Origin of the sequence: Curtobacterium sp. SORGH_AS_0776, from assembly GCF_031453355.1 — a bacterium.
Taxonomy (GTDB): Bacteria; Actinomycetota; Actinomycetes; order Actinomycetales; family Microbacteriaceae; genus Curtobacterium.
The window spans coordinates 740104-796556 of the sequence record NZ_JAVIYU010000001.1 but is presented as its reverse complement, the minus strand read 5'-3'; the positions used below and the strand labels follow the sequence as shown (position 1 = coordinate 796556).

The 56453-nt window shown below is 72.1% G+C and carries 54 protein-coding genes and 2 pseudogenes (2 of these 56 only partly in view); 22 read left to right on the top strand and 34 right to left on the bottom strand.

Translation table 11 applies throughout. The features are described 5' to 3' along the window. From QE359_RS03990 to QE359_RS03980, 3 genes are all read left to right on the top strand, one after another. Positions 1–642: the 3' portion of an SDR family oxidoreductase gene (locus tag QE359_RS03990; RefSeq protein WP_309777733.1), read on the top strand. The gene continues 45 nt to the left of window position 1, outside the view; 642 of the gene's 687 nt are visible here — the last part of the coding sequence; the start codon falls outside the window, past its left edge; the stop codon is at positions 640–642. Between the two features lie 320 nt (positions 643–962). Next, a complete protein-coding gene (locus tag QE359_RS03985; protein ID WP_309777732.1) occupies positions 963–2264 on the top strand; it encodes a histidine kinase in 1302 nt (433 codons plus the stop codon). Further along, on the top strand, positions 2261–2932 hold the full coding sequence (locus QE359_RS03980; RefSeq protein ID WP_070417406.1) for a response regulator transcription factor: 672 nt from the start codon (positions 2261–2263) through the stop codon (positions 2930–2932). Before QE359_RS03985 ends, QE359_RS03980 begins: the two co-directional genes overlap by 4 nt. A 16-nt stretch (positions 2933–2948) precedes the next feature. Here the strand turns inward: QE359_RS03980 and QE359_RS03975 are convergent, their stop codons facing one another. Beyond that, entirely contained in the window at positions 2949–3680 is a 732-nt protein-coding gene (locus tag QE359_RS03975; RefSeq protein WP_309777729.1) for a TetR/AcrR family transcriptional regulator, read from the bottom strand. A 79-nt stretch (positions 3681–3759) separates the two neighbouring features. Between QE359_RS03975 and QE359_RS03970 the strand changes: the two genes are divergently transcribed. Further along, positions 3760–4602, top strand: a complete 843-nt coding sequence (locus QE359_RS03970) for an NmrA family NAD(P)-binding protein (protein ID WP_309777727.1) — start codon at positions 3760–3762, stop codon at positions 4600–4602. Here the strand turns inward: QE359_RS03970 and QE359_RS03965 are convergent. The 12 genes and pseudogenes from QE359_RS03965 to QE359_RS03910 all read right to left on the bottom strand — a co-directional run bounded on the left by QE359_RS03965 (position 4595) and on the right by QE359_RS03910 (position 20603). Further along, complete coding sequence (locus QE359_RS03965) at positions 4595–5365, bottom strand: triose-phosphate isomerase family protein (RefSeq protein WP_309777725.1); 771 nt, start codon at positions 5363–5365, stop codon at positions 4595–4597. The genes QE359_RS03970 and QE359_RS03965 overlap by 8 nt on opposite strands. Further along, a pseudogene (locus QE359_RS03960) lies at positions 5362–7069 on the bottom strand (dihydroxyacetone kinase family protein). The gene QE359_RS03965 and the pseudogene QE359_RS03960 overlap by 4 nt, the downstream one beginning before the upstream one ends. Next, positions 7066–8448, bottom strand: a complete 1383-nt coding sequence (locus QE359_RS03955) for an MFS transporter (protein WP_309777723.1) — start codon at positions 8446–8448, stop codon at positions 7066–7068. The pseudogene QE359_RS03960 and the gene QE359_RS03955 overlap by 4 nt, the downstream one beginning before the upstream one ends. Before the next feature lie 55 nt (positions 8449–8503). After that, positions 8504–9271, bottom strand: coding sequence for an SDR family oxidoreductase (locus tag QE359_RS03950; protein WP_309777722.1), 768 nt, complete (start codon positions 9269–9271; stop codon positions 8504–8506). Positions 9272–9282: 11 nt separating this feature from the next. After that, positions 9283–10236, bottom strand: a complete 954-nt coding sequence (locus QE359_RS03945) for a 3-hydroxyacyl-CoA dehydrogenase family protein (RefSeq protein ID WP_309777721.1) — start codon at positions 10234–10236, stop codon at positions 9283–9285. Next, positions 10233–11231 (bottom strand): sugar phosphate isomerase/epimerase, encoded by a 999-nt coding sequence (locus tag QE359_RS03940; RefSeq protein ID WP_071294266.1) that lies wholly within the window; start codon positions 11229–11231, stop codon positions 10233–10235. Before QE359_RS03940 ends, QE359_RS03945 begins: the two co-directional genes overlap by 4 nt. A 192-nt stretch (positions 11232–11423) precedes the next feature. Next, positions 11424–12140 (bottom strand): GntR family transcriptional regulator, encoded by a 717-nt coding sequence (locus QE359_RS03935; protein WP_070417415.1) that lies wholly within the window; start codon positions 12138–12140, stop codon positions 11424–11426. Positions 12141–12190: 50 nt separating this feature from the next. Then, positions 12191–13192, bottom strand: a complete 1002-nt coding sequence (locus QE359_RS03930; RefSeq protein WP_309777720.1) for a matrixin family metalloprotease — start codon at positions 13190–13192, stop codon at positions 12191–12193. Between the two features lie 148 nt (positions 13193–13340). After that, positions 13341–14255: a GNAT family N-acetyltransferase gene (locus QE359_RS03925; protein WP_309777719.1), complete on the bottom strand. Its 915-nt coding sequence runs from the start codon at positions 14253–14255 to the stop codon at positions 13341–13343. A gap of 86 nt (positions 14256–14341) precedes the next feature. Then, a complete protein-coding gene (locus tag QE359_RS03920) occupies positions 14342–16273 on the bottom strand; it encodes a prolyl oligopeptidase family serine peptidase (protein WP_309777718.1) in 1932 nt (643 codons plus the stop codon). Continuing rightward, positions 16270–18054: an N-acetylglutaminylglutamine amidotransferase gene (locus QE359_RS03915; protein WP_070417418.1), complete on the bottom strand. Its 1785-nt coding sequence runs from the start codon at positions 18052–18054 to the stop codon at positions 16270–16272. Before QE359_RS03915 ends, QE359_RS03920 begins: the two co-directional genes overlap by 4 nt. After that, complete coding sequence (locus QE359_RS03910) at positions 18054–20603, bottom strand: carboxylate--amine ligase/circularly permuted type 2 ATP-grasp protein (protein WP_309777717.1); 2550 nt, start codon at positions 20601–20603, stop codon at positions 18054–18056. The genes QE359_RS03915 and QE359_RS03910 overlap by 1 nt, the downstream gene beginning before the upstream one ends. 127 nt (positions 20604–20730) lie before the next feature. On the opposite strand from QE359_RS03910, the gene QE359_RS03905 reads away from it, so the two are divergent. Together QE359_RS03905 and QE359_RS03900 are read left to right on the top strand one after the other, a co-directional pair. Next, positions 20731–22080 (top strand): alpha/beta fold hydrolase, encoded by a 1350-nt coding sequence (locus QE359_RS03905; protein WP_309777716.1) that lies wholly within the window; start codon positions 20731–20733, stop codon positions 22078–22080. Then, on the top strand, positions 22077–23666 hold the full coding sequence (locus tag QE359_RS03900) for a GMC family oxidoreductase (protein WP_309777715.1): 1590 nt from the start codon (positions 22077–22079) through the stop codon (positions 23664–23666). Before QE359_RS03905 ends, QE359_RS03900 begins: the two co-directional genes overlap by 4 nt. A 69-nt stretch (positions 23667–23735) precedes the next feature. Here the strand turns inward: QE359_RS03900 and QE359_RS03895 are convergent, their stop codons facing one another. The 6 genes from QE359_RS03895 to QE359_RS03870 are packed head-to-tail and all read right to left on the bottom strand — an operon-like array spanning position 23736 to position 29808. After that, complete coding sequence (locus QE359_RS03895) at positions 23736–24104, bottom strand: hypothetical protein (RefSeq protein ID WP_309777714.1); 369 nt, start codon at positions 24102–24104, stop codon at positions 23736–23738. 22 nt (positions 24105–24126) lie between these two features. Then, positions 24127–25002, bottom strand: coding sequence for an ABC transporter permease (locus QE359_RS03890; RefSeq protein WP_070417422.1), 876 nt, complete (start codon positions 25000–25002; stop codon positions 24127–24129). After that, the gene (locus QE359_RS03885; protein ID WP_309777713.1) at positions 24999–25931 is read right to left on the bottom strand and encodes an ABC transporter permease; all 933 of its coding nucleotides are present in this window, start codon (positions 25929–25931) and stop codon (positions 24999–25001) included. The genes QE359_RS03890 and QE359_RS03885 overlap by 4 nt, the downstream gene beginning before the upstream one ends. Further along, positions 25928–27139 carry a spermidine/putrescine ABC transporter substrate-binding protein gene (locus tag QE359_RS03880; protein WP_309777712.1) on the bottom strand — a complete coding sequence of 404 codons (1212 nt, stop codon included), beginning with the start codon at positions 27137–27139 and terminating at the stop codon, positions 25928–25930. Before QE359_RS03880 ends, QE359_RS03885 begins: the two co-directional genes overlap by 4 nt. Next, complete coding sequence (locus tag QE359_RS03875; protein WP_309777710.1) at positions 27136–28323, bottom strand: ABC transporter ATP-binding protein; 1188 nt, start codon at positions 28321–28323, stop codon at positions 27136–27138. Before QE359_RS03875 ends, QE359_RS03880 begins: the two co-directional genes overlap by 4 nt. Before the next feature lie 42 nt (positions 28324–28365). Beyond that, positions 28366–29808, bottom strand: a complete 1443-nt coding sequence (locus tag QE359_RS03870) for a gamma-aminobutyraldehyde dehydrogenase (RefSeq protein WP_309777709.1) — start codon at positions 29806–29808, stop codon at positions 28366–28368. A gap of 113 nt (positions 29809–29921) precedes the next feature. On the opposite strand from QE359_RS03870, the gene QE359_RS03865 reads away from it, so the two are divergent. Genes QE359_RS03865 through QE359_RS03850 form a run of 4 tightly spaced genes read left to right on the top strand, consistent with a single transcriptional unit; the run spans position 29922 to position 34538 of the window. Continuing rightward, a complete protein-coding gene (locus QE359_RS03865) occupies positions 29922–30404 on the top strand; it encodes an Lrp/AsnC family transcriptional regulator (protein ID WP_070417426.1) in 483 nt (160 codons plus the stop codon). Next, positions 30401–31834 (top strand): aspartate aminotransferase family protein, encoded by a 1434-nt coding sequence (locus QE359_RS03860; protein ID WP_070417427.1) that lies wholly within the window; start codon positions 30401–30403, stop codon positions 31832–31834. The genes QE359_RS03865 and QE359_RS03860 overlap by 4 nt, the downstream gene beginning before the upstream one ends. Positions 31835–31836: 2 nt before the next feature. Next, on the top strand, positions 31837–33201 hold the full coding sequence (locus tag QE359_RS03855) for an FAD-binding oxidoreductase (protein WP_309777708.1): 1365 nt from the start codon (positions 31837–31839) through the stop codon (positions 33199–33201). Then, entirely contained in the window at positions 33201–34538 is a 1338-nt protein-coding gene (locus QE359_RS03850) for an NAD(P)/FAD-dependent oxidoreductase (RefSeq protein WP_309777707.1), read from the top strand. The genes QE359_RS03855 and QE359_RS03850 overlap by 1 nt, the downstream gene beginning before the upstream one ends. Positions 34539–34602: 64 nt before the next feature. Here the strand turns inward: QE359_RS03850 and QE359_RS03845 are convergent, their stop codons facing one another. Then, positions 34603–35049 (bottom strand): hypothetical protein, encoded by a 447-nt coding sequence (locus QE359_RS03845; RefSeq protein WP_309777706.1) that lies wholly within the window; start codon positions 35047–35049, stop codon positions 34603–34605. Positions 35050–35185: 136 nt separating this feature from the next. Between QE359_RS03845 and QE359_RS03840 the strand changes: the two genes are divergently transcribed. Both QE359_RS03840 and QE359_RS03835 read left to right on the top strand, forming a co-directional pair. Continuing rightward, positions 35186–36268, top strand: coding sequence for a VanZ family protein (locus tag QE359_RS03840; RefSeq protein ID WP_309777704.1), 1083 nt, complete (start codon positions 35186–35188; stop codon positions 36266–36268). 84 nt (positions 36269–36352) lie between these two features. Next, positions 36353–37006, top strand: coding sequence for a DUF1345 domain-containing protein (locus QE359_RS03835; protein ID WP_309777703.1), 654 nt, complete (start codon positions 36353–36355; stop codon positions 37004–37006). Here QE359_RS03835 and QE359_RS03830 read toward each other — a convergent pair. Next, positions 36999–37931 carry an SDR family oxidoreductase gene (locus QE359_RS03830; RefSeq protein WP_309777702.1) on the bottom strand — a complete coding sequence of 311 codons (933 nt, stop codon included), beginning with the start codon at positions 37929–37931 and terminating at the stop codon, positions 36999–37001. The two genes, QE359_RS03835 and QE359_RS03830, sit on opposite strands and share 8 nt — an antisense overlap. 127 nt (positions 37932–38058) lie before the next feature. Here QE359_RS03830 and QE359_RS03825 point away from each other — a divergent pair, with 127 nt between their 5' ends. Next, positions 38059–38901 (top strand): helix-turn-helix transcriptional regulator, encoded by an 843-nt coding sequence (locus QE359_RS03825; protein ID WP_309777700.1) that lies wholly within the window; start codon positions 38059–38061, stop codon positions 38899–38901. A 12-nt stretch (positions 38902–38913) separates the two neighbouring features. Here the strand turns inward: QE359_RS03825 and QE359_RS03820 are convergent, their stop codons facing one another. From QE359_RS03820 to QE359_RS03810, 3 genes are all read right to left on the bottom strand, one after another. Then, the gene (locus tag QE359_RS03820; protein ID WP_309777694.1) at positions 38914–39732 is read right to left on the bottom strand and encodes an SDR family oxidoreductase; all 819 of its coding nucleotides are present in this window, start codon (positions 39730–39732) and stop codon (positions 38914–38916) included. Positions 39733–39821: 89 nt separating this feature from the next. Further along, positions 39822–40034 carry a PLDc N-terminal domain-containing protein gene (locus tag QE359_RS03815; RefSeq protein WP_309777693.1) on the bottom strand — a complete coding sequence of 71 codons (213 nt, stop codon included), beginning with the start codon at positions 40032–40034 and terminating at the stop codon, positions 39822–39824. 70 nt (positions 40035–40104) lie between these two features. Further along, positions 40105–40545, bottom strand: coding sequence for a VOC family protein (locus tag QE359_RS03810; RefSeq protein ID WP_309777690.1), 441 nt, complete (start codon positions 40543–40545; stop codon positions 40105–40107). Positions 40546–40605: 60 nt separating this feature from the next. On the opposite strand from QE359_RS03810, the gene QE359_RS03805 reads away from it, so the two are divergent. Both QE359_RS03805 and QE359_RS03800 read left to right on the top strand, forming a co-directional pair. After that, positions 40606–41640, top strand: coding sequence for a nitrilase-related carbon-nitrogen hydrolase (locus tag QE359_RS03805; RefSeq protein WP_309777688.1), 1035 nt, complete (start codon positions 40606–40608; stop codon positions 41638–41640). After that, a pseudogene (locus tag QE359_RS03800) lies at positions 41637–42657 on the top strand (agmatine/peptidylarginine deiminase). The gene QE359_RS03805 and the pseudogene QE359_RS03800 overlap by 4 nt, the downstream one beginning before the upstream one ends. 3 nt (positions 42658–42660) lie before the next feature. Here the strand turns inward: QE359_RS03800 and QE359_RS03795 are convergent. Next, the gene (locus tag QE359_RS03795) at positions 42661–43785 is read right to left on the bottom strand and encodes an alpha/beta hydrolase-fold protein (RefSeq protein WP_309777686.1); all 1125 of its coding nucleotides are present in this window, start codon (positions 43783–43785) and stop codon (positions 42661–42663) included. Between the two features lie 303 nt (positions 43786–44088). On the opposite strand from QE359_RS03795, the gene QE359_RS03790 reads away from it, so the two are divergent. The 4 genes from QE359_RS03790 (at position 44089) to QE359_RS03775 (ending at position 47654) form a co-directional block, all read left to right on the top strand. Further along, on the top strand, positions 44089–45501 hold the full coding sequence (locus tag QE359_RS03790) for an APC family permease (RefSeq protein ID WP_309777684.1): 1413 nt from the start codon (positions 44089–44091) through the stop codon (positions 45499–45501). Positions 45502–45518: 17 nt separating this feature from the next. After that, positions 45519–46904 (top strand): NAD-dependent succinate-semialdehyde dehydrogenase, encoded by a 1386-nt coding sequence (locus tag QE359_RS03785; protein ID WP_309777683.1) that lies wholly within the window; start codon positions 45519–45521, stop codon positions 46902–46904. A 118-nt stretch (positions 46905–47022) separates the two neighbouring features. Further along, positions 47023–47253 (top strand): type II toxin-antitoxin system VapB family antitoxin, encoded by a 231-nt coding sequence (locus QE359_RS03780; RefSeq protein WP_261645853.1) that lies wholly within the window; start codon positions 47023–47025, stop codon positions 47251–47253. Then, complete coding sequence (locus QE359_RS03775; protein WP_309777681.1) at positions 47250–47654, top strand: PIN domain-containing protein; 405 nt, start codon at positions 47250–47252, stop codon at positions 47652–47654. Before QE359_RS03780 ends, QE359_RS03775 begins: the two co-directional genes overlap by 4 nt. A gap of 89 nt (positions 47655–47743) precedes the next feature. Here QE359_RS03775 and glgX read toward each other — a convergent pair whose 3' ends face one another. Further along, the gene (gene glgX / locus QE359_RS03770) at positions 47744–49762 is read right to left on the bottom strand and encodes a glycogen debranching protein GlgX (RefSeq protein ID WP_309777679.1); all 2019 of its coding nucleotides are present in this window, start codon (positions 49760–49762) and stop codon (positions 47744–47746) included. 57 nt (positions 49763–49819) lie between these two features. Further along, positions 49820–50116 (bottom strand): hypothetical protein, encoded by a 297-nt coding sequence (locus QE359_RS03765; RefSeq protein ID WP_309777677.1) that lies wholly within the window; start codon positions 50114–50116, stop codon positions 49820–49822. Between the two features lie 71 nt (positions 50117–50187). On the opposite strand from QE359_RS03765, the gene QE359_RS03760 reads away from it, so the two are divergent. Beyond that, positions 50188–50640 carry a hypothetical protein gene (locus QE359_RS03760; protein WP_309777674.1) on the top strand — a complete coding sequence of 151 codons (453 nt, stop codon included), beginning with the start codon at positions 50188–50190 and terminating at the stop codon, positions 50638–50640. 120 nt (positions 50641–50760) lie between these two features. Here the strand turns inward: QE359_RS03760 and QE359_RS03755 are convergent, their stop codons facing one another. Continuing rightward, entirely contained in the window at positions 50761–51495 is a 735-nt protein-coding gene (locus QE359_RS03755) for an SDR family oxidoreductase (protein ID WP_309777672.1), read from the bottom strand. Positions 51496–51572: 77 nt separating this feature from the next. Between QE359_RS03755 and QE359_RS03750 the strand changes: the two genes are divergently transcribed. Next, positions 51573–52151: a TetR/AcrR family transcriptional regulator gene (locus QE359_RS03750; RefSeq protein WP_309777670.1), complete on the top strand. Its 579-nt coding sequence runs from the start codon at positions 51573–51575 to the stop codon at positions 52149–52151. Between the two features lie 31 nt (positions 52152–52182). Here QE359_RS03750 and QE359_RS03745 read toward each other — a convergent pair whose 3' ends face one another. Genes QE359_RS03745 through QE359_RS03730 form a run of 4 tightly spaced genes read right to left on the bottom strand, consistent with a single transcriptional unit; the run spans position 52183 to position 53788 of the window. Continuing rightward, on the bottom strand, positions 52183–52860 hold the full coding sequence (locus tag QE359_RS03745) for a hypothetical protein (RefSeq protein ID WP_309777668.1): 678 nt from the start codon (positions 52858–52860) through the stop codon (positions 52183–52185). 27 nt (positions 52861–52887) lie between these two features. Next, positions 52888–53037 carry a hypothetical protein gene (locus tag QE359_RS03740; RefSeq protein WP_309777666.1) on the bottom strand — a complete coding sequence of 50 codons (150 nt, stop codon included), beginning with the start codon at positions 53035–53037 and terminating at the stop codon, positions 52888–52890. A 51-nt stretch (positions 53038–53088) separates the two neighbouring features. Continuing rightward, positions 53089–53241 (bottom strand): hypothetical protein, encoded by a 153-nt coding sequence (locus tag QE359_RS03735; protein ID WP_175475652.1) that lies wholly within the window; start codon positions 53239–53241, stop codon positions 53089–53091. 52 nt (positions 53242–53293) lie between these two features. After that, positions 53294–53788, bottom strand: coding sequence for a GNAT family N-acetyltransferase (locus tag QE359_RS03730; protein ID WP_309777664.1), 495 nt, complete (start codon positions 53786–53788; stop codon positions 53294–53296). Between the two features lie 54 nt (positions 53789–53842). Here QE359_RS03730 and QE359_RS03725 point away from each other — a divergent pair, with 54 nt between their 5' ends. Next, a complete protein-coding gene (locus QE359_RS03725) occupies positions 53843–54373 on the top strand; it encodes a GNAT family N-acetyltransferase (RefSeq protein ID WP_309777663.1) in 531 nt (176 codons plus the stop codon). A gap of 57 nt (positions 54374–54430) precedes the next feature. Here the strand turns inward: QE359_RS03725 and QE359_RS03720 are convergent, their stop codons facing one another. Both QE359_RS03720 and QE359_RS03715 read right to left on the bottom strand, forming a co-directional pair. Then, positions 54431–55801 (bottom strand): NAD(P)/FAD-dependent oxidoreductase, encoded by a 1371-nt coding sequence (locus tag QE359_RS03720; protein WP_309777661.1) that lies wholly within the window; start codon positions 55799–55801, stop codon positions 54431–54433. Continuing rightward, positions 55798–56453, bottom strand: the 3' portion of a protein-coding gene (locus QE359_RS03715; protein ID WP_309777658.1) for an NAD-dependent succinate-semialdehyde dehydrogenase. It continues 886 nt past the right edge of the window; only the last 656 of its 1542 coding nucleotides appear in the window; its start codon lies off the right edge, out of view; the stop codon is at positions 55798–55800. The genes QE359_RS03720 and QE359_RS03715 overlap by 4 nt, the downstream gene beginning before the upstream one ends.

Genomic DNA, 56453 nt, shown 5'->3' with positions numbered 1-56453 from the left:
AAGGGGTACATCGGCGCCGCCGTCGCCGATCGACTCCGGGCCGAGGGGGCGACCGTCGTCGTGGCCTCCCGCAGCGCCGGCGACTCCCCCGACAGCGTCGCGATCGACACCGCCGACCAGGCCTCCGTCGACGCCGGTGTCGCACGGGTGCTCGAACAGCACGGCCGGATCGACGCCCTCGTCGTGACCGCGGCCCCGAGCGCCGGCACCCTCGACCCGGCGAAGAAGTCCGACCCCGAGCAGGTCCTCACCGCGATCGACGGCAAAGCACTCGGATTCCTCCGCGTCGCCAACGCGGTGCTTCCGACCCAGCGTGAGGCCGGGTTCGGACGCGTCGTCGTGATCAGCGGACAGAACGCCTACCTGTCGGGCAACATCACCGCATCGCTCCGCAACACCGCGGTGAGCGTCATCGCGAAGAACCTCGCCGACGAGGCCGCCGGCTCCGGCGTCACGGTGAACGTCGTCAACCCGGGGCTGGTGACGGACACCCCCAGCACCGAGGTGCGCCCCGGCGGCCCCGGCGACTCCAGCCCGCAGCAGATCGCGGACCTCGTCGCGTTCCTCGCGTCGCCGCGGTCGGTGGTGTCCGGTGAGTCGATCTCGATCGCCCACCGCGTGCTGGGCCAGATCACCATCTGACCGACGGGCGGGTCCGACAGATCGGTGCGACCTGCGGGCCTGGAGGCGCGGTGCGGGCCCGACCCGCGCCTCCTGGCCGCCACCCGGTCGCGTCGCGACGGACCAGACGCCTTCATCCGTGCGGATGAACGCGTTCACCCGTGCGCCCGATGCCCGGCGCGCGCCGCTCGGCGAGGCTCGGAGCATGGAGTCCTCGACGAAGCACACGATCGCCACCCTGCTGGTCTGCGCCGCGATCGTCACGGTCACGGCCACCGCCCTCATCGCGATGTCGCCGGTCCCGTGACCGGCGGACGACGCCCCCGTGCGATGATCGTGCCGTGACGGAACGGCGCACGTTCATCCGGCCGCTCGCCACCCGCTCGATCATCATCGACGTGGCCTGGGCGGTCTTCGCGGCGTTCGTCTTCCTGCTCCCGATCGACCTCGAGCTCGAACACGCGAGCTTCTTCGCGGTCCTCGCCGCGGCCGGGGCGATCGCGCTCCGACGGGTCTCGCCGTCCGCGGCGATGCTCATGATCGTCGTCCTCGGCATCGTCCAGGTCGGCGGCGGCGAGCGGCCGTCGCTCGTCGACATCGCCATCTTCGTGGTCATCGGCACGGCGGCGGTCGTCGGCACGCGCGGTGAGGTCATCGTGTCGGGCCTGCTGGCGTTCGTGGCCGGCATCAGCGCGACGCTCTACCTCGCACTCACCGGCTTCCGGTTCCTCGTCCTCATCAACGGCCCGCGCGACCAGGCGTTCCTGGCGATGGCCGCTCCGGTGACGGCGCTCCTCGGGGTCTGGGCGGGCGGGGTCGCCGTCCGGGCATTCCGTTCGCGGGACCGCGAGTCCGAACGCCGGGCGGACGCCGAGGCCGCGGCGTCCCGAGCCGAGGCCGTCGCCACCGAGGCCGAGGCCACCGCCACCCGGGCCATCGACGTCGCCGAGTCCGAGCGGATCCGTGCGGACATCGCCCGCGACGTGCACGACGTGGTCGGCCACTCCCTCGCCGTGATCATCGCGCAGGCCGACTCGGTGCCGTTCCTCGCCGACGAGGCCCGCATCCGCGAGGTGAGCGCGACGATCGCGAGCACCGCCCGGAGCTCTCTCGTCGAGGTCCGGCAGGTCCTCGGGCACATCGACGGCTCCGGCGCCTCGACCGACCCGGGGTCGCTCGAGGAGATCGTGCAGGGCATCCGCGAGGCCGGGGTCGACGTCGACCAGGCCGTCCGCGGGGTCCCGGTCGTGCTCGGGCCGGAGAGCGGGACCGCCGCCCGCCGGGTGCTGCAGGAGATGCTCACGAACGCGCTCCGACACGGTGCCCCCGGGATGCCGGTGACGGTGCGGGAGACCTGGCGGTCGGCCGACCTGGTGCTCGAGGTCGAGAACCTCGTCCCGACCGCCGGCACCGTCGGGACGGCCACGCCCGGCGCCGGCACGGTCGGGACCGGCCCGGTCGCCCTCGGGACCGGCCCCGTCGCCGTCCCGCCGGTGAGCACCCGCGGGTCCGGCCGTGGCCTCGCCGGCATGCAGTCCCGGCTCACCGCACTCGGCGGGTCCTTCGACGCCGCCGTCCTCGACGACGTGTTCGCCGCACGTGCCCGCATCCCGTTCGACGTCCTTGGGGGGACCAACCGATGACCGATCCGATCCGCATCCTGCTCACCGACGACCAGGCGCTGTTCCGAGCCGGCCTCCGCGTCGTGCTCGACGCCCAGGACGACATGGTCGTCGTCGGCGAGGCATCCGACGGCGCCGAGGCCCTGGCGCGCATCCCCGAGCTGCGACCGGACGTGATGCTCCTCGACATGCGGATGTCGGGCATGGACGGGGTCGAGACCGTCCGGCAGCTGTTCTCCGGCGCGGTCGAGGGGCCGCTCCCCCGCGTGGTCGTGCTGACGACGTTCGGCCTCGACCCCGCTGCCGCCACCGCGATCCGCCTCGGCGCGAGCGGGTTCCTGCTGAAGGACACCACGCCGCCGTTCCTGTTCGCAGCCGTCCGGGCGGTGCACGAGGGCAGCTCGGTGATCGCGCCGAACGACCTCTCGCAGCTGTTCGGCGCCGACGTCGAGCGCGCGCCGGCGCCGCAGCCCGAGGCGTTCCAGTCGCTGACGGACCGGGAGCGCATCGTGTTCGGCTGGGCCTCGCGCGGGTTGTCGAACGCGGAGATCGCGGCGAAGGAGTTCGTCACGGAGTCCACGGTGAAGACGCAGATCTCGAGCATCCTCGGGAAGCTCGCACTGCGGGACCGGGTGCAGCTCGTGGTCTACGCGCACGACCACGGGCTGGCGGGCGCCCGCGACGCTTGACGCGCCGGGCGTCGACCTAGCGCTGGCCGGCTACCCGGTCGAGCCACTCGGCGAGCACTGCGCGCTCGGCGACCGACAGCACGTCGAGGTCCGACGCGACCGCCCGCAGCGTGATCGCGGCAGTCGTCACGGCATCCGCAGCCGGGGAACCCGACGGCTCCGGCGGGTCCGCCACGAGGATCCTCCCCGACACCGCCGCGAACGCCTCGTCTGCCAGGCTCGGATCGCGTTCGTCCGCCGGTGTCGACAGGATCGCCAGCACCGCCCCCGTCCCGGCCGCGTGCACGAGGTCCACCGCCAGGCGTTCCGGGACGGCGAGCCGTCCGGCTTCGGCGACGCGCCGGATGCGCTCGGCGAGCAGTGCGGTCCCGGCGCGTGCCGCCGCCGAGCGACGTCCTCGCTCGGGGTCGCTGAGCAGCACGAAGAGGTCGGGGTTCGCGAGACCGAAGCCGATCGTCATCGACCACCCGTGCCGGAGGTCATCGACGGGATCGGTGCGCTCGTCCCGTGCAGCCCGGACGGCCTCGGCCTTGACCGCGGCGAAGGTGGACATCGCGTGTTCCGCGACGGCCTCGAGCAGGCCGTCCTTGTCGCCGAACAGTCGGTAGATCGTCGGTGCCTGCACCCCGGCGCCCTCGGCGACGGCGCGCGTGGTCACCGCCGCGGCCCCCCGCTCACGGAGCATCGCACCGGCGACCTCGACGATCCGTGCCCGCGTCTCGTCTCGCTGCGTTGCCTGCTCGATCACGGAACAACGATAACAAGACAGCGATAGCAGTGTGTTACCTTCGATCACACCAATCGGTTACCAACGGTACGGAGCAACCATGATCGTCATCACCGGCGCCACCGGCGCACTCAACGGCGCCACCGCGGACCACCTCCTCGAGCACCTCGACCCGTCGGGGCTCGCCGTCGTGACCCGCGACCCGAGCCGGGCGCAGCGTTTCACCGATCGCGGGGTCGAGGTCCGCCGGGGCGACTACGCCGAGCCCGACTCGCTCCCCGCGGCCTTCTCGGGTGCGGACCAGCTGCTGCTCGTCTCCTCGAACGACCCGGGCGCCGACGCCGTCGCCCTGCACCGCGCGGCCATCGACGCCGCCGTGCACGCCGGGGTGGGACGGATCCTGTACACGAGCCACCAGGGCGCAGCCCACGGCTCGCCGTTCGCACCGGCCGACGGCCACGCCGCGACCGAGGACCTGCTCCGCGCCCCCGGGGTGCCGTGGACGAGCCTGCGCAACGGCTTCTACGCGCACAGCACGGCCTGGTTGATGGGACCGTGGCAGTCGACGGGCACGGTCTCGGTCCCCGTCGACGGTCCGGTGTCGTGGACCGCTCGCGAGGACGCCGCCGAAGCAGCCGCCCGCATCCTGCTCGCCGACGAGCCGTACGACGGCCCCGTCACGCTCACCGCACCGTCGGCACCGACGTTCGGCGAGCTCGCGGAGTTCGCGTCCGAGCGCTCCGGCCGCACGATCGGGTTCGAGGTGCTGGGCGAGGACGAGTGGCTGGCCCGGTCGACCGCCGCCGGCCAGGACCCGCACATGGCCGGCTTCCTGCTCGGCATGTACCAGGCAGCGGGACAGGGCCGCTTCGCCGGGACCGACCCACTGCTCGGCCAGCTGCTCGGGCGTGCACCGCGACCCGTCCAGGACCAGATCAGCTGACGTCGAGCGCCGCCACCTCGTCGAGGATCGTGGCGATCGCCGCCGGGTCGTGCGCGAACCGCCCCAGGAACAGGCCGCCGATCCGCCCCTGCCCGCGGGTGAGCAGCCCCGGCCCGGCACTGCCGCCGTAGATCACCACGGACCCGGAGAGTTCCGGCCGCGTGGCCAGGTGCTCCTCGATCCCCGCGAGCACGCCGACGACGTGCTCGTCGGGCGCCGGTGCCGGGGCGCCGATGGCCCACACCGGCTCGTACGCCACGACGAGCGGCCCCGCCAGTCCGTCCGCGACCGCCGTCGAGACGGCCCGGTCGAGCTGCGCGGTCACCTCGGCGACGGTCTCCGCTCGGGAGGCTCGGGTCGCCTCCCCGACGCAGACCAGCGGCCGCAGGTGGTTGCGGAAGGCGGCGTGCACCTTCCCCGCGACCTCGTCGTCCGTCTCGTGGAACAGGGAGCGCCGTTCGGCGTGGCCGATCTCGACGAGGTCGACGCCGATCTCGCGCAGCTCCGCACCGGTGACCTCGCCGGTGTACGCCCCTGCGTCGGCCCACGACAGGTCCTGGGCGCCGAGCAGCACGGGAGCACCGGCGTCGGTCAGGATGCGGCGGACCGGAACGAGCGCCGGGAACGTCGGCACCACGAAGAGCGACGCGGCTCCGGACGTCACCGCGGGGTGCCGCCGGGCGACGTCCGCGACCTCGGCCGCCCACGACAGCGTCCGGGCGTGCGAGAAGTACGTCTTGAGCGACACCCCGATGGTGATCACGGCGCGACGGCCTCCACGATCAGCGCGAAGGACACCGCTCCCGGGTCGACCGTCCCGACGGCGTGCTCGGCGTGGGTCCGGGCCCGGCCCTTCCTCGGCAGCAGCTCGGCGGTGCCCTGCGCAGCGTCCTGCGCGGCGGACACCGCCGCACGCCAGGCATCGGGGAGCGCCGCACCGTCGTCGACCCGCGAACGGAGGGCCTCGCGGAACGGGACGAGCGCGTCCACCATCGTCTTGTCCCCGGGCACCGCGCCGAAGGCGAGGACCGCCTCGGTCGCCGCACCGACGGCCTCGACGACGTCCGCACCGGTCGGACGCGAGTCGTCCCCGAGGACGCGACCCAGTGCCTCCAGGGCCGCGCCCCAGATCGCTCCTGAGGTCCCACCGGCCTTGTCGGACCAGGCGTCGCCGGCGATCCGCAGCACGCTGCCCGCACCGGCTCCACGCTCGACGGCGTCGGACGCGGCCTCGGCAGCGGCGTGCGATCCCCGCTGCATGCCGATGCCGTGGTCCCCGTCACCGGCCACCGCGTCGATGCGGCCGAGTTCGTCGGCGTGCTCGTCGATGACCGAGCGGACCGCGGCGAAGCCGGCGGCGACCTGGACGGCGAGGGCCCGGGAGTCCTCGCTGGCCGGGCCGACCTCGTCGGGTGCCGCGTCGGCCGCCACCACGGAGGGTGCGACGCGCTCCGCCGGGACGGCGCCGCTCCTTGCGGTAGGCGGGGGTGTCGGCCGGGGCGACCCAGAGTTCCTCGAGCTCGTCGTCGAGCCAGAAGAGGGTCAGTGAGACGCCGGCCATGTCGAAGCTCGTGACGAGTTCGCCGACCTCGGGCTCGACGATGACGACGCCCGCGTCGACGAGCCGGCGCTGCACCGAGCGGTAGACGACGAAGAGCTCCTCGTACTTCACGCTCCCGAGCCCGTTGAGGATCGGGACGACGCGGGAGCCGGCGGCGGTGATCCCGGCCGGCAGTTCGTCGAGCAACCGGTCGACGAGCAGCGCGGCGAGTCCGTCGGCGGTCGGGACGTCGGTCTCGTTGATGCCGCGTTCGCCGTGGATGCCCATGCCGATCGCCATGCGGCCCTCGGGGACGGTGAACAGGGGTTCCTCGGCGCCGGGGAGCGAGCAGCCGGAGAACGCGACGCCGAAGCTGCGGGTCCGGTCGTTCGCCCGCTCCGCGATCGTCGTGACGGTGTCGAGGTCGTCGCCACGTTCCGCGGCGGCTCCGGCGACCTTGAACACGCAGAGGTCCCCCGCGATCCCGCGCCGTTCGTGCGCGCGATCGGCGGGCGCGCTCACCACGTCGTCGGTGACCCGCACCGTGCGGACGCTAATCCCGGAGGCCTCGAGCGCGCGTGCGGCCGCGTCGAAGTTGAGGACGTCGCCGGCGTAGTTGCCGTAGCTCAGCAGCACCCCGCCGCCGTGCTCGGAGGCCTTCGCGACCGACGTGACCTGCTGCGCGCTCGGGCTGGCGAACAGGTTCCCCATCGCCGCACCGGCGGCCAGGCCGTGCCCGACGAGCCCGCCGAACGCCGGGTAGTGCCCGGATCCGCCGCCGATCACGAGCGCGACCGTGCCGTCCGGCGACGTGGTCGACCGGGCGACCCCGCCGTGGACCTTCCGCACCCGGGAGCGGTTCGCGGCGACGAACCCGTCGGTCGACTCGTCGGCGAAGTCCGCGGGGTCGTTGAAGAGCCGGGTCATCGCTCGTCCCCCTGGGCGCGCACGTGCGTCGTGTCGAGCAGCTCGTCCGCCTTCGCGCCACGGAAGTACTTCGTGCAGAAGATCATCACCGCGGCCACGAACGCCAGGACCCCGAGCGACACGATGCCGAACGCTCCGCTGTCCGTGGGCACCACGTCGTTGATCGCGGTGCGCATGATCGGTGCCACGAACCCGCCGAGGTTGCCGAGCGAGTTGATGAGCCCGATGCCCGCGGCCGCCGCGGCCCCGGTCAGGAAGGCCGTCGGGTACGCCCACGTGATCGGTCCCACCGCGAGGAAGCTCGCGACCGCCAGCGTGATGAACAGGATGCCGAGGATCGGCTGCCCGTTCGCGCCGGCCCAGGCGGACCCGAGGATCGACAGGCCGGTGGTGATGTAGAACCAGGTGCCCCAGCGTCGACGACGGCCGACGGTGTCCGCCCGCGAACCGACGAGGTAGCAGGCGACGAGCCCGACGAGCCACGGGATCGCCGCGACCAGTCCGACCTGCCAGCCGACGTCCTGCCCGAGCAGCGACGAGACCTGCTGCGGCAGGTAGAACGTCGTGCCGTACACGGCGACCTGCAGGCAGAAGTAGATGATCGTGAAGTACCAGACGCGGCCGCTGGCCAGCGCCTTCCAGATGCCCGTCGGGCCGTCCTCGCTGCGGGCGGTGTCCTCACGGGCCATCGCGGCCGTGAGCGAGTCCTTCTCCCCCGGCTCGAGCCACTTCGCCTGCTGCGGACTGTTCGTCAGGAACACCAGGGCCGCGATGCCGGCCAGGACCGCGAGCAGTCCCTCACCCGCGAACATCACCTGCCAGCCGTGGAACGGGGTGGCCTGGTCGCCGAAGCTGATCAGTCCGCCCGACAGCGGTGCGCCGATCATCTGCGAGAACGGCTGCGCCAGGTAGAAGATCGCGAACATCCGCACGCGGACCTTGTTCGGGAACCACTCGGACAGGTACATGATCACGCCGGGGAAGAGTCCGGCCTCGGTCACGCCGAGGATGAACCGCAGGATGATGAACATCGTGTCGTTCGTCGTGAACGAGAACAGCGCGGCGACGATGCCCCACGTGATCGCGATGCGGGCGAGCCAGAAGCGCGCACCCAGGCGCTTGAGCAGCAGGTTGGACGGGATCTCGAAGATCGCGTAGCCGATGAAGAAGATGCCGGCGCCGAGCGCGAACGCGGCGTCGGAGATGCCGCGGTCGACGCTGAGCGCCTCCTCGGCGAACCCGACGTTCGTGCGGTCGAGGAACGCGACGAAGTACAGGATGACGAGCATCGGCATGAGGTGCTTCGTCGCCTTGCCGATCGCCGACTTCAGGGCCGGGTCGTGGGTGGACCCGAGCGCGGGGGCAGGGGGAAGTGACACGGGTTCGCTCCTTTGCGAGCACGGTGCGGTGGGTTGGGAGGGGACGGTGGACCCGTCAGTGCATGTACAGGCCGCCGTCGACGTTCAGCGTCTGGCCCGTGACGAACCCGGCGTCCTCGCTGATGAGGTAGGCGATCGCGGCGGCGATGTCCCTCGGGGTGCCGATCCGCGGCAGCACGCCGTCGGCGGCCATCGCGGTCTTGCGCTCCTCGGTCAGCGTGCCGCCCATGATGTCGGTGTCGATCGGCCCGGGGGCGATCGCGTTGACGGTGACGCCCTGCGGCCCGAGCTCGCGGGCGAGGCCGCGGCTCAGACCGATCACGCCGGCCTTCGCGACCGTGTACGGGGTCTTGCTGAACGTGCCGCCGCCGCGCTGGGCGGAGACGGACGACAGGTTCACGATGCGGCCGTAGCCGTTCCGCACCATCGACTCCGCCGCCCGCAGGCTCGCGAAGTGCACGCCGTCGAGGTTGATCGACAGCACGCGGTGCCACTCCCCCTCCGGGAGGTCGAGGTAGGCGTGCGCCGAGGACACCCCGGCGAGGTTGACCAGGGCGACGATCGGGTCGAGCTCGGCCTCGATCGTGTCGAAGGCGGCCCGGACGGCGGTCTCGTCGGCGACGTTCGCGCCCACGCCGACGGCCCGGACGCCGTGCTGCTCGCGGATCTCGGCGGCGACCGCCACGCTGGCGTCCTGGTCGAGGTCGATGATGCCGATGTCCCACCCGGCCTCGGCGAGGTGGTGGGCGGTGGCGCGGCCGATGCCCCGGGGCGATGCGGCCCCGGTCAGGACGGCGGTGCGGTGCTGCTGCTCGTTGTCCATGGTGTTCCGCCTCAGTGGATCGGGGCCGGGCCGAGCTCGTCGAGGAGCTTCTGCATCGCGACGTAGGCCTTGTTGCGGTAGGCGACGAGTTCCGGCGTGCGGTCGGCGGGCACCTCGAGGTACCCGGCGCCCGACTTCGTGCCGAGCTCGCCCGCGTCGACGTGCTGCTGCAGGGACGGCGGGGTCGCGAAGCGCTCGGGCCAGCGGGTCTGCAGCGACTCGAAGCAGAACGCGTAGACGTCGAGTCCGGCCATGTCAGCGATCGCGAACGGGCCGAAGAACGGCAGGCGGAAGCCGAACGTGGTCCGCACGATGGTGTCGATGTCGTCGGGGGTCGCGATGCCCTCGTCGGCGATCTTCGTGGCTTCCTCGAAGAGCGCGTACTGCAGGCGGTTCAGCACGAACCCGGTCGAGTCCTTCACCCGCGCGGACTGCTTGCCCGTGGCCGCGACGACGGTCTCGCCGACCGTGATCGCGTGCTCGTTCGTCGTCGGGTGCGGGATGAGCTCGACGCCGGGGATGAACGGCGCCGGGTTCGAGAAGTGCACGCCGAGGAACCGCTCCGGACGCACGACGGCCTCGGCCAGCGACTCGATGAGGATCGTCGACGTGTTCGAGCCGATGACGGCGTCCGGGCGGGCGGCCTCGCTGATGCGCCGGAGCGTCGCGTGCTTGATCTCGAGCTTCTCGGGGACGGCCTCCTCGATGAAGTCGGCCGAGGCGACCGCTTCCTCGATCGAGGCGGCGGCGCTGAGGTGGGCGTCCACCCGCGACACGGCATCAGCGGGGAACAGCCCGTCCGCGACGAACTGCTCCGTCTCCGTGATGAGCCGGGCGCGGTTGGACGCGGCGATCTCCGCCGAGACGTCGGCGATCCGGACGGTGTGACCGGCGAGGGCGAGGACCTGGGCGATCCCGCCGCCCATGTAGCCGGATCCGACGACGGCGATGTCGAGGGTGCTCATCGGGTGACTCCTTGCTTCGTCGCCCCGACCACCGAGGTGGCGAGGACGGAACGGATGTACTGCTGGTTGGTGGCGCAGACGCCGAGGCTGTCCCCGCCGTACTGCTCGGTCATGACGATCCCGCGGAAGCCGTCGGCGACCGCGTCGCGCAGGACCTGGCGGTAGTTGATGAGTCCGGCCTCCATGGTGCTCGGCGCGCTCGTCGCCCAGCTGCCGTCGCCGGCCTCGTCCCGTGTGTAGTTCTTCACGTGGAGGTAGTTCGTGTACGGCAGGGTCTTCGCGAACAGCTCCTTCCAGTCCTCGACCGGGCGGTGCAGACGGATGAGGTTCGCGACGTCGGCGTTCAGCCCGACGTTGTCGAGACCGATCTCCTCGACGAGTCGGACGGCGCTGTCCGCGGTACCGAGGTAGGTGTCCTCGTACAGCTCCAGCGCCATCGGGAGTCCGACGCTCGCGGCGTGCTCGCCGAGCTCACGCAGACGGGACACGGCGGCGGCACGGACCTCCGCGTCGTCCGGGTCCTTCGGGCCCTGCGCGGTCCAGAACCAGAGTGCCTTCCGCTGGGCCTCGTTGAACGGCTGGTGGAGCCCCGTCGAGAAGACCTGCATGCCCCACTCGGCCGCCGCGTCGATCGTGCGGTGCGCGTAGGCGAGGTTGTCCTCCTCGTGCCCGGGCTGGACGACGCTCTTGCGCTGCAGGTGCACCGACGGGATGCCGACGCCGTGCGCCTTCGCGATCGCGAACAGCTCGTCGCGGCGGGACCGTTCGAGGTCGGCGGGCCGGATGTGGCTGTCGGCGAGTTCGGCGAGCGAGAACCCGACGGCCTCGATCTGGGCGAACACGTCGTCCCACACGGCCGGGTCCGCGTCGTGGAAGGCGACGCCGTCGCGCGTCACCTGCGGGAACCCGTGCAGACACGTCGCGATCGGCCAGGTGTCGGCCGTCCAGCTGCTGGAGTCCCAGTCTTGGTCGACCCAGTCCTGCGGTGTGCTCACGGGATGCTCCTTCGCATGTCGGGGTTCGTCGTCGAACCTCTTTCCTATAGGAAAGATACTCCGTCGTCGGAGATTCGCAACCGATCGGACCAAACCCCTCGTCCGGGGGGCTCCGAAGGAGGGCGGGCACGGAGGATCAGGACGCCCGTCCCGTTGACCCGAACCTCGGGACGGGCGTCCGCTCCACCCGGATCAGGCGGTGTGCGACGCGTCCGCTCGCGACCGCAGCCGTACGGCGTCGATGTGGTGCCGCATCGCCGCGACCGCCGATGCGGGGTCCTCGGCCAGTGCGTCGAGCACGGCGCGGTGTTCCTGCACGGCACGGTCGGTGTCGTCGCCACCACCCTCGACGATCTGCCGCATCCGGTGGACGCGGGTCGTGATGATCTCGGACATCTCCTCGAGGAACGGGTTGCGCGTCGCGTCGAAGACGACCTGGTGGAACTGCCAGTCGGCCCGGAAGAACCGCGCCATCAGCTCCTCGGACGCCGCACCCGCACCGATCGCGGCGATCTCCTCGGCCACGGCCGCCTGCTCGGCGAGCGCCGTCGCCAACCGTGACCGCAGGGCGGGGACGTCGCCGCGTGCAGCCAGCTCGACGGCCCCCGACTCCACGATGAGCCGGGCGTCGAAGAGGGCCTCGAGCTGGTCGCCGGCGAGCGGCGGGGACACCCGGTACCCCTTGTTGGCCTCACGCGTGACGAGCCCGGTGCGTTCGAGCTGCACGAGCGCCTCGCGCACCGGGGTCGGCGAGACCCCGAGGGAGCGGGCCAGTCCGTCGATCGACAGGCGCATGCCCGGTTCGACGTCGTGCCCCATCAGGACCTCGAGCACTCGGTCGTAGACGCGGTCGCGCAGCCCGAGCTGGGTGATGCGCTCGGTCCCGAAGCCCGGCATCGTGGTCGACATGCATCGATCCTAGAGAATCCAGGATCACGAGCGCCTCGCCCCGGTCCGGATCAGTAGAGCGCGTCGATGCCGATCAGGTCGCCGAGGCCGAGGGTCCGCTGGGCGGTCTCGCACGTCGTCGACGCGGGCTTCATCACGAGGCCGCTCGTCGCCGCGGTGTGGCCGAGGCCGTACGCGTGCCCCCACTCGTGCGTGGCGACCCCGCGCAGGTCGAAGCGCTTCCCCGAGCAGGTCGACGCGGCGGACCAGTCGACCGACGTCGAGTACCGCTGGTCGGCCTCGACCGCGACGCCCGAGCGCGACCAGACGCAGGTCACCGCGAGGGTCCCGGAGCGCAGCGATCCCCACCCGACCATGTTCGAGCCGTCGGACGCGCCGCAGCCACCCGTGGCGGTGACGCCCATCGCGCGCTTCCGGCTGCCGAGGGGCGTGTCGGCTGCCGTCGACTTCACCGTCCGACCGCACGCCGACGTGGTCCCGGTCCAGGCGTCCGCACCGGCGCCGATGGCTGCTGCGCCGGACACCTTCTGGTTGTTGGGGTTGTAACTCCACTCGACGGTGTCTGCCCAGCGGAACCCGAGCTTCGTGTACGCCCTCGCGGAGCAGCTGGACGTCCCGCCCGTGGCCGCCGTCGACGACGACGCGGCGCCCGTGGCCCGGAGTCCGGAACCGCCCGGGAGCGTCCGGTGCGCGAGGGCGGCACGCTCCTGACGGATGGCTGCCGGCGCCCCGGACCACTGGTCGTGCACGAGGACCGCGACGCCCGCGCGGCCGGTGTTCGTCACCGACACGTCCTCGTCGTCGGCACTGCCCGCGGCGCCGACCGGCATCGCGGAGACCGTCGTCCCGACCGGCGGCACCCGGAACTGCCGACCGTCCGGCAGCACGACCGTGCCGGACGACACGGCACACCCCGACGACAGCGCGGCGACGGTGATCCGGTCCCCGCGGCAGGACGGTGCCGCCTCGGCTCGCGGCACACCGACCGACGTGGTGACGACCGCGGCGAGCACGATCCCGAGCACGACCGCCCCTGCGGTCACGGTGGACATCCGCACGTTGTCGACCCTCCTGGTCCCCTGTACCGGCAGCCCCCTGCCGGGCGCAGTCAGTGTGCGGAACGGGCTGCGGTGCGGTCAACCCCCCGAACTGGCCGTGCACGACGACCGAGGTCGTGCGCACCCCGCGCGACGATCGCGATCAGGGCACCTGCACGAACCGGAGTGCCCCGCTCTCCCGCAGCCGGAACCCGAGGTGCTGGTACAGACGGATCGCCCCGGTGTTGCCGGCGGCGGCGTGCAGGAGCGGTGCTTCGTCCCGCGCCCGGATGCCGTGCACCACGTCGAGCACCAGCCGCCGTCCGAGCCCCTGCCCGCGGAACGCGGCGTCCGTGCACACCGCGCTGATCTCGGTCCAGCCCGGCGGGTGCAGGCGCTCCCCGGCCATCGCGACGAGGCGGCCCTCGCGCCGGATGCCGACGTAGCGCCCGAGCTCGATCGTGCGGGGCAGGAACGGCCCGGGCTTCGTGCGGGCGACGAGCTCGAGGATCTCAGGGACGTCGTCGGGAGTGAGTTCCACGGCTTCGGCGTCGGCCTCCCCCTCGACGTCCTCGCCGGTGAGCTGCACCCCACGCATGCCCTCGGCCGCGGGCCAGCCGTCCGGGACCGTCGCCGAGGTCCCGACACGGACCACGGCCCCGGGTCCGAGGAGCGCGCGCACGTCCTCCCAGTCCGCGGCAGTCGGTCGCTCCGGGATCCCGGTCCAGACCGACACGTCGGGCAGGTACCGCGCGATGTCGCCGCGACGCTCGGCGAACCGGGCGTGCTCGCCGTTCAGGGACGCGAGCGCGGGGTTGTCGAGCAGCCGGGTCGGGGTGCCGTCGTCGGCGATCGTGAGGTCGAGCGTCCGCACCGCCGCGCCGCGGGGGTCGCCGCCGCGGAAGCCGAGGTCCTCGAGGCGACGCCGGTCCCCGTCCTCCCAGCCGGCCGTGTCCGCGACGACGACGGCGGCGTAGGTGTTGCGGGCGTGGTCGACGACGGCCTCGACGTCCGTCGCGGTGGTCAGGACGACCGCTCCGGGTCGGGTCAGGTCAGTCGTCGGGGCATCGGTCGTCATGGGTCCATCCTGCGACGCCGGGGACACCGACCGCACATCGTTGCACCGCGTGACACGGCACCCGGCGCCCGCGGCCGGCCCAGGCGCTACGCCAGCCGCGCCGCCACGAACGCCACCATCCGCCGCACGAGCTCCGCGCGCGACGTGGCCCGGCGGTACTCGTGCCCCTCGCCCGCGAGCTCGAGGTACTCCACGTCGTGCGACCTCGCCGTGAGCGCCTCGACCACCTGGTGCGCCTCACCGATCGGCACGTTGGTGTCGAGCTCGCCGTGCACGACGAGCAGCGGCGCGGTGACGTCGTCGATCGCTCGCATCGGCGACAGCGAGTCGAGCAGCGCGGCGTCGTCCACGGGGTGCCCGTACTTCGTCGCGGCCGCCGAGGCGATCCACGGCTCGGTGTCCCGGTAGAAGGTCGCGAAGTCGCTCATCCCGCACACGGCGACCCCGGCCGCGAAGACGTCCGGGGTGAAGGCCAGGGAAGCGAGCGTCGCGTACCCGCCGTACGAGCGGCCCTCGACGGCGACGCGGGAGCGGTCCGCGTACCCGTTCGACACGAGGAACCGCGCGCAGTCCACGACGTCGGCGAGCGCGTTCCAGCGCAGCCCGAGGTCGTCCGCGTGCACGAAGTCGCGCCCGTACCCGCTGGACCCGCGGATGTTCGGCGCGAACACGGTGATGCCCGCGGCGGCGAGTGCCTGGTGTTGCGGTGAGAAGGTGGGTCGCTCCTGCGACTCCGGTCCGCCGTGCAGGTGGACGAGCGCTGCGCGCGGCTCGGGAGGCACGGCACCGACCTCGGGACCACCACCGGTCGACGACGTGGCCGGCTCCACCGCCCGGTACAGCCAGCCGGTGATCTCCAGTCCGTCGCGCGCCGCGAAGCGCTCGAGCGTCGGCTCGACCAGCGGCACCTCCGGCAGCCCGGGGACGCCGGTGACCCGGCTCCACGTCAGCGCGTTCGTGTCGAGGCGCCAGAGCTCCCGGGGCCGCAGGGGTCCCTCGACGGCGAGCAGCACGCTGCGCCCGTCGCGGCTGAGGACCGGGTCGGTGACGACGTACCCGGGCAGGTCCGGCACGGGCGTCCGCGAGGCATCGTGCGTGTTGATGAGGTCGAGTTCGCTCCGGCCGTCGACGTTCCAGACGAGCAGCAGGGTCCGGCCGGCGTCGTCGGCGTCGAGGTACTCCAGTTCGGCGTCGTCGCGCTCGGTGATCCGCCGGGGTGCACCGCGCCAGCCGTGCGGGCCGACCGGCTGGGCGACGAGCCCGCGGCGGGGCAGCCCGGCCTCGGTGGCGACGTAGGCGACGAGCGGACTGGTCTCGCTCGCGGGTGCCGGTCGGAGGAAGGCGATCTCCGCCGAGCCGTCCGGCGAGTCGGCGAGCAGCGCGTGGCTCTCGTCGGTGAGCCGGTCGACGACCACGACGAACTCGTGGCCGCGCTGCCCGTCCCGGAGCACGACGAGGCGCTCCTCGACGCTGAGGTCGAGGATGTGGATGAGCTCCCCCACCGCGAGGTCGTCGCGGTCGCCGGAGACGGGGTCGACGAGGTACGAGCGGGCGGGCTGGTCGGCCTCGGTGGACGGCAGGGTGATGACGACCCGGTGGCCGCTGCGGCTCCACGGACCGAGTTCGGCGTGCTGGTACCGCGACCCGGCGATCTGCGCGGCGTCGGTGCCGTCGGGTCGGACCACCCAGACCTGCTGCTTCACGCCGCCGTCGGTCGCGATGGCCACGGCGAGCCACTCCCCGTCGGAGGACCACGTCACCCGGATCACGGGGTCGTCGGACAGCCGGATCCGCACGGGCTCGGGTGCTTCGTCGCCGACGACGACGTCCTGCACGAAGACCTCGGGGGTGCCGTGCCGGTCGCTCACGAACGCGACGCGGCGGGCGTTCCGCGTCATGGTGGGCCCCCACGATCCCCAGGCCGCGACGAGGCGCTCGCCCAGGTCGGCCGCCTGCCGGGCGCGTGCCGACGGCTCGAGGTGGGTCGCGCCTCCTGGCCGCACGGCGGGCCCGCTCACCGCACCCCCTGCTGCTGCAGCCACATCTCGATCAGACCGAGCTGCCAGAGCGCGTTCGCGCCGATCTCGGTCCGCGTGCTGTTCGGGTCCTGGAGCATCCGCTCGACCGTACCCGGATCGAAGAGCCCGCGCTCCCGCGCCTCCGGGGCGTGCAGCGCCTGCCGGACGCGCTCGAGGTACGGACCCTCGAGCTGCCGGATCGCCGGCACCGGGAAGTACCCCTTCGTCCGGTCGATGACGGCGTCGGGGACGATACCGCGGGCCGCGCGCTTCATGACGCCCTTGCCGCCGTCCGCGAGCTTGAGCTCGGGTGGGATCGCGCCGGCGAACTCGACGAACTCGTGGTCGAGGAACGGCACGCGGGCCTCGAGTCCCCACGCCATCGTCATGTTGTCGACGCGCTTCACCGGGTCGTCGACGAGCATCGTCATCGTGTCGCTGCGGAGCGCGGCGTCGACGCTGGTCTCGGCGCCCGGCACGGCGAACGCGGCGTCCACGAACGCCGAGGGCGTGTCGTCGTCGCTCCGCCAGCGTTCCCCGAGCAGGGGTTGGAGTGCCGGCCACCGGCGGTCCATGAACACCGAGCGGTAGACCTCGGCGGCCTGGTCCCGCGGGACGGACGCGAGCGGCGGGTACCAGCTGTAGCCGCCGAGCACCTCGTCCGCACCCTGCCCGGACTGCACGACCTTGACGTGCTGCGACACCTCTTCCGAGAGCAGGTAGAAGGCGACGCAGTCGTGACTGACCATCGGCTCGCTCATCGCGCCGATCGCGCCGTCGATGCCGTCGAGCAGGCGCGACGAGGGGATGCGGATGCGGTGGTGGTCGGTGCCGAAGTGGCGCGCGACCTCGTCGGAGTACTCGAACTCGTCGCCGGACTCGCCACCGGCCGACTCGAAGCCGATGCTGAACGTGGCGAGGTCCTGTTGCCCGGCCTCGGCGAGCAGTGCCACGACCAGCGAGGAGTCGATCCCGCCCGAGAGCAGCACGCCGACCGGGACGTCGGCGACCATGCGGCGCTCGACCGCGGTGCGGAGCTTCGCGGTGAAGGCCTCCTGCCAGTCCTGGTCGGTCCAGTCGGCCTTGTCCGGGTCGCGCTCGAAGCGGGGCTCCCAGTACGTCTCGTCCCGGGAGGTCCCGTCGCGCTCGATGACCCGGACGGTCGCGGGCGGCAGCTTGCCGACGCCGGACAGGATCGTGCGGGGCGCCGGGACGATCGAGTGGAAGGTCATGTACGACGCGAAGGCGACCGGGTCGATGCTCGTGTCGACGCCACCACCGGCCAGGACAGCGGGCAGTGAGCTCGCGAACCGCACCCCGCCGGGGACCTCGGCGACGTAGAGCGGCTTGATGCCGAGCCGGTCGCGGGCGAGCACGAGCCGGCCGCTGGCGTGCTCCCAGATGGCGATCGCGAACATCCCGACCAGGTGGTCGACGAACCGGGTGCCCCACTCGGCGTAGGCGGCGAGGATGACCTCGGTGTCCGAGGTCGAGAAGAACTCGTGGCCCCGGCCGCGCAGCTCGTCGCGGAGCTGTCGGTAGTTGTAGACCATGCCGTTGTAGGCGATGGTCAGTCCGGCACGGGGGTGCACCATCGGCTGGGCGCCCGCGGTGGACAGGTCGACGATCGACAGCCGTCGGTGTCCGAGCGCGACCGGTCCGCGTGCCCACAGCCCGTCGCCGTCGGGGCCGCGGTGCACGAGGCAGCCCGTCATCCGCGCCACGGCCGCGACGTCCGGCGCCGTCCCGTCGAACCGGAGTTCTCCCGCGAGTCCGCACATCAGCTGTCCCCTGCCGTTCCGGTGATCCAGGTGTCCTTGGCGCCGCCGCCGCGCGAGGAGTTCACGACCATGCTCCCCTCCGGCGCCACCCGCGTGAGCGCGACGTCGGCGAGGTGGGTGTCGTCCGGCCCCGTGCCCGTGACGTAGACGAAGGCACGCAGGTCGACGTGCCGGGGGTCGAGGCCGGCCGGGCCGATGGTCGGGTGCGACGACAGCTGCACGACCTCCTGCCCGACCCAGCGGTCGGGGTCCGCGGCGATCGCCCGGCGCCGCTCGGCGACCTCGGGAGCGCTCGCGCTCGGACCGATCAGGACGTCCCGACCGCCCTCGCCGTCGACGGGCTTCGTCACGAGCTCGCCGACGCGGTCGAGCACCGAGAGCCGTTCGCCCTCGATGCTGGTCCGGTACGTGGGGACCGAGTCGAGCAGCGGCTTCTCGTCGAGGTAGTACCAGATGAGGTCCGGCACGGTGACGTACATCGCCTTGTCGTCGACGAGCGCGTTGCCCGGCGCGTTCGCCAGGTGCACACCCCCGGCCTCGGCGACGTCGAGGATGCGCGCGCCGAGGTCCGGTGCGTGCTCCGCCGCGAGCGCGCTGACGTCGCGGTCGATGCGCAGGTACAGCCCGTGCAGCACGTCACCCGTCCGCGCCTCGACGACGTGTCCGTCGCGGACGCCCAGGTCCGAGCCGGCCAGGAGGCGCAACCCGGCCCCGTCGGCCAGCCTGCGGTGCTCGAACCACGCGCCGGCGGCGGGGCCGTCGCTGATCAGCGCGATCACCGGGTCCGGTTCGCCGGTCACGGCGGTCGCGTTCGTGCGGAGCGTGTCGCGGAGGCGGTCGACCACCCCGTGCGGGTCGAGCAGGTGCACCGGCCGCGGGGCGTCCGGCACCACCTCGTCCATCAGCTCGCGGAGCGCGATGCCGTACGCGACGCCGGAGGGCGACCGGACGTTGTCCTCGAGCACGCGCCACCCGCCGAACTCGTTCCGGACCAGGTCGAACCCCATCACCGGCGCACGGACGGCGTCCTGCGGCAGCCGGGCGGCAGCCGGGTCCCACCCGTTGGCCCCGACGAACTGGTGCTCGTCCATCACGCCGTCCGCCACGATCCGCCGGGGACCGTACGCGTCGCGGAGGAACAGCTCGATCGCGCGGGCGCGCTGCCCGAGGCCGGCGGCGAGCTGGCGCCACTCGTACGCGCTGACGGTCCGCGGGACGAGGTCGCAGCCGAACGCCTGGACGCCGCCGTCGACCACGAAGCCGACCTCGTGCTCGCGGGTCCAGGTGTCGCGGGCGGCGCAGCGGTCGATGGTGGTCTCGGCGTCCCACCCGCCGAAGAACACCGCGAGGTCGCGGAAGGCCGGGCGGGGCCGGGCTCCCGGTCCGACGGCCTCGTCACCGGCGCGGACGCGGTACGACGGCAGCGTCACGGTCGGGTGCTCGGTGCGGCCGGAGGGCGTCCCGGCGGTGTCCTCGACGACCGAGGCCACGACGTCGTCGAGCTCGCCGCGCTCGGCGTACGCGGTGCGCTGCCGGTCCGTGGAGTTGCCGCGGGCGAGGGTGTCCTCGACGAGCCCGGCCACCGTGCCCCAGTCGCCGAGCTCCTCGAGCTCCGGACGCAGCCGGGAGACGAGCTGGCGGACGGCGATCTCGGCGGGCAGCCGCTCCGGGTGCTGCCCGAGCCCGAGCAGTTCGCCGGTCAGGCCACCCCGGGCGGCTTGCCACATCGCCGCCCGGTGCAGGGGTTCGCTGCGCGGTCGCCACTCGGCACCGGACTCGACCGCCTTCTCCGCCTTGCGCACGGCGGCGCGGAACAACCCGGCGATGAGCACGGCGTCGTCCACGATCGGCGTCGCGTCGCAGACCCGGAGCTCGAGCGTCGGGGCGTGCGACGAGGGCCGCACGTCGAAGTACGCCATCTTCTTGTCGGCGATCACCCCGGACGCGATGAGGTCGTCGAGCATCGCGTCGTACTCGGCGGCGTCCTTGACGCGCCCGAAGCTGCCCGCCGAGGGCCACCGCTGCCAGATGATGCTGCGGAACGACGAGTAGCCGGTGTCCTGCCCGTTCCAGAACGGACTCGAGGCACTGAGCGCCAGCAGCACCGGCAGCGCCGGGGCCACCCGCTGGGCGATCTGCACCGCCAGGTCGCGGTCGCTCACGCCGACGTGCACCTGCAGGCCGCAGATGAGCTGTTCGTCGACGAGCATCCGGTACTGCTCCTGCATGCGGCCGTACCGCCCGCCGGAGGTCAGCTCGAAGTCGGCGTACTCCGACCGCGGCGCGGTGCCGGCAGCCGCGATCGTGACCCCGGCGGGGGCGATCGCGGCGCTCAGCTCGCTGCGCAGGTCGACGATCACCCGGCGCAGGTCGTCGAGGGTGCGCACCACGGGGGTGTTCGTCTCGATGGTCGTGCGCTGGAGTTCAGCGCCGAACCGGTCGGCGGGCAGTTTGGGCAGAAGGCGCGGGGCCTTCGCGGAAAGTCGTCCGGAATCGAGGTCGATGAGGTGCAGTTCTTCCTCGGCGCCGAGCGTCAGCTCTGCACTCATGGGCCGAACCTATCGCCGCACCTTGTGGAAGGCCCCGCCCGAGGGCAGATCGTCGCATGCTCGAAACAATGCCGCACGGGGTACACCCCGCTGGGAGCGCCGGCGCCGCGGCACGTAGGAACGAAGGATGCCCACCACCGTGTTCTGCCTGCACGCCCTCGGATCGAGTTCCGAGGAGTTCGTCGGGCTGCGGTCCCGCCTCGCCGGGACGCTCGACCTGGTCGGGATCGACCTGCCCGGGTTCGGCACCAGCACGGCCGCGACCGGCACCACCGTCGAGGAGATGGTCGTGCTCGTCGAACGTGCGATCGGCCGGAGCGGCGTGACCGACTGGGCGCTGATCGGGCACTCGATGGGCGGGAAGGTGGCGTCCGTCGTCGCCTCGCGCACCGTCGACGGCAGCAACGGCCTGTTCGGCCTGCGCGCCGTGGTGCTGCTCGCCGCGTCGCCGCTCTCCCCCGAGCCGATGGACGAGGAGCGCCGGCAGACCATGCTCGACTGGGCGTCGGACGGCGAGATCGGCCCCGACGAGGCCGATGCGTTCGTCGACGCCAACACCGCGTCCCGCCTCGACCCGGAGCCGCACGCGATCGCCGTGCACGACGTCGAGCGCGCGGTCCCGCAGGCGTGGACCGACTGGCTCGTCCGCGGCAGCCGCGAGGACTGGTCGACCGTCTTCCCGCCGAACCCGGTCCCCGCCCTGGTGCTGGCCGGCGCCGAGGACGGCGACCTCGGTCCCGAGGCCCAGCGGACGCTGAACCTGCCGCACTGGACCGCGGGCGAGTTCGACGCGGTGCCGGACGCCGCGCACCTGCTGCCGTGGGAGCAGCCCGACGCCGTCGCCGACCGCATCCGCGACTTCTGGCACCGTCGGGTCGACCACGGTCCGCTCGTCCCCGCCGAGACCGCCCGCGTCATCGCCTCCCCCCGCGTGAGCGCACGGACCCGCGGCATCCTCGCCGTCCGAGCACTCCCGGACGCCCCGGACCGCGAACCGCGCGCCCTCACCCGCGAGCAGCTCGACACGTTGCGCGCCGTGGCCCGCGCCGTCGTCCCGCAGCCGGGCGACCGCCACCTCGACCTCGCGCTCCGCGTCGACGACCAGCTGGCCGACGAACTCGGCGACGGCTGGCGACTGGACGGCCTGCCCGCCGACGTCGAGGCCTACCGTGCCGGACTCGACGCACTCCGCAGCGAGGCCGCGCAGGGCGACGAGCACCTCGCCGGGGTGCTCGACGCGGTCACCGCGGGCGAGCACACACCGACGACGGGTCCGCTCGACGGTTCGCAGCTGCGAGCGTGGCTCGAGGACGCCAGCGTCGACCTCGCCAAGCAGTGGATGGCGCACCCGGCGACGATGGCCGCGATCGACTACGACGGCTTCGCCAACGGCGGCGACGGGCTGCGCAAACAGGGCTTCCTGCTCCTCGGAGCCGGCGAGCGCGAAGCATGGGAACCGACGGGAGCCGGACGATGAGACTCGACCACCAGCGCCACCACAGCGAGGACGAGGTCGTCGACGTCGTCGTCGTCGGGACCGGCGCGGGCGGCGCACCGCTGCTCGCCACCCTCGCCCGCCGCGGCCTCAGCGTCGTCGCGCTCGAGGCCGGCCCGAACACCGACCCGGAGCGGTACACGCCCGACGAGGTCGAGGCGCCCGGGGACATCAACTGGATGGACGAGCGGATCAGCGGCGGCAGCGCCCCGACCGCCTTCGGCCCGAACAACAGCGGCACCGGCGTCGGCGGCTCGACCCTGCACTGGGGCGCGTTCACGCCGCGGCCGAACCAGCACGACATCCGGCTCCGCACCGACTCCGGGCAGGGCGAGGACTGGCCGATCGACCACGCCGAGCTCACCCGCTGGATCGAGCAGGCCGAGCACGACGTCGGCGTCGCCGGACCCGCGCACTACCCGTGGGACCCGGAGCGCCGCTACCGCATGGGCCCGCCGCCGCGGAACGCCTCGTCGGACATGATGATCCGGGGTGCCGCCGCCGTGGGCATCACCGCCACGGACGCCCCCGTCGGCCTCACCACCGAGGACCGGCACCAGGAGCACCACGGGCTCCGCCAGGCCTGCGTGTCCTGCGGTTCCTGCCACCAGGGCTGCCGGAACGGGGCGAAGGTGTCGATGGACACCACCTACCTGCCCGCCGCCGTCGCGTTCGGTGCGGAGATCCGCGCCGAGGCGTTCGTGCACGGCATCGAGCTCGACGCCAGGGGCCGGGTCGAGGCCGTCGTCTACCGCCAGGACGGCCGCGACCACCGGCAGCGCTGCCGCACGCTCGTCCTCGCCGCGGGTGGCATCGAGACCCCGCGCCTGCTGCTGCACACCGGGATCGCGAACAGCAGCGGCCAGGTCGGCCGGAACTTCACCGCGCACGGGGCCACCCAGGTCTGGGCGACCTTCGACGAGTCGATGCGGTCCTACCGCGGGTACCCGTCGTCGATCATCACCGAGGACTTCGTCCGCCCCGCCGACGCGGACTTCGCGGGCGGCTACCTGATCCAGAGCCTCGGCGTGCAGCCGCTGACGCTCGCCACCTCGCTCGTGCGGGGCGGTGGGCTCCGCGGTGCCGCGCTCGTCCGGGCGCTGCAGGACTACCCGCGCATGGCCGGCGTCGGCATCAACGCCGAGTGCCTGCCGTACGACGACAACCGGCTCGTGCTCGCCGACGAGGTCGACGCGAACGGGGTGCCGAAGGCCCGCGTCACGTTCTCGCCCGGGTCGAACGAGGAAGCGATCACCCGCCACGCGGTCCGCACGATGACCGCGATCGTCGAGGCGGCGGGCGGCACGGACGTCCGGGTCCTCGACCGCACGGCGCACACCGTCGGCACGGCGCGGATGGGCACCGACGCGGGGAACTCGGTCGTGGACGCCGCCGGCCGGTCGTGGGACGTGCCGAACCTGTGGGTCGTGGACAACTCGGTGTTCCCGAGCTCCCTCATCGCGAACCCGGCGCTGACGATCATGGCGCTGTCGCTCCGCACCGCCGACCGGCTGCTCCGCGACGACGCATCGGCCGACCGCGAGCAGGCCGCGACCGCCGTCGCCTGACGCGCGAGCCGAGGGACGGGAGGCGCGGTGCGGGCTCGCACCGCGCCTCCCGTCCGTCATCGGTGGCGGTCAGGAGTCGGCGGGTGCCCGGTCCTCGACCGGCACCACGACCGGATCCGCCCGCCGCGCACGCATGCGCGCACGGCGGTCGACGTCGAGGTCGTCCTCCGGAGGGTCGTTCGCGTCCGAACCCACGAGCCAGGTGAGCCCGCGCAACCCGCGCCGGTCGTCGGAGACGAGTGCGATCGACCAGAGCGCGCCCTCGTGCTCGGCGGCGCGGCGCTGGGCCCAGTCGACGACCTGCAGGACGTCGGCCTCGAGCAGGTCGGTCGTCTCCGTTGCGAACACGTCGCCGTCGGGGCGTTGGACGTACACGCGGAAGCGCGGGCGCGGGTCCTCCCAGGTACTGTCGCGCTCGTCGACCTCGATGACGTCCATCCCCCGAGCCTACGAGTCCGGGTCAGCCGCGGGTGCGCGCCAACCGCCGGTTCAGCGCCCCGTTCAGCAGCGCCACGAGCAGCCCCACCGCGAACACGAGCGTGCCGAAGCACAGCACCTGCGGCGGCATCCCGGCCTTGGCGGCGCCGTACACGAACAGCGGGAACGTGACCGAGGGCCCGGCGACGAACGAGGTGATCACGTAGTCGTCGATCGACATCGCCAGCGCGAGCAACCCCGCGGCCAGCATGCCCGGCGCGAGCAACGGCAGGGTCACGAGCCGGAACGCCTGCAAGGGCGTCGCCCCGAGGTCCCCCGCGGCCTCCTCGAGCGCCCGTGACGTCCCCGCGATCCGCGCCCGGAGGACCACGACGACGTAGGCGACGTCGAACGCCACGTGCGTGAGCAGGATCGTCAGGAACCCGGTGCCGAGCCCGACCGACAGGAAGAACGACAGCGACGCGGACCCGACGACGATCGACGGCGCCGCGATGTCCGCGAACACGACGGCGTTGACGGCACCGCGCCCGGGGAACCGGTAGCGCTCGAGCGCCAGGGCCAGCGGCAGGCCGATCGCGACCGAGATGATCGCGGCGAGGAACGCGATGACGACCGAGGTGACGAACGCCTGTCCGAGGCCGGAGACGTTCACGAGGTTCGCGTACCAGTAGGTCGTGAACCCGTTCCACGCGAACGACAGCCGGTTCGTCGGGGCGTCGTTGAACGAGTACACGATCATGTAGACGATCGGCACGAGGGTGATCGCGATGGTGACCCAGTAGACGATCGCGAGCCACGGCCCGCGGCGGTTCACCCCGTGCCGGCCGGGTCGGCGCGCGGCCGTCCCGGTGGCGGGTGCGGCGGGAGCGGTGGCGCGGGGCGGAGCGACGGCGGTCATACGAGGTCCTCGAGGTCGTCGGTGCCGGAGACGCGGGCGTAGATGAACAGGATGATGCCGAGCACGACCATGAGCACGGTCGAGAGCGCCGCGGCGACGTTGTACTGCTGGTTGCCGGAGTAGGCGTCCTGGATCGCCTGCCCGATCGTGTACGTGTTCGTGCCGCCCAGGAGCGCCGAGTTCACCGGGTCGCCCACGCTGTCGATGAAGACGAGCAGGACACCAGCGAAGATGCCCGCGCGGGACAGCGGCAGCGTGGTGTGCCAGAACGCCCGGACCTTGCCGGCGTAGAGGTCGTTCGCCGCCTCGCCGAGTCGGGGGTCGATGCGTTCGAGCGCGGCGTAGATCGGCAGCACCATGAACGCCAGGTCGTTGTAGGCGTCGCCGAAGATCACCGCGCCACCGGTCCCGAGGATGTGGAAGTCCTTGCCGGCCAGGCCGATCGCCTGCAGCGCCGTGACGACCGGCCCCTGTGAGGCGAGCACGAACGCCCACATGTCGGTGCGGATGACGAACGACACGAGGAAGCTCACGAACACGAGCATGAGGAGCGGGTTCTTCCACCGTGGCGACACCCGGAAGGCGATGAAGTACGCCACCGGGTACCCGACGATGATCGTCACGACGGTCGCGGCCGCGCCGTACCAGAGCGACCGGCCGAGGAACGTCAGGTACGGCACCTGCGGGTCGATGAACAGCGAGCCGTAGATCCCCCAGTTCCACGTGAACGTGTAGCCGTCGTCCGGGTTGCCCGACATGAGCGAGACGATGAGTCCCGACACGAGCGGGATGACGAAGAACACGGCCAGGTACGCGGTGCCGACGACGGCGAGCAGGAACGGCACCCGCAGGCGACGACCGTGCCGCACGGGCGCGGGTCCCGGTCCGGCCCCGAGACCGGCGGTCCCGGCCGTCCCGACGGCGCTCACGACTGCACCACCGCGTTGAAGATGCCGTTCCACTCCGAGTACTCGTCGTAGTTCTCGAACACCCGGAACTCGTGCGACTTCTCGAGCACCTCGGCCGAGGGGAACACCAGCGGGCTGTCCGCCACGGTGGGGTCGTCCAGCTCGTCACGGACGTAGTCCTCCGCGGCAGGCACCGGGCAGACGTAGTTGACGTAGTCCTCGACGATGCCGGCGATCTTCGGCGTGTAGTAGAAGTCCATCCACTCCAGGGCCGACACCGGGTTCGCCGCCTGCCGGGGGATCATGAGGTTGTCGTGCCACATCATCTGGCCTTCCTCGGGCGTGACGAACTTCAAGTGCTCGAACCCGGACTGCTGCGCCTGGAACACGTCGCCGGACCACGCCTGCGTGATCCAGGTGTCGCCGTTCTCGAGCTTGTTGATGTAGCTCTGGTCGTAGAACCCGGTGACGCTCGGACGCAGCTTCCGCAGCCAGTCCTGGGCCGTCCGCCAGTCCGCGGGGGTCGAGGTCTCCGGGGCGATCCCGTTCGCGAGCAGCCCGAGGGACCCGAGCTCGGTGTTGTCGCTCATCAGTCCCACGCGGCCCGTGAACGCCGGGTCGAGCAGGTCCTGGAACGACGTGATCTCGCGGTCGACGTACTTCGGGTTGTAGGCGATCCCGGTGAACCCGGTCTGCCACACGACCGAGTGCTTGTTCCCGGGGTCGTAGGTCGGGTCCTTCACGGAGTCGCCCGCGTTCGCCGCGAAGTTCGGCAGCCGCGAGTGGTCGAGCTCGCACACGAACCCGTTCTTGATCATCTGCGTCAGCTCGAAGCCGTTCGTCATCACGACGAGGTCGTAGCCGGTGGCTCCCTGCGCGCGGAGGATCGGCGACACCGTCGCGTAGAACGTCGCGTTGTCCTGGATCACGGCCTGGTAGTCGACCGAGATCCCGGTGGCCCGCTCGAACAGCTGGATGGACTCGGACTTCCCGTGGTCGGAGTCGATGTAGAGCGGCCAGTTCGCGAAGTTGAGCTGCTTCGTCGCCTTCTGGGCCTTCCAGAACCGCTCCCAGTCCACCGGGTGTTCGGCGAGCGACGCCGCCGACCCCTTGATGCTGCAGCCGGCGAGCAGGGCGGCGACCGCGGCGGCCCCGCCGCCCGCGAGGAACCCGCGACGGCTGACGCGTGCGGACGTCAGTCCGCGCACCAGGTCCGGCCGCGGACTCACGCGACGACCCCCGCGGTGGCGGGTGCGGACTGGAGGCGCGGGTCGGCTCCGGCGGTGACGGTCGCGTCGGACGCGGGGTGCGCCTCCAGGCCGAAACCGTGGTCGACGCCCCACGTGAGCCAGACCTCGGTACCGGTGGCGATACGCGGTCCGCCCTTGGAGTTCTGCGCGAAGACGGAGACGCGGCCCGCGCCCGGCACGTCCACGAGGTACTGGGTGCTGACGCCGGAGAACGACACGTCGACCACACGGCCGGGGCCGAGGATGTTGCGACCGGCCTCTGGTGCCGGCTCGGCGGTGCGGATCTTGAGCTTCTCCGGACGGACGCCGACCACCACGTGTCCGGTCGTCGCGACGGCCCGGTCGGTCGGGACGGCGATCGTGCCGGCCGCGGTCGCGACGACGAGGAGTCCGCCGTCGGTGCCGCGGACCTCGCCCTCGAGCAGGTTCGACTGCCCGAGGAAGTTCGCGACGAACGCCGTGCGGGGCAGCTCGTACAGGTCCTGTGGGCTGCCCATCTGCTCGATGCGGCCGCCGTTCATGACGGCGACCGTGTCGGCCATCGTCATCGCCTCCTCCTGGTCGTGCGTGACGTGCAGGAAGGTGAGACCGACCTCGGCCTGGATCGTCTTCAGCTCGAGCTGCATCTGGTGCCGCAGCTTGAGGTCGAGGGCGCCGAGGGGCTCGTCGAGCAGGAGCAGGGCCGGGCGGTTCACGATCGCGCGGGCGAGGGCGACGCGCTGCTGCATGCCGCCGGACAGCTGCGCCGGACGCTTCGACGCCGAACCCTCGAGCTCGACGAGCCGCAACGCCTCGGTCGCTTTCGTCATCGGGTCCGGGATGCGCCGGCGCTTCAACCCGAACGCCACGTTCTCGAGCACGCTCATGTGCGGGAACAGCGCGTAGTTCTGGAACACCGTGTTGACCGGCCGCTGGTACGGCTTCGTGTCGGTGACGTCCCGTCCGCCGATCGTGATCGTGCCGCTCGTGGGCTCCTCGAGGCCGGCGACGAGCCGGAGCGTCGTCGTCTTGCCGCAGCCGGACGGCCCGAGCAGCGCGAAGAACGAGCCGGCCGGGACGGTGAGGTCGAGGGCGTCGACCGCGGTGTGGCCGGGGAAGGACTTGGTGATCCGGTCGAGCCGGAGATCGGCTCCCGATTCGGCGAAGGTGCCGGTCATTGCCATGGTGCCTCCTGCTGCTCGTGCTGCTCGGGGTCGGGTTCGGGCTCAGCCGATGTAGGACATGACGTGCTTGATGCGGGTGTAGTCGTCGAACCCGTACTGGGACAGGTCCTTGCCGTAGCCGGAGTGCTTGAAGCCGCCGTGCGGCATCTCGGCGACGATCGGGATGTGGGTGTTGATCCACACGCACCCGAAGTCGAGGTCGCGGGCGAAGCGCATCGCCCGCGCGTGGTCGGTCGTCCACACCGAGCTCGCCAGGCCGTACTCGACGCCGTTCGCCCACGCGAGGGCCTGCTGCTCGGTCGAGAAACGCTGGACGGTCTGCACCGGGCCGAAGATCTCCTGCTGCACGGCGCGGTCGTCCTGCCGGAGCCCGGAGACGATCGTCGCCTCGTGGTGGAAGCCGCGGTCGCCCAGGCGGTGGCCGCCGAGCTCGATCGACGCGTGGTCGGGGAGGGAGTCGATGAACGACCGGACCTGGGCGAGCTGGGCCGCGTTGTTCACCGGGCCGAAGTACGGGGTCGGTGCGTCCGGCCCGGTCTGCGCGTCGGTCTGCGCCGCCTCGGCGAGCGCCGCCACGAACTCGTCGTGGACGCCGTCCTGCACGAGCAGGCGGGTGGCGGCGGTGCAGTCCTGCCCGGCGTTGAAGAACCCGGCGGCGACGATGCCGGCCACGGCGGCGGGGACGTCGGCGTCGTCGAACACGATCACCGGGGCCTTGCCGCCGAGTTCGAGGTGGGTCCGCTTGAGGTCCCCGGCGGCGGCGCGGGCGACCTCGATGCCCGCGCGGACGGAACCGGTGATCGACACGAGCTGCGGCGTGGGGTGGTCGATCATCGCGGCACCGGTCGTCCGGTCCCCCACGACGACGTTGAGGACGCCGGGCGGCAGGAACTCCGCGGCGACCTCGGCGAGCAGCAGGGTCGACAGCGGGGTGGTGTCGCTCGGCTTGAGCACGGTCGTGTTCCCCGCGGCGAGCGCCGGCGCGAACTTCCACACCGCCATGTTGAGCGGGTAGTTCCACGGGGTGACCTGGGCGACGACACCGATCGGCTCGCGGCGGACGAACGACGTGTGGTCGGTCATGTACTCGCCGGCGCTCCGCCCCTCGAGGTTCCGGGCGGCGCCGGCGAAGAAGCGGATCTGGTCGACGGAGAGCAGGATCTCGTCCTCGACGAGGGTGGCGCGGGGCTTCCCGGTGTCGAGCGACTCGAGGTCGGCGAACTCCTCCGCCCGCTGCTCCATCGCGTCGGCGATCCGGAAGAGCGCGAGCTGTCGTTCCGCGGGTGTGGTGCGGCCCCACGTCCCGAACGCGGTGCTCGCCGCACGGAAGGCCGCGTCGACGTCGGCGGCGCTGGACACCGGCGACGTGCCGTAGACGTGCTCGTCGGTCGGGTCGATCAGGTCGAAGGCCGCGTCGGCGCGGACCTCGACGGACGCGCCCCCGACGAAGTTCCGGACCTCGCTCGTCTTCGTGGTCTCCCGCATGGCGGCGATACTGGCACGGAAAAAGCTGGTTCGGAAGACTTGTAACAACGGAAATCGTCGTGAAACACGGTGTTCACAACGGATTCCCTTGCTTTCTGGGTGATGGCGCTGCAATGCTGTCCGGCATGGCGGCAGCACCACGACGTCCGGGACCGATCGACGACACCTCGAAGCGGATCATCGAACAACTCCAGGCGGACGGGCGCCGTCCGTACGGCGAGATCGGCAAGGCGGTCGGTCTCAGCGAAGCGGCGGTCCGGCAGCGCGTCCAGAAGCTGACCGAGACCGGCGTCATGCAGATCGTCGCGGTGACGGACCCCCTGCAACTCGGGTTCCACCGCCAGGCGATGATCGGCATCCGGGTCAGCGGCGACACCCGAACCGTCGCCGACGAACTCGAACGGCTCCCGGCGGTCGACTACCTCGTCATGACCGCCGGGAGCTTCGACCTCATGGTCGAGGTCGTCTGCGAGGACGACGACGACCTGATCGAACTCCTGAACGGCACCATCCGGGCGATCCCGGGCGTCGCCGGCACCGAGACCTTCGTCTACCTGCAACTCCGCAAACAGCTCTACGACTGGGGAACGCGATGACCATCTCCGAACGACCCACCACCCGTCTCGGCTCGTACGACCCGTTCGCACCGGTGGACGACGCCGCGCTGCAGCAGAAGTCGCGCGACCACCTGTGGATGCACTTCGCCCGGCACGGTGCGAACCAGGCCGGTGCCGACGTGCCGATCATGGTGCGCGGCGAGGGGCACCACGTCTACGACAGCCACGGCAAGGAGTACATCGACGGGCTCTCCGGCCTGTTCGTCGTCGCCGCGGGCCACGGCCGGAAGCGCCTGGCCGAGATGGCCGCCAAGCAGGCCGAGACGCTGTCGTTCTTCCCGATCTGGTCGTACGCGCACCCCGCGGCGATCGAGCTCGCGGACCGGTTGGCCGACCACGCCCCCGGCGACCTCAACAAGGTGTTCTTCTCGACCGGTGGCGGCGAGGCCGTCGAGACCGCCTTCAAGCTCGCGAAGTACTACTGGAAGCTCCGCGGCAAGCCGATGAAGCACAAGGTGATCTCCCGCGCGGTCGCGTACCACGGCACCCCGCAGGGAGCACTCGCGATCACGGGCATCCCGGCGATGAAGCAGATGTTCGAGCCGCTCGCGCCGGGTGGCTTCCGCGTGCCGAACACGAACTACTACCGCGCCGCCGAGATGGGCTTCGCCGGCGAGAGCGAGGAGGAGTTCGGCTTCTGGGCGGCCGAGCGCATCCGCGAGATGATCGAGTTCGAGGGACCGGACACCGTCGCCGCGGTCTTCCTCGAACCGGTGCAGAACTCCGGCGGCTGCTTCACCCCGCCGCCCGGGTACTTCCAGCGGGTCCGCGAGATCTGCGACGAGTACGACGTGCTGCTGGTCTCCGACGAGGTGATCTGCGCGTTCGGTCGGATCGGCACGATGTTCGCGTGCGACACCTACGGCTTCGTCCCGGACATGATCACGTGCGCGAAGGCGATGACCTCGGGCTACTCCCCCATCGGCGCGACGATCATCAGCGACAAGCTCTTCGAGCCGTTCTCCACGGGCGACACGACCTTCTACCACGGGTACACGTTCGGCGGGCACCCGGTCTCCGCCGCCGTCGCGATGGAGAACCTCGACATCTTCGAGGAAGAGGGGCTGCTCCAGAACGTCCAGCAGAACGCCCCGCTCTTCAAGGCCGAGCTGGACACGCTGCGCGACCTGCCCATCGTCGGGGACGTCCGTGGTGACGGGTACTTCTACGGCATCGAGCTCGTGAAGGACAAGGCCACCAAGACGACCTTCGACGACGCCGAGTCGGAGCGCCTGCTCCGCGGGTTCCTGTCGAAGGCGCTGTTCGACGCCGGGCTGTACTGCCGTGCCGACGACCGCGGCGACCCCGTCGTGCAGCTCGCACCGCCGCTCACCATCGGGCAGCCGGAGTTCCGCGAGATGACCTCGATCCTGCGGAGCGTCCTGTCCGAGGCCTGGACGAAGATCTGACCGTGACCGGCTACCGGGGCGTCTCGTTCTGGCTCGACGCGCTCGTCACGAGTGGCCGCGACGACCTGACGCCCCGGCCGCCGCTCGACGGCGACACCACCGCGGACGTCTGCATCGTCGGCGGTGGACTGACGGGTCTCTGGACCGCGTGGTACCTGCACCAGGCCGACCCGCGCCTCCAGGTCGTCGTCGTGGAACGCGAGATCGCGGGCTTCGGCGCGTCCGGACGCAACGGCGGCTGGTGCTCCGCACTGTTCCCGCGGTCCGCCGAGGCGATCGCCCGCGAGCACGGCCGAGACGCGGCCCTCGCCCTGCGTCGGGCGATGCGCGACACCGTCGACGAGGTCGGGCGCGCAGCGTCCGAGGCCGGAGTCGACTGCGACTACGTCAAGGGCGGCACCGTCCTCTACGCGCGCTCCGCCGTGCAGGAACGCGCGGCCCGCGACGAGGTCGCCGCCTCGGCCGCGTGGGGCGACGACATGACGTACCGCGACGCACGCCCCGGCGATGCCGCCGGATCGGCCGGTGTCGCGTGGACGCCGGACTGCGCGCGGGTCCAGCCCGCAGCGCTGGTGCGCGGCCTGGCGGCGGCCCTGGAGGCGCGGGGCGTCCGGATCGCGGAGCACACGCCCGCCGTCTCGTGGGGTCCAGGGCACGTGGTCACGTCGCGCGGGACCGTCACGGCCGGTGCCGTGGTCATCGCGGTCGAGGGCTACGGCGCGCAGCTCGAGCAGACGAAGCGGCGCATCCTGCCGCTGTACTCGCTCATGATCGCGACCGCTCCCCTGCCGGCCGCGGTGTGGGACCGTGTCGGGCTCGAGCACGGGCAGACGTTCTCCGACTACCGGCACCTGCTCGTGTACGGGCAGCGCACGGCGGACGACCGACTGGCGTTCGGCGGGCGCGGAGCCCGCTACCACTGGGGGTCCGCGATCACCCCCGGCTACGACCGGGTACCACGCGTGTTCGAGCACCTTCGGCGGTCCCTGGTCGAGCTGTTCCCCGCCGTCGCCGACGCACCGGTCACGCACACGTGGGGCGGACCCCTCGGGGTGCCCCGTGACTGGTGCGCCTCGGTCACGTGGGACGGCCACGTCGGGACCGCCGGCGGCTACGTCGGCGACGGCCTGTCCACGACGAACCTCGCCGGACGGACGCTCGCCGACCTCGTGCGGGGTGTGTCCTCGCCGCTGACCGCGCTGCCGTGGGTGAACCACCGGTCGCCGGACTGGGAGCCGGAGCCGCTGCGGTTCCTCGGGGCGAACGCCGGGCTCGTGGCCACCGACCTGGCCGACCGCGAGGAAGCACTGACCGGGCGGCCGAGCCTCGCCGCCCGCCTGATGGCACCGCTGACCGGAGGACACTGATGGCTGCACGCGATGCCGACGTCGTCGTCGTGGGGGCCGGGGTCGCCGGGCTCGCCGCTGCTCGAGCGCTCGTGCAGGGCGGGCAGCGCGTCGTCGTGCTCGAGGCCCGCGACCGCATCGGTGGCCGCACCTGGACCGACGACGAGATCGGGGTGCCGGTCGACCTCGGCGCCTCGTGGATCCACGGCATCGAGGGCAACCCGCTCTGGTCCCTGGCGTCCGCGTTCGGGATCGAGACCGTCGAGTTCACCGTCGGCAGCTTCCAGTTCGACGGGCGGCCGATCGGCTGGCACGCCCCGTCCGGACGGCGGTTGACCGCGCCCGAGGCCGCGTCGTTCGTCGCGGACCTGCACACCGTCGACGGCGCCCTCGCCGCGGTGGTCGCCGACGCCCCGCCGCCGGCGACCTACGCGTCCGCCGTCGACACCGCGCTGCGGTCCCTGCAGTGGCAGGGCGACCGGGCCGCGCGGATCCGCGAGTACACGGCGCACCGCTCCGAGGACCTCTGCGGCGCCCCGGTCACCGTGCTCGACGCGCACGGGCTCGACGAGGAGCACGTCGCCGGCGACGAGGTGGTGTTCCCCGGCGGCTACGCCCAGTACGCGCACGCCCTGGCGGCCGGGCTCGACGTGCGCCTGTCCGCCGTCGTCGCCGCCGTGCGCTCGTCGTCCTCGGGCGTGGTCGTCGGGCTCGCCGACGGGACGACCGTGTCCGCTGCGGAGGTCGTCGTCACGGCACCCATCGGCGTGCTGCAGGCCGGCGCGATCACGTTCGAGCCACCACTCGAGCCCGCGGTGCTCGACGCGATGGGCCGACTCGGGATGGGCGTCTACGACAAGGTGTTCCTGCGGTTCCCCGAGCGGTTCTGGGGTGACGACTGGGTGGTGCGGCAGCAGGGTCCGGCCGGGGTCGACTGGCACTCCTGGTACGACATCTCCCGGGTGACCGGCGAACCGGTGCTCGCGGCGCTCGTGGGCGGTGCCGGCGCGCGGCGGATCGAGTCGCTGCCCGATGCCCTGGTCGTCGACGAGGCGGTCGAAGCGCTGCGCCGGATGTTCGGGCCCACGGTCCCGGAGCTGGAAGGCGTGCGGATCACCCGGTGGGCGGCGGACCCCTTCGCGCGCGGGTCGTACTCGTACCTGCACGTGGGGGCGTCACCGGACGACCACGACCTGCTCGGCACCCCGTCGGGGCGGGTGCAGCTCGCCGGTGAGGCCACGTGGGGCGAGGACCCCGCGACGGTGCACGGGGCGCTGCTCTCCGGGCTGCGGGCGGCGGGGCGGTTGCTCGGGCACGAGGTGTCGGCCGGGTCGTTGGCGGGGCCGCTGCCCGGCTGACGGGCGGGGCCGGAGTCGCCCGGATCCGGCCGGCACCCGCCGCCCGGTCGGGCGTGACGCTCCGTCAGTCGAAGGCGGGGGTGTCCGCCGAGCACCGCACCGCGTCGCCGGGCCGCGCCGACGTCTCGCTCGCGATCTCGCGCTTCCCGTCGAGCAGGATCCGGCACGTCGCCGTGGCACCGGCGCCCGGCGTCGCCCGCACCGACGCCCGCTGCTCGGCGAGGACGATCGCGTCGTGCTCCCAGCGCGACCCGTCGCCGTCCGAGGACCCGGTCTCCTGCGCGTCGAGCCGGTGCACCTCGGGTGCTTCGCCGCGCCGCTCGGCGCCCTCGACCCGCACGTCGGTGAGGGCGGCCCCGCTCGGCTGGTCGACGCGGGCCTCGTAGGTCACGGACCAGGCATCGCCCGTCTGCTGCTGGACGAAGCTGCACCCGGTCGCGAGCACCGCGACGGAACCGGCGACCACGGCGGCGGCGAGGAGACGGACGGTGGGACGGTTGCGTTCGGACATGCCACCAGCCTGCGCACCGACCGCCCGCGGATCGTCCCCCGGGCGACGCGACCCCGTGCGACGACGGATCGATCCCGGGTCCTCCGAGCGGTTGACATCGGCTCCGTGCGCCCACGCGATCAGTACCGTCGACCGCATGGGAACCGTGCTGCCAGGCGTGATCGCGTTCGTCGTCGGGGTCGTCCTCGCCGTCGGGGCGCTCGTGCCGTGGACGGCGTGGGAGTACCGCCGTCACGGGCAGCTCGGCTTCCGACGCTCGCTCGTCGCGTTCGGCACGCTCGTCTACGCCCTCGCGCTCGTCACCTACACGCTGCTGCCCCTGCCCGACGACGTCGCGACGATGTGCCGGAACGCGGCCTCGCCGCAGCTGACGCCGTTCGCGTTCCTCGGGGACGTCGCGAAGGAGGGCGGGATCTCCGGACCCCGGTCACTGCTGTCCAACCCGGCGTCGGCGCAGGTCCTGTTCAACGTGCTGCTCTTCGTGCCCCTCGGTGCACTCGCCCGGCACGCGGTCGCCCGGAGGCGCGTGTTCGCCGGCCTGCTCGTCGGGCTCGGCGCCGGGTTCGTGGTGTCCCTGCTCATCGAGACGACGCAGCTCACCGGCGACTGGTTCCTCTACCCGTGCTCGTACCGCCTCTTCGACGTCGACGACCTGCTCGCGAACACGACCGGCGCCGTGGTCGGCACGTTCCTCGCCCCGCTCGTGGGGCTGCTCGCGGGGTCCGGGCGGACCACCGACGCGGACGCCCCGCGCCCGGTCACCGCGGCACGACGGTTCTCCGGCATGCTCGCCGACGTGCTGGCGATCTGGCTCCTGTCCGGCACGCTGAGCGTCGGGACCGCCCTGGTGTGGGCGATCGCTGGGCGGGACGACCAGGACCCGGTGCTCGGCACGCTCATCACCGCCGGTGCACTGGTCGCCCCGTTCGCACAGCTCGTGGTCGTGCTCGCGACGGGCCGGACCCTCGGTGAGCACGTCGTCCGGCTCCGTCCGGTGCCGACACCGGGGACCGGGAGGCGCGTGGTGCGCTGGGCGCTCGGCTCCGGCGGGTGGGCGGCACTGCTCGCCCTGGACGTCCCGTTCTCCGCGTTCCTCGCGTTCGTGCTCGCGGTGACGTCGGTCATCGCGGTGTGGGCGACCCGCGGGCGGCGCGGGTTCGCGCTCGCGGTGATCCGGGCGGAGGTCGAGGACGATCGGGTGCCGGCGCGCGTCGGCTGAGCGGGTCCCGAAGGGTGTCGTACTGACCGGACGCTCACGGGCCGCACGGGCCCGGAACGGTGTTCGAGTGCCACACTCGGAGCCGTGACGACGACGCGGACCACACCCCGGCACGAGCACCGCGGGCCGGTCGCCGTCGCCGTGCTGGTGAACCTCGTGCTGAGCCTGTTCCTGCCCGACGAGGTCCTGTTCTTCCCGTCCTGGGTGGTCCCGCTCCTCGGGGTGCTGCTCCTCACCCCGCTCATCGTGTTCAACCCCCGGCGGCTGACCCGTGAGACCACCTGGTCGCGGTGGCTGTCCACGGGCCTCGCGGTCCTGCTGACGGTCGCGAACCAGCTGACCGTCGTCCGCACGATCGACGAGCTGCTGCACGGGCACCCCGACGGCGGCGCGGTGCTCCTGACCGCCCTGCAGGTCTGGGTGAGCAGCATCATCGCGTTCGGGCTCGTGTACTGGGAGCTCGACCGGGGCGGCCCCGTCGCCCGACGACAGCCGGGGCTGTGGGTGACCGACCGCGCCGACTTCCAGTTCCCGCAGGAGACCGACCCGAAGACGGCGGCCTGGCGGCCGGTGTACCTCGACTACCTCTACGTCGCGCTGACGAACATGATGGCGTTCAGCCCGACCGACACGATGCCGATGACCATCCGGGCGAAGATGATCATGGCCTACCAGTCGATCGGCGGGTTCATCCTGCTGGCGCTCGTGATCTCGCGCGCGGTGAACATCATCAGCTGACCGAACTCTCGACGAGCGACTCCGACACGTCCCAGAGCCGAGCGGCGTCCTCGTCACGGAGCAACGGTGCCCACGGCTTCCGACGGCCGGCCGGTCCGCCGAGCTGCCCGGGTCCGGTCGGACCGACGAAGCCGCCGTCGAGGTCCGCGTCGGTCGCCGCGAGCAGGGCCGGCTCCGCCGCCGAGGCCGGGGTCCCGACGAGGAGCCCGCGCGCCGACAGCCAGCGGATCAGCCGGACGGCCACGGTGTCGCCCGAGCGTCCGATCTCCGGTCGTGCGGCGAGCAGGCTCGTGGGTGCGACGCCGGGGTGGCTGACCGCACTCGTGATCCCCCACCCACCGGCCCGGCTCCTCCGACCGAGCTCGAGGGCGAAGAGCGCGCACGCGAGCTTCGACTGCCCGTACGCCCGCGCGACGTCGTAGTCCCGCTCGGACTGCAGGTCGTCCCACCGGATCGAGGCACGCTGCGCCGCCACGCTCGACTGCATCACGACCCGACCGTTCGCGGCACGGAGCAGGGGGAGCAGGGCGCCGACGAGTGCGACGTGCCCGAGGTGGTTCGTGCCGAACTGCAGCTCGAAGCCGTCCCGCGTCGTCTGCCGCTCCGGCGGGTTCATCACGCCGGCGTTCCCCACGAACACGTCGATCGGCGTGCCCTCGGACCGCAGCCGCTCCCCGAGCGTCGACACGGACTCCAGCGAGGACAGGTCCAGGTCCTCGAGCAGCACGGAGGCACCCGGGTGCTGCGCGGTGATCCGGGCGACCGCAGCCGCTCCCTTGTCGCGGTTGCGCACCGGCACGACCACCTCCGCCCCGGCGCCGGCGAAGCGCGCGGCGATCTCCAGTCCGATGCCGTCGCTCGCTCCGGTCACCAGGACCCGGCGTCCGCCGAGGTCCGGGAGGGTGAGTCGTTCGTTCCGTGCCATGGTCTGCCTCTTCCGTCGTGGTGAGCACCTGATTGGGCACCCGAGACGATCGTCGCTGCGTCGTGCACGCGCAACCACGGCCTGACGATCCGTGGCTGCGGTCGACGCCCCGGGAGAGGATGGGCGCATGATCGACCGAGCGTCCCTCGCGGACTTCCTCCGCAGCCGTCGGACGGCCCTGCAGCCCGAGGACGTCGGCCTGCCCCGGGGCCAGCGCCGTCGCACGAGCGGGCTGCGGCGCGAGGAGGCGGCGCTGCTGAGCAACATGTCCGTCGACTACTACGCGCGGCTGGAACGGGAGCGCGGACCGCAGCCGTCCGACCAGATGCTCGCGTCGATCGCGCAGGGTCTGCGCCTCACGATCGCGGAGCGCGACCACCTCTTCCGCCTCGCCGGACACGAGCCCCCGACCGCGGCGTCCGGCGGCGACCACGTCAGCCCCGGCATGATGCGCATCTTCGACCGGCTCGCCGACAGCCCGGCCGAGATCGTCACCGAGCTGGGCGAGACGCTGCAGCAGACGCCCCTCGCCGCCGAACTCACCGGTGACGCCAGCGGCCGACGGGGCGACGACCGGAGCATCGGGTACCGGTGGTTCGCCGACCCGGCGTCCCGGGACGTCCACCCGGTCGAGGACCACCCCTTCCTGTCCCGGATGTACGCCTCGGGTCTCCGCACCGTCATCGCTCGTCGCGGACCCGACTCCCGGGCCGCACACCTGGCCGAACGGCTCCTCGCGACGAGCGAGGAGTTCCGCGAGGTCTGGGCGCGCCACGAGGTCGGCATCCGTCCGCGTGACGTGAAGACCTACCGCCACCCCGAGGTCGGGCTGCTCACCCTGCAGTGCCAGGTGCTGCAGGACCCCGACAGCTCGCAGAACCTGCTCGTGTACACCGCCGAACCCGGCAGCGAGACCGCCGAGCGACTCCGGCTGCTCGCCGTGGTCGGCTCGGCGGTCGGTCGCGCCTGACCTCGCAGGTCGTCAGGCGCCGTGTGCTTCCTCGGCCACGGGCTGCCACTCGCGCCAGGTCGCCAACCGCGACTCGTAGTCACGCTCCGCGATGCCGAGCGGCGCCTTCCCGAAGAACACCCGCAGCGGCGGCTCGTCCGCGTCGACGACCTTCAGGATCGCCGACCGGGTCGCCTCCGGCTTGCCCGGGTCGGCAGCGGACGGGCGCTTGGACGCGGCCTCGCGCACGTCGGCGTACGCGGCGATCTCCTCGCTGTGCTTCGAGGACGGACCGGACCAGTCCGTCGAGAAGCCGCCGGGCTCGACGAGGGTGACGTGGATGCCGAAGCCCGCGACCTCCTGGGACAGCGACTGCGAGATCCCCTCGAGCGCCCACTTCGACGCGTGGTACGCCCCGACCGTCGGGAACGCACTGATCCCGCCGATGCTCGACACCTGGACGATGTGTCCGGACCCCTGCTCGCGCATGATCGGCAGCGCCGCCTGGGTGACCCAGAGCGCACCGAACAGGTTCGTCTCGAGCTGCGCGCGCACCTCGTCCTCGGTGAGCTCCTCGACCATGCCGAAGTGGCCGTAGCCGGCGTTGTTGACGACGACGTCGAGGGAGCCGAAGTGCTCGGCGGCACGCTGGACCGCGGCGATGTCGGCCGCACGGTCGGTGACGTCGAGCTGCAGCGCGAGGAACGTGTCCGGGTACTGGTCGACGAGGTCGTGCACGTCGTCGGGTTTGCGGGCGGTCCCGGCGACGGAGTCCCCGCGCTCGAGTGCCGCTTCCGTCCACTCGCGGCCGAAGCCCTTGGACGCGCCGGTGATGAACCAGGTCTTGCTCATGTGTCCTCCTGTTGTCTGACCGGATCAGCCAACGCCCGGGGCACGGGTGTCACCTCGACGCCCGGGGGACGCGCGCGCCGACCGGACAGTCACGACCGGGTCCAGCTCCGCGTCGCGTACCAGGCGATCACGCCGAGGAACGGTGCGACGAACACCGCGATCATCCACCCGACCTTGCCCTCGTCGGACAGGTACGGGTCACGGAGGATCGACCGGACCGCAGCCACCCACAGGCACACCAGTGCGACGAGCAGGGCGACGAGCGAGAGGGAGGCTCCGGTCCCCATCAGGTTGTCGAGCATGCCGTGATGCTCCCAGGACGGCGACGGCGCGGACAGCCCCTCTTGACGTGACACACCCGCCGAACGACCGTCAGGGTCGGGGCGCCGCGAACTCCAGGTTGACGTCGTCCGGGTCCTGCACGGACAGGATCACGAGCCCGAACGGCGGCAGGTCGGTCACCTCGCCGTGCTCGATCCCCGCCGCGTCGAGCCGGCCCACCGCGGCGTGCAGCTCGTCGACCGATGCCACTCGGAACGACACGTGGTCGAGGCCGACGCGGTCCGGGTCGAACCGGTCCCCCGCCGGCGCGACCGGCCGCAGGCCCAGCGTCTGCCCGCCGAACGTGAAGGAGCACCCGCCGTAGGTCCGCCACGGGTCGTCGTGGATCGTCGGGTCGTCGATCTGGTCGCTGAAGTCGCTCCCCGGTGGCATCCCGAACAACTGCTCGTAGAACGCCTTGCTGCGTCGGATGTCGGTGACCGTCAACCGGACGTGCGAGAAGCCGAGCGGCGTGACGATGGGTTCGCTCATGCGTCCACACAACACCTCGAGGGGGTTGCGCTCGTTGATCGTGCGATCAACAATGGCGTCATGGACGTCATCACCGGCACACCGCAGCCGTCTCCCCTGCACGAGGACACCGGCCGCCCCCGACGCCGGGTGCGCGTCGGCCTCGTGCAGTCCCGGTGGCTCGAGGATCCCGCTGCCCACCGTGCCCAGCTCGCGGACGGCATCGCGACGGCAGCGGCGAACGGCGCCACCGCGGTGTTCCTCCCCGAACTGACGCTCTCGCGCTACCCGGGCGACACCCCCGCGACCGGTACACCGAAGGAATCGGCCGAGTCGCTCGAGGACGGCCCGACGGTCGCCTTCGCCCGCGCCCAGGCGGCGGAGCACGGGGTGTTCGTGCACGCCTCGCTGTACGAGCGCCCGGCCGCCGACGACCGGCCCGAGGACCCGCGCGGCTACAACACGGCCGTCCTCGTCGCCCCGGACGGCACGCTGGTCGGACGGACGCGCAAGACGCACATCCCGATCAGCGCCGGCTACTACGAGGACACCTACTTCCGCCCGGGCACCGACGCCGACGCCTTCCCGGTGTACGAGCCGGCCGGACTCGGCGCCCGTGTGGGCCTGCCGACCTGCTGGGACGAATGGTTCCCCGAGGTCGCGCGGTCGTACGGTCTCGCCGGCAGCGAGGTCCTCGCGTACCCGACGGCGATCGGGTCCGAGCCGTCGTTCCCCGCGTTCGACACCGCGCCGATCTGGCGGCAGGTCATCGTGGCGAACGGCATCACCTCGGGGCAGTTCATGGTGGTCCCGAACCGCTGGGGCGACGAGGGCGACATCACCTTCTACGGCTCCTCGTTCATCTCCGACCCGTTCGGCCGCGTCCTCGTCGAGGCACCGCGGGACGCGAGTGTCGTGCTCGTCGCGGACCTCGACCTCGACGCCCGCACGGAGTGGCTCCGGCTCTTCCCCTTCTACGTCACGCGCCGCCCGGACCTGTACGGCACGCTCGTCGCCCCCGTCGACGAGGAACGCCACGCGTACGGCGCACGCGACGCGATCGACGCGGCCATCGCCGTGGCGGCGACCCCCACCGGACGCGAGGTGCGCGCATGACGTGGGCCATGCCTCCCGAGACCGCCCCGCAGGAACGCACCTGGATGGCGTTCCCGCGGCCCGGGCTGACGCTCGGCGACGACCCGGCGAGCGCCGAGGCGGCGCGTACCGTCTGGGCGGCGACCGCGAACGCGATCAGCGAGTACCAGGCCGTCACCGTGGTCGTCGACCCGGTCGCGCGCGACGACGCCCGACGCCTCCTGTCCGGCGCCGTGGACGTGCTCGAGGCGCCCCTCGACGACTTCTGGATGCGCGACATCGGTCCGACGTTCGTGGTCGACGACGTGACCGGGGCCCGTGGCGCGGTGGACTGGGTCTTCAACGGCTGGGGTGCGAACCCGTGGTCGACGTGGACGCGCGACGCCGAGGTCGCCGCCACCGTCGCCGCGGCCGCCGGTGTGGAACGGATCCCGTCGCTGCTCGTGAACGAGGGCGGGGCGATCCACGTCGACGGGACCGGGCGCGTCCTCGTCACCGAGACTGTCCAGCTCGATCCCCGCCGGAACCCCTACGCCGACCGCGCGCGGGTGGAGCAGGAGCTGGCACGGACGATCGGCGCGACCGACGTGGTCTGGCTGCCCCGTGGCCTCACCCGCGACTACGACGGCTTCGGTACCCGGGGGCACGTCGACATGGTGGCGACATTCGCCGGCGCCGCGATGGACACCGTCCTGCTGCACGCCCAGCCGGACCCCGGCCACCCGGACCACCTCGTGATGCCGATCGTCCGACGGGCGATCGAGAAGGCGACGGACGCCACCATCGTCGAGCTGCCCGCACCCGCGACGCTCGCCGACGCCGACGGACCCGTCGACTGGAACTACGTGAACCACGTCGTGGTGAACGGCGCGGTGATCGCGTGCGGGTTCGGGGAGCCGGCGGCGGACGAGCGGGCGCGGGGGATCCTCGCGGACGTGTACCCGGGGCGGGGAGGTGCGGACGATCGATGCGCGCGAGGTGTTCGCGCGGGGCGGTGGGCTGCACTGCATCACGCAGCAGGAGCCCGCGGCTCAGTAGACGTCAGGCCGCCGGCGCCCCGAGCCCCACCCGCGGCTGCAACCAGTCGAGCCCCGCGGCGAGCGCCGCCCGCGCCGTCACCCAGCTGTGCCGCCCACCCGGCACGACCCACGTGGCGACGTGCATCCCCGCTGCCCGCGCCCGCTCGGCCATCACGGGCATCACGGGCCCGTAGGTGGTGTCGAGGGCCCCGGCCGCGAAGAACGCGTTCGAGTCCCGGAACGGCGCACCGGCGCGCAGCAGTGCCGCCGGCTGCGCAGCCGCCCACGCCGCCCGGTTCCCGGCGAACCCCTCGTCGACGGTCTTCGTCTCGCTGCCGAGCGTGGGACCGTCCTCGCCGGAGACGTCGATGAGGTTGCCGAACCGCGAGGTGTCCCCCGCCCCGAGCTGGATCGCGCACGTCCCACCCTGCGAGAACCCGCCGATGGTCCACGCGGAGGCCGCGGTCTGCACCCGCAGATGGCTCGTCACCCACGCCGGGACGTCCTCGGTGAGGTAGGTCCGGCTGTTGCCGAGCGCCCCGTCGACGCACATCGGGTTCGCCGACCGCGGGCCGAGCTGGTCGGGGACGACCACGATCGGTGCGAGGCCGCGGTCGACGGTCGCGAGTGCGTCCATCGTCTGCTCGATCGACCCGCCGGTCTGCACGTCCTCGGGACCGGCCCCGCGGGACTGGCCGGACAGGAGCACGTCGACGGGCAGCGCCGGTGGGTCGGCGGTGAGCGCGGCCGGGGGCAGGTACAGCAGGGCCTGGCGTGCGACGAAGTGCGATCGCGTGGCCGGGATGGTCACCCGGAGCAGCCGCCCCTGCGTCGGCAGGTCGGCCGGTGCGGTCCACGTCCTCGCCAGGTCGACGCTCGCCGGCGCGGGAGTGGACCCGGGCGCCTCGGCAGCGGGGATCCCGCCGGCCGCGGTCGCGATCGGGGCGTGCGCAGAGGGGCGGACGCTCGGCACGGTCGTCGCGCGGGCCGTGGAGGCGCGGCTCGGCTCCGCAGCGACGGCCCGCCCGGCAGCGGCGGAGCCCGTCCCACCCGCACCGGTCGCGTGGGCGACGCCCCACCCACCGGCCGCGCCGAGCGCGAGGCCGACCACCAGCCCCGCGGCGATCAACCCTCGTGTCCGTGTCATCGGTCGTCCTCGTCCGTCGGCGTCCGGCCCGGTGCCGGTCGTGCCGAGCCGATCGTAGGGAGCCGTGCCGGGAGTGCGCCCGCGGTTCCGGCCCCGTGGCTGAGCATCTTCCCGGCCGGTCCCAGGCTCCGATCGGCAAGCGACACCGCGTACATCCCTGCGTCGCATCGTGTACTCCGTGGCGGGTCCGACGCTGCCCGCGGCGTCGGTATCGTCAGCGGATCGGTCCACCCGATCAGGTCCGCGCACCGCCGCGCGGACCCCGGCCCCCGCAGCTCCGGCTGCGAGCAGGAGGAACTCCCCATGGCGTCACCGACCATCGTCACCGCCCCGCCCGGCACCGCGCGCGGTGGGTCCCTGAAGCGGAGTCTCGGGCTGTGGGCGATCGTCGGACTCGGCCTCGGGTACATGACGCCGACCGTGGTGTTCGACACCTTCGGCATCGTCTCCGGCGAGACGAACGGCGCCGTGCCGAGTGCGTACCTCATCGCGCTCGTGATCATGCTCCTGACGGCGATCAGCTACGGGAAGATGGTCCGCGTCTACCCGGCCGCGGGTTCGGCCTACACGTACGTGCGGGAGTCGATCCACCCGAACGCCGGCTTCATGGTCGGCTGGGCGTCCCTGCTCGACTACCTGCTGCTCCCGATGGTGAACGCGCTCATCATCCGTCTGTACCTCGAGCAGGTCTTCCCGGCACTGCCCGCGTGGGTGACGGTGGTCGTCTACACGCTGTTCGTCACGACGGTGATCTGCCTGTCGATGCGCGGGACGTCGAACCTCAACATGGTCCTGCTCATCGGGGCGATCCTCGCGATGATCGCGTTCGTCGTCTTCGCCGTGATCGAACTCGTCGAGGGTGCCGGTGCCGGCACGGTGGTCAGCGCCGAGCCCTTCGTGCACGACGGCGTGACGATGTCGGCGCTCCTCACCGGGGCGACCGTCGTGTGCTTCTCGTTCATCGGGTTCGACGCGGTGACGATGTACACGGAGGAGGCGAAGAGCATCCGCATCATGCCGAAGGCGATCCTGCTGACCGTCCTCATCGGCGGGCTCATCTTCCTCGTCTCGGCGTACTTCGCCCAGCTCCGCTTCCCGACCAACGCCCCGTTCGGCGAGTTCACCGACGACCCGCTGCCCCAGATCGGGCTGCTCGTCGGCGGCAAGGTGTTCCAGGCGATCCTCGTCGCCGCCGGGTTCGTCGCCGCACTCGCCTCGGGCCTGGCCTCGCACGCCAGCGTCGCCCGCATGCTGCTCGTGATGGGCCGCAACAACGTCCTGCCGAAGAAGGTCTTCGGGTACGTGAGCCCGAGGACCCGCACACCCATCCCGAACGTCGTCATCGTCGGGGCGGTCACGCTCCTCGCGATGACGTTCTCGCTCGACACCATCTCGGCGTACATCAACTTCGGCGCCCTCATCGCGTTCACGTTCGTCAACCTGACGGTCATCGTGCACTTCGCCTGGCGCGAGGGCCGCCGGCACACCGCCCGCGACCGGTTCACCTTCATCGTCCTCCCCGGGGTCGCGATGCTGCTGACCGGTGTTCTCTGGTCTCAGCTGCACGCCGACGCCCTCATCGCCGGCGGCGTCTGGGCCGCGATCGGCTTCGTGTACCTGCTGGTGATCACGAAGGGGTTCCGGATCCAGCCGAAGGGCTTCGACGAGAACCAGCCCGTCACCGGCGTCAACAAGCAGCTGACCGACCAGGTCTGAACCACACAGGAGACACGATGAACGACACGGGTACCGTCTACGCGGTCACCGACCCGGCCACAGGCCAGACCCTCGCCACGTTCCCGACGATCACCGACGAGGAGCTCCGCGCGGCGATCGACACCGCCGACCGCACGCACGCCCAGTGGTCGCGCACGAGTACCGTCGCCGACCGCGCCGCGCTGCTGCACCGCGTCGCCGAGCTGTACCGGGAGCGTCGGGACGACCTCGCCGCCACGATCGTCCGCGAGATGGCGAAGCCGATCGACCAGGCCGTGGGCGAGGTCGACTTCTGCGCCGACATCTACGACTACTACGCCGACCACGCCGAGGAGTTCCTCGCCGACCAGCCGATCACCCTGGCGGACGGCAGCGAGGGCAGTGCGTTCATCCGGAAGTCCTCGATCGGCGTCCTGCTCGGCATCATGCCGTGGAACTTCCCCGCGTACCAGATCGCCCGGTTCGCCGGTCCGAACCTCGTCATCGGCAACACCGTCCTGCTCAAGCACGCCCCGCAGTGCCCGGAGTCCGCACTCGCGATCGAGCAGGTCTTCCACGACGCGGGCTTCCCCGAGGGCGCGTACACGAACGTCTTCGCCACGAACGACCAGGCGGCCGACGTCATCGCCGACCCGCGCGTCCAGGGCGTCTCCCTCACCGGCTCCGCACGCGCCGGTGCCGCCGTCGCCGAGATCGCCGGCCGCAACCTCACCAAGGTCGTCCTCGAGCTCGGCGGCTCGGACCCGTTCATCCTGCTGTCGACCGACGACCTCGACGCCGTGGTCGAATCAGCCGTCGCCACCCGCCTCGAGGGCAACGGCCAGGTCTGCAACGCCGCGAAGCGCTTCCTCGTCGCCGACCACCTGTACGACGACTTCCTGGCGAAGTTCACCGACGCGATGGCCGCGGTCTCGCCCACCGACCCGACCACGCCCGGTGCCGAGCTCGGTCCGCTGTCCTCCCCCGCCGCTGCCGACCGGTTGCAGGAGCAGCTCGCAGCGGCCACCGCCCAGGGCGCCACCGTCGTCACCGGCGGCCAGCGTCAGGGGAACGCCTTCACCCCGACGGTCCTGACCGGCGTCACGCCCGACAACGACGCGTACCGCGAGGAGTTCTTCGGCCCCGTCGCCGCCGTCTACCGGGTCGAGGACGAGGACGCCGCGATCACGATCGCGAACGACACCCCGTACGGCCTCGGCTCGTACCTCTTCACGACCGACGCCGAGCAGGCACTGCGGGTCGCCGATCGCATCGAGGCCGGGATGGTCTACGTGAACATCGTCGGCGCGGACAGCCCGGAGCTCCCCTTCGGCGGCGTCAAGGCGAGCGGCTTCGGCCGCGAGCTCGGCCCGCTCGGGGCCGACGAGTTCGTCAACAAGAAGCTGATCCGCATCGGCGGCTGACACCCTGGACCCGGCCCACGGACGGACGGGAGGCGCGGTGCCGCCGGCACCGCGCCTCCCGTCCGTTATATAAGCGGGTGTATAGTCGTGGTCTGCACCCACGGAAGGAGCGGACACGATGACCGTCACGACGATCGACCTCGACCAGGCGGTGCTCGACACCGCCAAGGAGCTCACGGGCGCACGCACGAACCGCGACGTCGTGAACCGCGCGCTGCAGACGCTCATCGCGGTGCGGCGCCAGCCCGACGCCGTCGAGCGGATCGTGGGCCGGACGTTCACCGACGAACAGACGGGTGCCCCCGTCGAGCACTACTCCGCACCGGGAGTGCCCTCGGACGAGGCGTGAGCGCGTACATCGTCGACAACTCGGTGTGGTGGAAAGCCGGGCGTCATCCCGCCATCGCGACACGACTCCGTGCGGTGTCGACGCAGGACCTCATCCTCACGTGCCCGCCGCAGGTGCTCGAGTACTGCTTCTCCGCACGCGATGCGGCTGAGCATGCGGAGTTCCGACGCGACATGGAGGTGTTCTTCCCCGCCGAGGAGCACCCGAGCGCAGCCGACGTCCTCACGCTGCAGAGCGCACTGTGGAACGGCGGGTACGTCCGTGGCGCCGGAGCGGTCGACTCGCTGATCGCCGCGTACGCGATCGCGAACGAGGCGATCGTGCTCACGGCTGACCGCGACTACGACCACATCGCTGCCGTCGTGCCGGACTTCCGGCACGAGTACCTGCCGGAGCGGTGAGCGGGCGCGACCGCACTGCTCCCGCATGACGGGAGGCGCGGTGCCAGCCGGCACCGCGCCTCCCATCCGTCAGATGGTCGCCCGAGCGATCAGACCAGCGCCGTGAACGACGCGTCGCGCACCAGCACGGTCGACGCGTCGTCGCCGACGGCCTGGTCCGGGTCGCTCGACAGCCCGAGGGACCAGCGCCCGCCACCCGGCTTCTCCGGCAGGGTGAACTCGACGGTGGTCTCCGACGCGTTGAGCAGCACCGCCACGGTGTCGTCGCCCTGCTGCAGGACGAGCATGACCGCCCGGTTGCCGCCGTCCGCCCAGTCGGCGTCGTCGAATCCCTTCGCGTCGGCACGGAGCACGTCGACCGTGGACTCCGAGTCGCCGGGAGCCGTGCGGTACCACTCGGGACGCAGTGACACGTGCTCCCGACGGAAGGCGATCGCCTCGGTCGTGAAGGCCAGCAGGTCCCGGTCGGCCGCGGCCCAGTCGAACCACGAGATCTCGTCGTCCTGGCAGTAGGCGTTGTTGTTGCCGCCCTGCGACCGGGCGATCTCGTCGCCGCCGAGGATCATCGGGACGCCCGCCGAGAGCAGCAGCGTGCCGAGGAAGTTCCGGCGCTGCCGGTTGCGGTAGTCGTTCACCACGCCGTCGTCGGTCGGGCCCTCGACACCGCCGTTGAACGAGGTGTTGTCGCTCTCGCCGTCGTTGTTGTCCTCGCCGTTCGCCTCGTTGTGCTTCTCGGCGTACATCGTCAGGTCCGCCAGGGTGAAACCGTCGTGGGCGGTGACGAAGTCGACCGAGCACAGCGGGGAGCGCCGAGAGCCCTCGTAGACGTCCGGGCTGCCGAGCACGCGCTGCACGGCGTCACCGAGGGTGCCCGCGTCGCCGCGCCAGAACGCGCGCAGGTCGTCGCGGTACTTGCCGTTCCACTCCGACCAGTCCGCCGGGAAGCCGCCGACCTGGTAGCCGGCGGTGTCCCACGGCTCGGCGATCATCTTCACCTCGCGGAGCACCGGGTCCTGGTGGATGATGTCGAGGAACGCCGAGTGCTTCTCCGCCTCGCCGCCCTGACGGGTCAGCGTCGTCGCGAGGTCGAAGCGGAAGCCGTCGACGTGCATCTCCTCGACCCAGTACCGGAGCGAGTCCATGACGAGGCCGAGCGCCGCGGGGTGCGACACGTTGAGGCTGTTGCCCGTGCCGGTCGTGTCGAAGTAGTTCGCCTCGTCGCCCTCGACCAGTCGGTAGTACGACTCGTTGTCGATGCCCTTGAACGAGAGCGTCGGGCCCATGTGGTTGCCCTCGGCCGTGTGGTTGTAGACGACGTCCATGATGACCTCGAGGCCGGCGGCGTGCAGGGCCTGCACCATCGCCTTGAACTCGGCGACCTGCTGGCCGGCGGTGCCGGACGACGAGTACTCGTCGTGCGGGGCGAAGAACCCGATGCTGTTGTAGCCCCAGTAGTTGCGGAGGCCCTTGTCGGCGAGGGTCGAGTCCTGCACGAACTGGTGCGTCGGCAGCAGCTCGACGGCGGTCACCCCGAGGTCGGTGAGGTGCTTGATCGCCGCCGGGTGCGCGAGTCCGGCGTAGGTCCCGCGGATCTCCTCGGGCACGTCCGGGTGCTGCTTCGTGAAGCCCTTGACGTGGACCTCGTACACGACCGTGTCGGCGAGGGCCGTGCGGGGCCGCGCGTCGTCGCCCCAGTCGAAGTCGCGGTCGGCGACGACGGACTTCGGCATCGCAGCGGCCGAGTCGGTCTCGTCGATCTGGTCCGGGTGCTGCATGTCGTGGCCGAACAGCGCCTGGCCCCACTCGTACGTGCCGTCGACGGCGGTGGCGTACGGGTCGAGCAGCAGCTTCGCCGGGTTGTGACGGAGGCCCTTCGCCGGGTCCCATGCGCCGTGGACGCGGAAGCCGTAGCGGGTCCCCACGGTCACGTCCGGGACGACGTCGTGGAAGGTGTAGCCGGTGCGGTTCGTGAGCTCGGTGCGGTGTTCGGTGCCGTCCTCGTCGAACCGGCAGAACTCGACGCGCTCGGCGGTGCTGGAGAAGAGAGCGACGTTCGCGCCGCCGTCGACGAGTGTCACGCCGAGCGGGGTGCGGGAAGAAGTGGTCATGTCGTCGTTCTACCGGTCGGCGACTGTGTCCCCGGCTCGCCGACGTACCCCTTCCGGTTACCGGGGGCTCGACCCGAACTCGACGCCGACCTGGACGCCGGACACGAGGTCGACCAGCATCACCACCACGGGGGCGAGGCTCAGCGCAGCGCCGAGCACCAGTACGACCCGGTCGGGCCGGCGACGGAACCACGGCGTCCCGAGCAGCGCGAGGAACACGAGCCCGAGGCCGGGGAACAGACCGTTGCTCGCGAGTTGCACGATGGCCACGAGCGCGAGCAGCAGGGCGTGCTGGCCCGTCAGCCGGGTCGGCGCAGCAGGGCCGCTCCGGAGCGGGGTCGCGTTCGGGTCCACATCGCGATCGTAGTGCGAGCGGCACCGTCCACGCGTGGTGCGCAGCGCAACTCCGGTCCTAGGATCACCACGTGACCACCGGTGTCCCGCGCTCCCGCCCCGTCCTCGTGACCGCTGCCGTCGTGCTGTGGCTCGTGCTGTTCGCGTGCGACCTGGTCACACGGCTCGTGGACCTGCCCGGAACGGTGTCGTCCGGTGGCCCCTGGGGCCTCGTGCCGGTCGCCATCGGCCTGGCGATCCTCGGCTGGTTCGTGTTCGGTGCACTGCGCGTCGGCCGCGGCTCCGGACGCGCACGGTTCTGGATGGCGGTGCTCGGTGTGGTCGGAGCCATCAGCGCCCTCCTGCCGCCGTACGGACTCACCACCGCGAACGGCGTACTGGGTGCCGTCGCCGCGTTCTTGCCGTACCTGCCCGCTGCCCGCGGGTACTTCCCGCCACGCCAGCGCCCTGCTGCCCGGGTCGCGCAGCCGCGGGTGGTCGGTTGGGACCCGGACACCGGTGAACCCATCCGCGCCGCAGACTGACGAGGGCGCGGACCAGACGCTGTCCTGCTCCGGGTCCTTCGTGGCGACTGGACGAGGCGCAGGAGGACTGGAGGCGCGGTGCGAGCTGACACCGCGCCTCCCGTCCGTCAGCGGGTCGCGTCAGACCGCGATCCGGCCACCGTCCACCGGCAGGACCGCGCCGTGCACGAAGGAGGCCGCGTCGGTGGCGAGGAAGACGATCGCCTCGGCGATCTCCCCGGCCGTGCCCGGCCGTCCGGCCGGACCGGCAGCGGCGAGCTGGTCGAGGCTCTCGCCCATCGCCGCCGTGCCCTCGGTGCGGGTCGGACCGGGGCTCACGGCGTTGACGCGGACGCCGGCGGGGCCGAACTCAGCCGCCCACGACTTCGTCAGCAGGACGAGCGCCGCCTTCGTCGAGCCGTACAGCCCCATGCCGGCCGCACCGAACTCGGCGACCATCGTCGTGACGTTCACGATGGCGCCCGTGCCGCGCTCTGCCATGCCCGGAGCGAGCGCAGCGACCAGGAAGTACGGCGCCTTCACGTTGACGTCGTAGACCTCGTCGAAACCTTCCGAGGTGGTGTCAGCCGTCGCGCCGAAGGGGAAGATCCCGGCGCTGTTGACGAGCACGTCGACCCGGCCGTCCCCGATCGCGAGCGCCGCCTCGGCGAGCTCCTTCGCGCTGGCGGCGTCACGCAGGTCCGCCCGGACGAAGTCGGCCGTGCCACCGGCCGCACGGATCCCCCCTACGACCTCGTCACCTCGCTCGGCGTTCCGGCCGGAGACGACGACGTGCATCCCCTCCGCGGCGAGGCGTTCGGCGGTGGCGCGGCCGATGCCGCTGGTGGACCCGGTGACGAGGGCGGTGGTGGTCATGGTCGATGTCCTAACTGAACAGATCGGTTTGGTTGAATCGCTGGTAACTGTACAGATCAGTGCAGTAAAGTCAAAACATGTCCGACACGTCGACTTCCCGAACCCGCCGCCGACCCGCGTACGAGCGCGCGGTCGCCACGGCCGACCGGCTCTTCTACGAGCAGGGGATCCACGCGGTCGGGGTGGACCAGGTCGCTGCCGAGGCGGACATCTCGAAGGCGAGCCTCTACACGCACTTCCGGACGAAGGACGACCTCGTGCTCGGCTACCTGCAAGGACGGAGCCGGTCGTGGCAGGAGCACGTCGCCGCCGAGCTCCCCGGGCGCGGGAGCACGCCGCGCGACCGCGTCCTGGCGGTGTTCGACCTGCTCGGGGAGTGGTTCGTAGCCCCGGGCTACCGGGGCTGCCCGTTCATCAACGTCGAGGCGGAGTACGGCGCCGGGCACCCCACGCACGAGGTGACGCTCGAGCACCGCACGTGGGTCCGGGGACTCTTCACGTCACTGCTCGCGGAGGCCGACGCAGCCGATCCGGACGGCACGGCGCTGCAGCTCTGCCTGCTCTACGACGGCGCGATGGCGAGCGCGCAGGCTGATCCGTCGCGGCCCTGGGCAGCGGCGGCGCGGGCGGCTGCCGAACGGCTCGTCGGCGCCTGACCGGGCGGGATCCGCCGGACAGCACCCGGGGTCAGAGTCGACCCGGCACGAGACGCAGCCTCGGCGGCCGGAGCTGTGCCAGCGTGCTGTCGGCAGCGCACCGGTACCGGATGACGTCGTCGTCGATGGGGGCGGAAGCAGACCCGGCCGGAACCCACAGCAGCTCGTCCCGGTCGTCCCGACCGCACGGCCGGACCGCTGGGCGCTCGAGGATCGCCGTCCAGACCTCGGAGACCCGCTCGGCGGCCCGACTGTCCAACACGACGCGGAACCCTCCGGACTGCAGCGAATCCGTCCGCCCACGGCGCCGGAGCCGGATCGGCACGTCGAAGGCCGGCCACCGGTCGGAGGCGGCGAGGTGCTGCAGCCAATCGTCCACCGGGAGCCGGTCGATCCACCGGAAGGCGATGGTCGAGTTCGCAGCGACCACGGCCTGGTGGCGGTCGACGCCGTCCACCAGGAACACCCCCTGGTTCCGCAACGGGAACCGCACCTGCCGACGACGAAGTGCGTGTGCGGTCGCCAGCACCTCACGCGATGAGTGGTTGACGAGGCGTCCCGAGACCACCACCTCGACGTGCAGGCGCTCGTCACGTGCTCGTTGCGGCGAGACGCCCTCGCCCGGAACGAGGCCGGGGTCCGTCTGGGCGCCGGACTCCCAGACCTCGGTGTCGGTCGCCCACCGGTACGTGACCGCGTCGAGCACCATGTCGACGGTCGGTTGCCAGGAGCCGACTCACGCAGCGTGCCCGAGCTGGTTCTGCTGATCCGCCGCGCGCTTGGCCGCCCGACCCGCCCGCCATGCGACGACGGCAGACGCGACCGCCACCGGGACACTCACCGCCGCGGCCACCGCACTGATCGCCGCAGCGGTCGTCTCGTCCATGCCACGATCATCGCAGGGGCCGCCGACGCCGCGCGAGACGACCAGGGCGGACTACTGCGGGTCCGCCGGCTCGCCGCCCGAGTCGTGGTCGCTGTCCTGCTCCGGGTCCTTCGTGGCGTCGCCCGAGGGCGAGCCGTCCGGCAGGTCCTCGGTGTACTGCCGCTCGGCGTCGGTGGGGTCGCTGGTTCCGCTGGTGTCGCTCATGTCCCGGACCGTACGCGCGCTGCGTCCGGTGTCCGTCCAGGACGGGCGTCGGTCAGCGGACGAGCCGCACGGTGGAGCCGATCGGGCCGAAGCTCGACGTGGCGCCGTCCGGGACGAATCCGTTCCGTCGGTAGAAGGCGTGCGCACGCGGGTTGTCCTCGGCGACCCACAGCGATGCCGGACGGTCACCGAGGACCGCGTCGAGCAGCGCTTGACCGCTGCCGTCGCCGTGGGCGCGCCCGAGCACGTACAGCATCGTGAGTTCCTCGGGTCGGACGGCGTCGGGCTCGGTCGTCGCCTCCACCGCGGCGAAGCCGACGATCCCGTCAGCGCTGTCGGCCACCACGGTCGCGAACGTCCCCTGGGCGAGGTTCGCGCGCCACATGTCGAGTCGCCGGCCGAGGTCGAACCACGGGTCGGTGTCCGGGTCGTCCACGAACCGGCCGTAGGTCTCGCGCCATGATGCGGTGTGCACCCTGGCGATGCCCTCGGCGTCGGCGGTCGTCGCCGGGCGGATCGTCACGGCCTCGTCGTGCGGGTCTCCCATGGGACGACCGTACCGGCAGCGCAGGGAGGCCGACCCGGACCGTAGGCTCGCCTCGTGCACCGACGCATCCGCTTCGCCCGACCTGAGGACGCTCCCGCGATCGAGCAGATCGAGAACGAGGCCGACCGGCTGTTCGACGACCGCTTCCGTCCGGAGACGTGGCCTCCGGCACCGACCGGCACCGAGCGGCTCGCCGAGCCGGGCTTCCTGCTGGTCGTCGAGGGCGACGACGGCGGGCCGGCGGGTTTCGTCCACGTGCTCGAGCGGGACGGCGTCTGCCACCTGGAGCAGCTCTCGGTGACGCCCGGACACGCGCGGCAGGGTCTCGGTCGAGCGCTGGTCGAGGCGGCGAAGGACGAGGCCCGAGCGCGCGGTCACGAGGCCATCACGCTCCGGACCTACGCGGACGTGCCCTGGAACGCCCCCTTCTACGCGACCGCCGGGTTCGTCGAGCAAGCACCGTCGTCGCCGTTCGACGACGGGCTGGTGGCGACCGAGGCACGGCTCGGGCTCGACCGGTACGCTCGCCGCGTCCAGATGGTCGCCTCCCTGACGGAGGCGGACGGCCTGGACCCACACCGATGACGGACGGGAGGCGCGGTGCCAGCCCGCACCGCGCCTCCCGTCCGTCTCGGCGTGGGTCTACTGCACCGCCGGCTGCGGCAACGAGGCGAGGATCTCGGCCGCCGCTTCGCGGCCCATCCGCACCGCCCCGTCCACGTGCTGGTACCCGTGCCCGGCGAGGTCGCTCGACGCGAACCGGATCGGGCCGACGGCAGCGCGCTGATCGGCGCCGTACCGGACGAGGCCGCCCAGGTCGAAGCTCGCCGCGTAGGCGCCACGGGTCCACTCCTCGGTACCCCAGTCGCTCTCGTAGTAGACGACCGGTCGGCGCGCCTCGTCGCCGTAGTAGTGCGCGAGCGAGTCGAGCACGCGGGCCTTGCGCTCCTCGGCCGAGAGGGCGAAGACGTCGTCGGCGTGCTGGTCGGACACGAATCCGACGAGCGTGCCCTGCTCCTGCCCGTACGAGGTGTTGTCGTACGCCTCGTGCACGAGCTCGTACGGGCTGAACGCGGTGCCGGACAGCCCGGCGCCGCGCCAGAACGGCCGGTCGTAGACGGCGTGCACCTTGATGACGAACCCCATCGACAGGTGCTGGTGCAGCTGGTGCTGGCGACGCGGCAGCGGCGGCTCGTACGAGATGCGGGAGTACAGGGGCGGCGGGACGGCCACGAGTGCCTGGCGAGCGCGGACCTCGATGCCGCCGTCGGCGAGCGCTGTGACGCCCTCGTCGTCCCAGCGCAGGGTGCGCACCGGGGCGTTCAGGTGGACGTCCGCACCGAGCCGGGCGGCGAGCCGCTCGGACACCTGCTGCATGCCGCCGACGACGCGCTTGTCGAGGATGAAGTCGGCGTCGACGAGGTTCGAGAAGCTCCCGGCCGAGGCGGCCATGAGCAGGGCCTGCAGCGCCGAGAAGGCGTGTGCGGGCTTGGTCAGCATGGCGCCGGCGATGAAGAGCTCGACGTTGTCGGTCGCGACCCGGTCGTCGCTCAGCGTGTGCAGCCAGGCGCGGAACGAGGTCTCGTCGAGCGCGGCGGCGTGGGGCGCTTCCCAGGGGCGTGCCGGGTCGACCGTCGCCACGTACTCGTCGACGACGGCGACGAGCCGTTCGATCTCGGCGGCGGTGGCCTCCGGGAGCGGGAAGATGTCGCCGGTGTACTCGGTGCGGGTGCCGTGCTCGTCGATGTAGACGCTGGAGCCCTCGCGGTAGCGGTCGTACGTCTCGAGTCCGAGTTCGTCGAGGGTCTCGAGCAGGGCGGTCTGGTCCGGGGAGACCCACTGGCCGCCGATCTCGAGGGTGACGCCCTCGATGTCGTTGGTCCACGTGCGGCCACCGACGCGGTCGCGGGCCTCGAGCACGGCCACGCGCTTCCCCTCGGCGACGAGGCGGTTCGCGGCGATGAGGCCGGTGACCCCGGCGCCGATGACGACGACGTCCTTCTCGATGGTCATCGCTGCGCTCCCTTCGTGCGCCCGAACGGGTCGGGCGTCAGCGTGTACATGGTCTCGAGGTACTCGGCGATGCCCTCGCCGCCGCCCTCGCGTCCGAGGCCGGACTGCTTGACCCCGCCGAACGGTGCCGACGCGTTCGAGACGACGCCGGTGTTGAGCCCCAGCATGCCCGTCTCGAGCCGTTCCGTGAGGCGCTGTCCGCGCGCGGGGTCCTCGGTGAACGCGTAGCCGACGAGGCCGTACTCGGTGTCGTTCGCCGCGTCGATCGCCTCGTCCTCGGTCGAGAACGTCCGGATCGCCAGGACCGGTCCGAAGATCTCGTCGCGGAGCAGGTCGCTGCCGGGCTGCACGTCGGTGATCACGGTGGGCGCGTAGAACGTGCCGGGGCCGTCGACGGGGTGGCCGCCGGTCCGGAGGGTCGCTCCGCGGTCGAGGGCGTCGGTGACGAGTCGGTGCGCCTTGTCGACGGCGCGCTGGTCGATGAGCGGGCCGATGGCAACGCCGTCCTCGGTCCCGCGGCCGACGGACATGGCCGCGACGCGGTCGGTGAGGCGGCTGGCGAACTCCTCGGCGACGTCCTCGTGCACGAGGAACCGGTTGGCCGCGGTGCACGCCTGCCCGGTGTTCCGGAACTTCGCGGCGAGCGCCCCCT

Bases quoted from the DNA above. Each gene is read 5' to 3' on its own strand.
- QE359_RS03980 (WP_070417406.1), top strand. From the start codon at position 2,261: ATGACCGATCCGATCCGCATCCTGCTCACCGACGACCAGGCGCTGTTC.
- QE359_RS03970 (WP_309777727.1), top strand. From the start codon at position 3,760: ATGATCGTCATCACCGGCGCCACCGGCGCACTCAACGGCGCCACCGCG.
- QE359_RS03950 (WP_309777722.1), bottom strand. From the start codon at position 9,271: ATGGACAACGAGCAGCAGCACCGCACCGCCGTCCTGACCGGGGCCGCA.
- QE359_RS03945 (WP_309777721.1), bottom strand. From the start codon at position 10,236: ATGAGCACCCTCGACATCGCCGTCGTCGGATCCGGCTACATGGGCGGC.
- QE359_RS03935 (WP_070417415.1), bottom strand. From the start codon at position 12,140: ATGTCGACCACGATGCCGGGCTTCGGGACCGAGCGCATCACCCAGCTC.
- QE359_RS03930 (WP_309777720.1), bottom strand. From the start codon at position 13,192: ATGTCCACCGTGACCGCAGGGGCGGTCGTGCTCGGGATCGTGCTCGCC.
- QE359_RS03925 (WP_309777719.1), bottom strand. From the start codon at position 14,255: ATGACGACCGATGCCCCGACGACTGACCTGACCCGACCCGGAGCGGTC.
- QE359_RS03915 (WP_070417418.1), bottom strand. From the start codon at position 18,054: ATGTGCGGACTCGCGGGAGAACTCCGGTTCGACGGGACGGCGCCGGAC.
- QE359_RS03910 (WP_309777717.1), bottom strand. From the start codon at position 20,603: ATGAGTGCAGAGCTGACGCTCGGCGCCGAGGAAGAACTGCACCTCATC.
- QE359_RS03905 (WP_309777716.1), top strand. From the start codon at position 20,731: ATGCCCACCACCGTGTTCTGCCTGCACGCCCTCGGATCGAGTTCCGAG.
- QE359_RS03900 (WP_309777715.1), top strand. From the start codon at position 22,077: ATGAGACTCGACCACCAGCGCCACCACAGCGAGGACGAGGTCGTCGAC.
- QE359_RS03895 (WP_309777714.1), bottom strand. From the start codon at position 24,104: ATGGACGTCATCGAGGTCGACGAGCGCGACAGTACCTGGGAGGACCCG.
- QE359_RS03890 (WP_070417422.1), bottom strand. From the start codon at position 25,002: ATGACCGCCGTCGCTCCGCCCCGCGCCACCGCTCCCGCCGCACCCGCC.
- QE359_RS03875 (WP_309777710.1), bottom strand. From the start codon at position 28,323: ATGGCAATGACCGGCACCTTCGCCGAATCGGGAGCCGATCTCCGGCTC.
- QE359_RS03870 (WP_309777709.1), bottom strand. From the start codon at position 29,808: ATGCGGGAGACCACGAAGACGAGCGAGGTCCGGAACTTCGTCGGGGGC.
- QE359_RS03865 (WP_070417426.1), top strand. From the start codon at position 29,922: ATGCTGTCCGGCATGGCGGCAGCACCACGACGTCCGGGACCGATCGAC.
- QE359_RS03860 (WP_070417427.1), top strand. From the start codon at position 30,401: ATGACCATCTCCGAACGACCCACCACCCGTCTCGGCTCGTACGACCCG.
- QE359_RS03850 (WP_309777707.1), top strand. From the start codon at position 33,201: ATGGCTGCACGCGATGCCGACGTCGTCGTCGTGGGGGCCGGGGTCGCC.
- QE359_RS03845 (WP_309777706.1), bottom strand. From the start codon at position 35,049: ATGTCCGAACGCAACCGTCCCACCGTCCGTCTCCTCGCCGCCGCCGTG.
- QE359_RS03840 (WP_309777704.1), top strand. From the start codon at position 35,186: ATGGGAACCGTGCTGCCAGGCGTGATCGCGTTCGTCGTCGGGGTCGTC.
- QE359_RS03830 (WP_309777702.1), bottom strand. From the start codon at position 37,931: ATGGCACGGAACGAACGACTCACCCTCCCGGACCTCGGCGGACGCCGG.
- QE359_RS03825 (WP_309777700.1), top strand. From the start codon at position 38,059: ATGATCGACCGAGCGTCCCTCGCGGACTTCCTCCGCAGCCGTCGGACG.
- QE359_RS03820 (WP_309777694.1), bottom strand. From the start codon at position 39,732: ATGAGCAAGACCTGGTTCATCACCGGCGCGTCCAAGGGCTTCGGCCGC.
- QE359_RS03815 (WP_309777693.1), bottom strand. From the start codon at position 40,034: ATGCTCGACAACCTGATGGGGACCGGAGCCTCCCTCTCGCTCGTCGCC.
- QE359_RS03810 (WP_309777690.1), bottom strand. From the start codon at position 40,545: ATGAGCGAACCCATCGTCACGCCGCTCGGCTTCTCGCACGTCCGGTTG.
- QE359_RS03805 (WP_309777688.1), top strand. From the start codon at position 40,606: ATGGACGTCATCACCGGCACACCGCAGCCGTCTCCCCTGCACGAGGAC.
- QE359_RS03795 (WP_309777686.1), bottom strand. From the start codon at position 43,785: ATGACACGGACACGAGGGTTGATCGCCGCGGGGCTGGTGGTCGGCCTC.
- QE359_RS03790 (WP_309777684.1), top strand. From the start codon at position 44,089: ATGGCGTCACCGACCATCGTCACCGCCCCGCCCGGCACCGCGCGCGGT.
- QE359_RS03785 (WP_309777683.1), top strand. From the start codon at position 45,519: ATGAACGACACGGGTACCGTCTACGCGGTCACCGACCCGGCCACAGGC.
- QE359_RS03780 (WP_261645853.1), top strand. From the start codon at position 47,023: ATGACCGTCACGACGATCGACCTCGACCAGGCGGTGCTCGACACCGCC.
- glgX (WP_309777679.1), bottom strand. From the start codon at position 49,762: ATGACCACTTCTTCCCGCACCCCGCTCGGCGTGACACTCGTCGACGGC.
- QE359_RS03755 (WP_309777672.1), bottom strand. From the start codon at position 51,495: ATGACCACCACCGCCCTCGTCACCGGGTCCACCAGCGGCATCGGCCGC.
- QE359_RS03750 (WP_309777670.1), top strand. From the start codon at position 51,573: ATGTCCGACACGTCGACTTCCCGAACCCGCCGCCGACCCGCGTACGAG.
- QE359_RS03745 (WP_309777668.1), bottom strand. From the start codon at position 52,860: ATGGTGCTCGACGCGGTCACGTACCGGTGGGCGACCGACACCGAGGTC.
- QE359_RS03740 (WP_309777666.1), bottom strand. From the start codon at position 53,037: ATGGACGAGACGACCGCTGCGGCGATCAGTGCGGTGGCCGCGGCGGTG.
- QE359_RS03735 (WP_175475652.1), bottom strand. From the start codon at position 53,241: ATGAGCGACACCAGCGGAACCAGCGACCCCACCGACGCCGAGCGGCAG.
- QE359_RS03730 (WP_309777664.1), bottom strand. From the start codon at position 53,788: ATGGGAGACCCGCACGACGAGGCCGTGACGATCCGCCCGGCGACGACC.
- QE359_RS03720 (WP_309777661.1), bottom strand. From the start codon at position 55,801: ATGACCATCGAGAAGGACGTCGTCGTCATCGGCGCCGGGGTCACCGGC.